The sequence below is a fragment of the Pseudomonas azotoformans genome (assembly GCF_900103345.1).
GTDB classification, from domain to species: domain Bacteria; phylum Pseudomonadota; class Gammaproteobacteria; order Pseudomonadales; family Pseudomonadaceae; genus Aquipseudomonas; species Aquipseudomonas azotoformans.
The window spans coordinates 3,533,223-3,588,989 of sequence record NZ_LT629702.1 but is presented as its reverse complement, the minus strand read 5'-3'; the positions used below and the strand labels follow the sequence as shown (position 1 = coordinate 3,588,989).

General features: G+C 60.0%; 59 protein-coding genes and 1 tRNA gene (2 of these 60 running past the window's edge). 39 read left to right on the top strand and 21 right to left on the bottom strand.

Annotated elements, in window-relative coordinates:
- From BLR69_RS16155 to BLR69_RS16145, 3 genes are all read right to left on the bottom strand, one after another.
- A protein-coding gene (locus BLR69_RS16155) for an ATP-binding protein (RefSeq protein ID WP_071496413.1) crosses the window boundary here: on the bottom strand, positions 1-482 show its 5' portion. The gene continues 1,762 nt to the left of window position 1, outside the view; 482 of the gene's 2,244 nt are visible here — the first part of the coding sequence; it begins with the start codon at positions 480-482; the stop codon falls past the left edge of the window.
- A complete protein-coding gene (locus BLR69_RS16150) occupies positions 479-1,093 on the bottom strand; it encodes a biliverdin-producing heme oxygenase (RefSeq protein ID WP_071496414.1) in 615 nt (204 codons plus the stop codon). The genes BLR69_RS16155 and BLR69_RS16150 overlap by 4 nt, the downstream gene beginning before the upstream one ends.
- 195 nt (positions 1,094-1,288) lie before the next feature.
- Entirely contained in the window at positions 1,289-1,669 is a 381-nt protein-coding gene (locus tag BLR69_RS16145) for a response regulator (RefSeq protein ID WP_071496415.1), read from the bottom strand.
- Between the two features lie 166 nt (positions 1,670-1,835).
- On the opposite strand from BLR69_RS16145, the gene BLR69_RS16140 reads away from it, so the two are divergent.
- Positions 1,836-2,357, top strand: coding sequence for a demethoxyubiquinone hydroxylase family protein (locus tag BLR69_RS16140; protein WP_232000922.1), 522 nt, complete (start codon positions 1,836-1,838; stop codon positions 2,355-2,357).
- A gap of 43 nt (positions 2,358-2,400) precedes the next feature.
- Positions 2,401-2,775 carry a c-type cytochrome gene (locus BLR69_RS16135; protein ID WP_071496416.1) on the top strand — a complete coding sequence of 125 codons (375 nt, stop codon included), beginning with the start codon at positions 2,401-2,403 and terminating at the stop codon, positions 2,773-2,775.
- On the opposite strand, the gene BLR69_RS16130 is transcribed toward BLR69_RS16135, so the two are convergent.
- The 5 genes from BLR69_RS16130 to BLR69_RS16110 form a co-directional block, all read right to left on the bottom strand.
- Positions 2,776-4,797 carry an LTA synthase family protein gene (locus BLR69_RS16130; RefSeq protein ID WP_071496417.1) on the bottom strand — a complete coding sequence of 674 codons (2,022 nt, stop codon included), beginning with the start codon at positions 4,795-4,797 and terminating at the stop codon, positions 2,776-2,778.
- Positions 4,798-4,865: 68 nt separating this feature from the next.
- Positions 4,866-5,477, bottom strand: coding sequence for a hypothetical protein (locus tag BLR69_RS16125; RefSeq protein WP_071496418.1), 612 nt, complete (start codon positions 5,475-5,477; stop codon positions 4,866-4,868).
- On the bottom strand, positions 5,477-6,745 hold the full coding sequence (locus BLR69_RS16120; protein WP_071496598.1) for a sialidase family protein: 1,269 nt from the start codon (positions 6,743-6,745) through the stop codon (positions 5,477-5,479). The genes BLR69_RS16125 and BLR69_RS16120 overlap by 1 nt, the downstream gene beginning before the upstream one ends.
- 22 nt (positions 6,746-6,767) lie before the next feature.
- A complete protein-coding gene (locus BLR69_RS16115) occupies positions 6,768-7,313 on the bottom strand; it encodes a cytochrome b/b6 domain-containing protein (RefSeq protein ID WP_071496419.1) in 546 nt (181 codons plus the stop codon).
- Positions 7,313-7,579, bottom strand: coding sequence for a PepSY domain-containing protein (locus tag BLR69_RS16110; protein ID WP_015885790.1), 267 nt, complete (start codon positions 7,577-7,579; stop codon positions 7,313-7,315). The genes BLR69_RS16115 and BLR69_RS16110 overlap by 1 nt, the downstream gene beginning before the upstream one ends.
- 146 nt (positions 7,580-7,725) lie before the next feature.
- Here BLR69_RS16110 and BLR69_RS16105 point away from each other — a divergent pair, with 146 nt between their 5' ends.
- The 3 genes from BLR69_RS16105 (at position 7,726) to BLR69_RS16095 (ending at position 10,394) form a co-directional block, all read left to right on the top strand.
- Positions 7,726-8,388: a response regulator gene (locus tag BLR69_RS16105; protein WP_071496420.1), complete on the top strand. Its 663-nt coding sequence runs from the start codon at positions 7,726-7,728 to the stop codon at positions 8,386-8,388.
- Positions 8,385-9,737: a sensor histidine kinase gene (locus tag BLR69_RS16100; protein WP_071496421.1), complete on the top strand. Its 1,353-nt coding sequence runs from the start codon at positions 8,385-8,387 to the stop codon at positions 9,735-9,737. The genes BLR69_RS16105 and BLR69_RS16100 overlap by 4 nt, the downstream gene beginning before the upstream one ends.
- A gap of 90 nt (positions 9,738-9,827) precedes the next feature.
- Positions 9,828-10,394 (top strand): hypothetical protein, encoded by a 567-nt coding sequence (locus BLR69_RS16095; protein ID WP_071496422.1) that lies wholly within the window; start codon positions 9,828-9,830, stop codon positions 10,392-10,394.
- A gap of 3 nt (positions 10,395-10,397) precedes the next feature.
- Here the strand turns inward: BLR69_RS16095 and BLR69_RS31370 are convergent, their stop codons facing one another.
- The 4 genes from BLR69_RS31370 to BLR69_RS16075 form a co-directional block, all read right to left on the bottom strand.
- A complete protein-coding gene (locus BLR69_RS31370) occupies positions 10,398-10,655 on the bottom strand; it encodes a hypothetical protein (RefSeq protein WP_307635442.1) in 258 nt (85 codons plus the stop codon).
- A gap of 225 nt (positions 10,656-10,880) precedes the next feature.
- Positions 10,881-11,168: a colicin E3-like toxin immunity protein gene (locus BLR69_RS16085; RefSeq protein WP_071496423.1), complete on the bottom strand. Its 288-nt coding sequence runs from the start codon at positions 11,166-11,168 to the stop codon at positions 10,881-10,883.
- 15 nt (positions 11,169-11,183) lie between these two features.
- Complete coding sequence (locus tag BLR69_RS16080; protein WP_071496424.1) at positions 11,184-12,347, bottom strand: S-type pyocin domain-containing protein; 1,164 nt, start codon at positions 12,345-12,347, stop codon at positions 11,184-11,186.
- Positions 12,348-12,589: 242 nt separating this feature from the next.
- Positions 12,590-12,961, bottom strand: coding sequence for a PH domain-containing protein (locus BLR69_RS16075; protein WP_071496425.1), 372 nt, complete (start codon positions 12,959-12,961; stop codon positions 12,590-12,592).
- 141 nt (positions 12,962-13,102) lie between these two features.
- Here BLR69_RS16075 and BLR69_RS16070 point away from each other — a divergent pair, with 141 nt between their 5' ends.
- Positions 13,103-13,738: a LysE family translocator gene (locus BLR69_RS16070; protein ID WP_071496426.1), complete on the top strand. Its 636-nt coding sequence runs from the start codon at positions 13,103-13,105 to the stop codon at positions 13,736-13,738.
- Positions 13,739-13,746: 8 nt separating this feature from the next.
- On the opposite strand, the gene BLR69_RS16065 is transcribed toward BLR69_RS16070, so the two are convergent.
- Entirely contained in the window at positions 13,747-14,076 is a 330-nt protein-coding gene (locus BLR69_RS16065; RefSeq protein ID WP_071496427.1) for a hypothetical protein, read from the bottom strand.
- 83 nt (positions 14,077-14,159) lie between these two features.
- Positions 14,160-14,244 (bottom strand) — tRNA-Leu (locus tag BLR69_RS16060).
- 108 nt (positions 14,245-14,352) lie between these two features.
- Here BLR69_RS16060 and queA point away from each other — a divergent pair.
- The 6 genes from queA (at position 14,353) to BLR69_RS16030 (ending at position 20,429) form a co-directional block, all read left to right on the top strand.
- On the top strand, positions 14,353-15,402 hold the full coding sequence (queA, locus tag BLR69_RS16055; protein ID WP_071496428.1) for a tRNA preQ1(34) S-adenosylmethionine ribosyltransferase-isomerase QueA: 1,050 nt from the start codon (positions 14,353-14,355) through the stop codon (positions 15,400-15,402).
- Positions 15,403-15,407: 5 nt separating this feature from the next.
- Positions 15,408-16,523, top strand: coding sequence for a tRNA guanosine(34) transglycosylase Tgt (tgt, locus tag BLR69_RS16050; protein ID WP_003175976.1), 1,116 nt, complete (start codon positions 15,408-15,410; stop codon positions 16,521-16,523).
- 43 nt (positions 16,524-16,566) lie between these two features.
- Positions 16,567-16,905 carry a preprotein translocase subunit YajC gene (yajC, locus tag BLR69_RS16045; RefSeq protein ID WP_003175975.1) on the top strand — a complete coding sequence of 113 codons (339 nt, stop codon included), beginning with the start codon at positions 16,567-16,569 and terminating at the stop codon, positions 16,903-16,905.
- Between the two features lie 62 nt (positions 16,906-16,967).
- Positions 16,968-18,839 (top strand): protein translocase subunit SecD, encoded by a 1,872-nt coding sequence (gene secD, locus BLR69_RS16040; RefSeq protein WP_058423382.1) that lies wholly within the window; start codon positions 16,968-16,970, stop codon positions 18,837-18,839.
- Between the two features lie 9 nt (positions 18,840-18,848).
- A complete protein-coding gene (gene secF, locus BLR69_RS16035) occupies positions 18,849-19,763 on the top strand; it encodes a protein translocase subunit SecF (protein WP_071496429.1) in 915 nt (304 codons plus the stop codon).
- 123 nt (positions 19,764-19,886) lie between these two features.
- Complete coding sequence (locus BLR69_RS16030) at positions 19,887-20,429, top strand: glycine zipper 2TM domain-containing protein (protein WP_015885750.1); 543 nt, start codon at positions 19,887-19,889, stop codon at positions 20,427-20,429.
- Between the two features lie 224 nt (positions 20,430-20,653).
- On the opposite strand, the gene suhB is transcribed toward BLR69_RS16030, so the two are convergent.
- Positions 20,654-21,469 (bottom strand): type III secretion system regulator SuhB, encoded by an 816-nt coding sequence (gene suhB, locus BLR69_RS16025; protein ID WP_003175971.1) that lies wholly within the window; start codon positions 21,467-21,469, stop codon positions 20,654-20,656.
- Positions 21,470-21,614: 145 nt separating this feature from the next.
- On the opposite strand from suhB, the gene trmJ reads away from it, so the two are divergent.
- From trmJ to BLR69_RS15920, 21 genes are all read left to right on the top strand, one after another.
- Positions 21,615-22,385 (top strand): tRNA (cytosine(32)/uridine(32)-2'-O)-methyltransferase TrmJ, encoded by a 771-nt coding sequence (trmJ, locus tag BLR69_RS16020; protein WP_071496430.1) that lies wholly within the window; start codon positions 21,615-21,617, stop codon positions 22,383-22,385.
- Positions 22,386-22,387: 2 nt separating this feature from the next.
- Positions 22,388-23,170, top strand: coding sequence for a serine O-acetyltransferase (cysE, locus tag BLR69_RS16015; RefSeq protein WP_058423379.1), 783 nt, complete (start codon positions 22,388-22,390; stop codon positions 23,168-23,170).
- A gap of 286 nt (positions 23,171-23,456) precedes the next feature.
- Positions 23,457-23,948, top strand: coding sequence for a Fe-S cluster assembly transcriptional regulator IscR (gene iscR / locus BLR69_RS16010; RefSeq protein ID WP_003194020.1), 492 nt, complete (start codon positions 23,457-23,459; stop codon positions 23,946-23,948).
- A 50-nt stretch (positions 23,949-23,998) separates the two neighbouring features.
- Positions 23,999-25,213, top strand: coding sequence for an IscS subfamily cysteine desulfurase (locus tag BLR69_RS16005; protein ID WP_071496431.1), 1,215 nt, complete (start codon positions 23,999-24,001; stop codon positions 25,211-25,213).
- A gap of 99 nt (positions 25,214-25,312) precedes the next feature.
- A complete protein-coding gene (gene iscU, locus BLR69_RS16000) occupies positions 25,313-25,699 on the top strand; it encodes a Fe-S cluster assembly scaffold IscU (RefSeq protein WP_028617851.1) in 387 nt (128 codons plus the stop codon).
- 28 nt (positions 25,700-25,727) lie between these two features.
- On the top strand, positions 25,728-26,051 hold the full coding sequence (gene iscA, locus BLR69_RS15995; protein WP_003175963.1) for an iron-sulfur cluster assembly protein IscA: 324 nt from the start codon (positions 25,728-25,730) through the stop codon (positions 26,049-26,051).
- 8 nt (positions 26,052-26,059) lie between these two features.
- Positions 26,060-26,581, top strand: coding sequence for a co-chaperone HscB (gene hscB / locus BLR69_RS15990; protein ID WP_071496432.1), 522 nt, complete (start codon positions 26,060-26,062; stop codon positions 26,579-26,581).
- A gap of 53 nt (positions 26,582-26,634) precedes the next feature.
- Positions 26,635-28,497 (top strand): Fe-S protein assembly chaperone HscA, encoded by a 1,863-nt coding sequence (gene hscA / locus BLR69_RS15985; protein ID WP_071496433.1) that lies wholly within the window; start codon positions 26,635-26,637, stop codon positions 28,495-28,497.
- A gap of 3 nt (positions 28,498-28,500) precedes the next feature.
- Positions 28,501-28,842: an ISC system 2Fe-2S type ferredoxin gene (fdx, locus tag BLR69_RS15980; RefSeq protein ID WP_032890689.1), complete on the top strand. Its 342-nt coding sequence runs from the start codon at positions 28,501-28,503 to the stop codon at positions 28,840-28,842.
- Between the two features lie 14 nt (positions 28,843-28,856).
- The gene (gene iscX, locus BLR69_RS15975; protein WP_016977667.1) at positions 28,857-29,057 is read left to right on the top strand and encodes a Fe-S cluster assembly protein IscX; all 201 of its coding nucleotides are present in this window, start codon (positions 28,857-28,859) and stop codon (positions 29,055-29,057) included.
- 91 nt (positions 29,058-29,148) lie between these two features.
- Positions 29,149-29,574, top strand: coding sequence for a nucleoside-diphosphate kinase (ndk, locus tag BLR69_RS15970; protein ID WP_003175956.1), 426 nt, complete (start codon positions 29,149-29,151; stop codon positions 29,572-29,574).
- Positions 29,575-29,603: 29 nt separating this feature from the next.
- Positions 29,604-30,752 carry a 23S rRNA (adenine(2503)-C(2))-methyltransferase RlmN gene (gene rlmN / locus BLR69_RS15965; protein ID WP_071496434.1) on the top strand — a complete coding sequence of 383 codons (1,149 nt, stop codon included), beginning with the start codon at positions 29,604-29,606 and terminating at the stop codon, positions 30,750-30,752.
- Positions 30,753-30,764: 12 nt separating this feature from the next.
- Complete coding sequence (gene pilW, locus BLR69_RS15960; RefSeq protein WP_071496435.1) at positions 30,765-31,523, top strand: type IV pilus biogenesis/stability protein PilW; 759 nt, start codon at positions 30,765-30,767, stop codon at positions 31,521-31,523.
- Positions 31,523-32,494 (top strand): RodZ domain-containing protein, encoded by a 972-nt coding sequence (locus BLR69_RS15955; protein WP_071496436.1) that lies wholly within the window; start codon positions 31,523-31,525, stop codon positions 32,492-32,494. Before pilW ends, BLR69_RS15955 begins: the two co-directional genes overlap by 1 nt.
- Positions 32,495-32,496: 2 nt before the next feature.
- A complete protein-coding gene (ispG, locus tag BLR69_RS15950) occupies positions 32,497-33,606 on the top strand; it encodes a flavodoxin-dependent (E)-4-hydroxy-3-methylbut-2-enyl-diphosphate synthase (protein ID WP_058423371.1) in 1,110 nt (369 codons plus the stop codon).
- A gap of 21 nt (positions 33,607-33,627) precedes the next feature.
- A complete protein-coding gene (gene hisS / locus BLR69_RS15945) occupies positions 33,628-34,917 on the top strand; it encodes a histidine--tRNA ligase (RefSeq protein ID WP_071496437.1) in 1,290 nt (429 codons plus the stop codon).
- A gap of 41 nt (positions 34,918-34,958) precedes the next feature.
- Complete coding sequence (locus tag BLR69_RS15940; RefSeq protein WP_032890712.1) at positions 34,959-35,600, top strand: YfgM family protein; 642 nt, start codon at positions 34,959-34,961, stop codon at positions 35,598-35,600.
- Positions 35,593-36,744, top strand: a complete 1,152-nt coding sequence (bamB, locus tag BLR69_RS15935; protein WP_071496438.1) for an outer membrane protein assembly factor BamB — start codon at positions 35,593-35,595, stop codon at positions 36,742-36,744. Before BLR69_RS15940 ends, bamB begins: the two co-directional genes overlap by 8 nt.
- Positions 36,745-37,004: 260 nt before the next feature.
- The gene (gene der, locus BLR69_RS15930; protein ID WP_071496439.1) at positions 37,005-38,474 is read left to right on the top strand and encodes a ribosome biogenesis GTPase Der; all 1,470 of its coding nucleotides are present in this window, start codon (positions 37,005-37,007) and stop codon (positions 38,472-38,474) included.
- Between the two features lie 135 nt (positions 38,475-38,609).
- Complete coding sequence (locus tag BLR69_RS15925) at positions 38,610-39,758, top strand: pyridoxal phosphate-dependent aminotransferase (RefSeq protein WP_071496440.1); 1,149 nt, start codon at positions 38,610-38,612, stop codon at positions 39,756-39,758.
- Positions 39,746-40,537: an amidohydrolase gene (locus tag BLR69_RS15920; protein ID WP_071496441.1), complete on the top strand. Its 792-nt coding sequence runs from the start codon at positions 39,746-39,748 to the stop codon at positions 40,535-40,537. The genes BLR69_RS15925 and BLR69_RS15920 overlap by 13 nt, the downstream gene beginning before the upstream one ends.
- A gap of 162 nt (positions 40,538-40,699) precedes the next feature.
- Here the strand turns inward: BLR69_RS15920 and leuA are convergent, their stop codons facing one another.
- The 4 genes from leuA to BLR69_RS15895 form a co-directional block, all read right to left on the bottom strand.
- Positions 40,700-42,379, bottom strand: coding sequence for a 2-isopropylmalate synthase (leuA, locus tag BLR69_RS15915; RefSeq protein ID WP_058423365.1), 1,680 nt, complete (start codon positions 42,377-42,379; stop codon positions 40,700-40,702).
- 324 nt (positions 42,380-42,703) lie between these two features.
- Positions 42,704-43,525 carry a M23 family metallopeptidase gene (locus BLR69_RS15905; RefSeq protein WP_071496442.1) on the bottom strand — a complete coding sequence of 274 codons (822 nt, stop codon included), beginning with the start codon at positions 43,523-43,525 and terminating at the stop codon, positions 42,704-42,706.
- 3 nt (positions 43,526-43,528) lie between these two features.
- Positions 43,529-44,908, bottom strand: coding sequence for an exodeoxyribonuclease VII large subunit (gene xseA, locus BLR69_RS15900; protein ID WP_071496443.1), 1,380 nt, complete (start codon positions 44,906-44,908; stop codon positions 43,529-43,531).
- 10 nt (positions 44,909-44,918) lie between these two features.
- Positions 44,919-45,809 (bottom strand): LysR family transcriptional regulator, encoded by an 891-nt coding sequence (locus tag BLR69_RS15895; protein WP_071496444.1) that lies wholly within the window; start codon positions 45,807-45,809, stop codon positions 44,919-44,921.
- Between the two features lie 99 nt (positions 45,810-45,908).
- Between BLR69_RS15895 and BLR69_RS15890 the strand changes: the two genes are divergently transcribed.
- From BLR69_RS15890 to guaA, 4 genes are all read left to right on the top strand, one after another.
- Complete coding sequence (locus BLR69_RS15890) at positions 45,909-46,676, top strand: sulfite exporter TauE/SafE family protein (RefSeq protein ID WP_071496445.1); 768 nt, start codon at positions 45,909-45,911, stop codon at positions 46,674-46,676.
- A gap of 161 nt (positions 46,677-46,837) precedes the next feature.
- Positions 46,838-47,386, top strand: coding sequence for a hypothetical protein (locus BLR69_RS15885; RefSeq protein WP_021492272.1), 549 nt, complete (start codon positions 46,838-46,840; stop codon positions 47,384-47,386).
- A 251-nt stretch (positions 47,387-47,637) separates the two neighbouring features.
- Positions 47,638-49,107 carry an IMP dehydrogenase gene (guaB, locus tag BLR69_RS15875; protein WP_010207937.1) on the top strand — a complete coding sequence of 490 codons (1,470 nt, stop codon included), beginning with the start codon at positions 47,638-47,640 and terminating at the stop codon, positions 49,105-49,107.
- Between the two features lie 80 nt (positions 49,108-49,187).
- Positions 49,188-50,765, top strand: coding sequence for a glutamine-hydrolyzing GMP synthase (gene guaA / locus BLR69_RS15870; RefSeq protein ID WP_058423360.1), 1,578 nt, complete (start codon positions 49,188-49,190; stop codon positions 50,763-50,765).
- Between the two features lie 64 nt (positions 50,766-50,829).
- Here guaA and BLR69_RS15865 read toward each other — a convergent pair whose 3' ends face one another.
- Together BLR69_RS15865 and BLR69_RS15860 are read right to left on the bottom strand one after the other, a co-directional pair.
- Positions 50,830-53,118 carry an autotransporter family protein gene (locus tag BLR69_RS15865; RefSeq protein WP_071496446.1) on the bottom strand — a complete coding sequence of 763 codons (2,289 nt, stop codon included), beginning with the start codon at positions 53,116-53,118 and terminating at the stop codon, positions 50,830-50,832.
- Between the two features lie 302 nt (positions 53,119-53,420).
- Entirely contained in the window at positions 53,421-54,287 is an 867-nt protein-coding gene (locus BLR69_RS15860) for a lipase family protein (RefSeq protein ID WP_134434978.1), read from the bottom strand.
- 213 nt (positions 54,288-54,500) lie between these two features.
- Between BLR69_RS15860 and BLR69_RS15855 the strand changes: the two genes are divergently transcribed.
- Positions 54,501-54,746 (top strand): helix-turn-helix domain-containing protein, encoded by a 246-nt coding sequence (locus BLR69_RS15855; protein WP_071496448.1) that lies wholly within the window; start codon positions 54,501-54,503, stop codon positions 54,744-54,746.
- On the top strand, positions 54,739-55,767 hold the 5' portion of the coding sequence (locus BLR69_RS15850; protein ID WP_071496449.1) for a type II toxin-antitoxin system HipA family toxin. The gene runs 207 nt beyond the window's last position; only the first 1,029 of its 1,236 coding nucleotides appear in the window; it begins with the start codon at positions 54,739-54,741; its stop codon lies beyond the right edge, outside the window. Before BLR69_RS15855 ends, BLR69_RS15850 begins: the two co-directional genes overlap by 8 nt.

The window sequence follows — 55,767 nt, the reverse complement described above, 5'->3', positions numbered from 1 at the left end:
GTCATGGCCTGGATTTCAGTCACGCTGATTTCGTACAGCGCTTGCAGGGTTTTCGCCGACTGCAAACGTTGCAGCATCTTGCCCAGGTCACTGGTGCGCCCGTTCAGTGCCCGTGGACGGAAGTCTTTGAGACGCGGCTCGAATTCCAGCACCAGCACATTCTGATGGCGGTGCAGCAGGCCTTCGAACTCTGCGCCGTTAAAGGAAACGTGCAGCGGCGGCGCGTCAAAAAACGTGTTGTTTTCGGCCATGGCGGCAACGGCCTGGGCGTGCTCGGCGCCCACCAGCGTGTGCAGCGGCTGGCCCAGCAGCGCCTCGGGCGCATGGCCGAACAAGCTGCCCACGTTGGCGCTGACCTGGATGATATTCAGCTCGGGCTCGGACAATGTCAGCAGCACGCCATGGGGCTGGATCGCCCCCGGGAAGCGAATCGGCTCGTCGGCACAGTTGGCAAGCAGCTCTTCAAAATCTTCGGGTTTCATAGCAGTACCTCCTGGCTGTCGAGCCATTGCTCAAAGCAGCGGAATGTCGAACGGGCTGCCTCTACCGCGCGCTGTTTGGCGGGGGCATCCAGCGGCAGGCGGCCCAAGAAATCGAGAAAGTCTTTCCAGCGTCGACCGGTCTCGGCGCCGTATACATTGAGAAACGCCCCACCGTTGTCGGCATTGACGTCCAGGCGCTGGGCCATTTCCCGGCGCAGCAATTGGCCGCCGAGGGTCGCGCCTTCCAGCACGTACAGAGCTCCGAGGCAGGCGGCGGGGGTGTCGAGGTTCGGCAGTTCGGCGCAGCGGGGCAGGGCGCCGATGGCCTGTTCATTCAGGCCCAGTGCATCGAGATCGTGAACTAGCGTCGGCGTTTTCGTACGTAACCCTTGGTCGAAGCCCTCAGGTATCAAATCGCATTCGTACAACGCCGCTTCCATCGGCCCATAAAACCCGTAGTACGCCTCAAGCAAGCGCTGATACCAATCGGCATCCAGGCGCTCAGAGAAAAACGGCAGGCGCTTTTCCAACGCCACATGCAGCAGGGCCGTGCCTGTGCGCAACGTTTCCAACAAAGAGGGCGCACCAACGTCAGGGGCCTGTGAATGCATTCAATGAGCTCGAACTGTGGGCCTCTCGGCCATGAATGACGCGTTTTAATGGGCGACAATTCTACACAACTCAAGGCAGGCAGCTGTACGCACAAGGCGAAAAGGCTGACCAGCGGATCAGAAAAGTCGCTCCTTGCTTCATCAATGACCACAGCGCCCGCCATGAAGTTCGGTTCGAGTGATATTGAAGCGCTATCAATGCATGGATAAACCTTGCTGGGTGAGCGCCGTTTGCACACATTGGATCAAATGTTCGGAGCTCCAGGGCTTGGGCAGGAACCGCACCGAGCCGCCCAATTGTGCCGCCAGCTTCGTATTACCCGAGGTCAACACCACTGGTACCGTCGGCCAACGATGCGCCACCACCTTGCTCAGGTCATAGCCATTGAGCAAACCCGGCATCTGGATATCGCTGACAATCAGGTCCACCGGATCGTCGCCCCGCTCCAGGTAAATCATTCCTTCATCCGCCGAAGGAAACGACGTCACCACCGCGCCGAATTCCTCAAGCACATCCACCATCAACGCCCGAATGATTTCGTCGTCTTCCAATACCAAAATCGATGGCTGAGCCATGATCCTTACTCCACCATCAGGGTTCATAGAGGTGGAGTAGAACACAGCTGCTTAGGTTCGATTGGATGTGTATGAAGCGATGGATGGTCATTCAGAGGGTCTAGGTTGCGTATTTGCGTGAGGCTGCGGCAGGATAGCGGCGCTCTGTACCCCCAAGGACTGAACTGTGATCGACCCCGCTATCGGCAACCGCATGATCAAAGTCGACCACGCCGGCGAACATGGCGCGATCTGCATCTACAGCGGCCAACTGTTTATGGCCCGCCTGTTCGCCCCTGGCATGGTGGCCGAACTCCAGGAATTCCTCTCCCACGAACGCCGCCATCGCGCCATGTTCCAGGCCGAATTGCAACGTCGCCACTACCGACGCTGCCGCAGCTATTGGCTCTGCGGCCTCGGCGGGCTGGTGCTGGGGTTGCTCACCGGGCTGTGCGGTCGCAAGGCTATCGTCGCCACCACGGTGGCGGTTGAAAGCGTGGTGCTCAAGCACCTGGCCCATCAACTGCATACGCTGCGGGATATTGACCCGCTGGCGGTGGCGACGATTGCCTCGATCGTCGAGGAAGAACAACACCACCATGACCACTCGGCGGCGCAGATCGATGTGCGCGACCCCTGGTTCCGTGCGCTTACCCCGGTGGTCACCGCGTGGACCGAAACGGTGATCTGGATGGGCATGCGTTCCTGACAAACAGGCATAATCGCCTGCTACACCCGCTGTGGAGTCTGCCATGAAGTACGCCCTGTTCACCCTCGCCCTGGCCCTTAACGCAAGCCCCGTGTTGGCGGCCGGCGACGCCGTGGCGGGCGGTAAACTCTTCACCAAGACCTGCGGCGGCTGCCACAGCATCGGCGAAGGCGCGCGCGGCGGCTTCGGGCCAGAGCTCAATGGCATCATCGGCCGGCCCGCCGGGACGACCACGGACTATCAATATTCCGACGCGATGAAAAACTCCGGTGTGGTCTGGACCCGCGACAAGCTCGCCGCCTATATCGAAGCGCCGAAGAAGGTGGTGAGTGGCACGCGGATGATTTTTTGGGGCATCAGCGACCAGGACAAGATTGCCGACATCCTGGCCTACCTCGAAACTTTCCAGCCCCAATAATCACTCTCGTACGTTTCTGAACAGCATCAACCGTGCGCTCTCATGCAGCCCTCGGGTCAAGGCCTGCAAACGTTGAAACTCTTCGGAGTGCTGCGTGGCCACGTCCTCTCGCGGGGTGGGTGAGGCCAAGTCGTGCAGGGTCGGCGAGCTGCCGTCGTGTTGCATCTGCAGCAGGAAGTGCCGGGTGACGCCGCCGATGATCGGGAAGGTGCCCTCGCGCAACACCAGGGGTACCACGCGTTCGCCTTCGGGCGCCGGCTGCTGGATATCACGACCCATCGCGCCATTGCGAAACGGTATGCCCGCCATGCCGGCGACGGTGGGCAAAAGGTCCGCCAGGCCCACAGCCTCCTCGATCACCCGGGGGGCCAGGCCAGGGGCGTGGATCAGCAACGGTACGTTATTGCTCTCCAAACCCAGTTGCTCAAAGGCCGGCGCCATGTGCGGGATCTGGCTGATGCGCGTGTTGTGGTCGCCGAAGAACACGAAAATGCTGTTGTCGTACCAGCCGCCGGCCTTGGCGATTTCCATCAGGCGGCCGATGTTGTAGTCCAGCAATTGCACCGCGTTGTACTGCTCGACGCTGCGCGAGCCGGCGGCCTGGACGTGCTCCAGGGAGACGTCCTTCACCTGGAAACCGTCGTTTTGCTTGGGGATGGTAAACGGGCGATGGTTGCCGGAGGTTTGCAGGTAGGCGAAGAACGGTTGGTCTTTCGGGACCGCGCGCAGCAACGCGTCACCTTCCTTGAACAGGTCCAGGTCGGAAATGCCCCACACATCCACCCGTGGTGAACGCCAGTGGCGTTCTTCATACAACTGCACACCGTCGATGCTCTGACGAATCAACGCGTTGATATTCGCCCAGCCGGCATTGCCGCCGATCATGTAGAACTTCTGGTAACCCTCGAAGGCGTTGATCAGCGTGTGCTGGCGCGTGATCAGCGGGTTGCGCGTGGCAGTCTCCTGGCGGGTCACGTCCGGCACGCCGCTGATGCTCGCCCACACGGTCTTGGCAGTGCCGGTGACAGGCACATAGAAGTGTTTGAAGAACCAGCTCTGGGTGGCCAGTTTGTCCAGGTTCGGCGTGGGGTTGAGCGGGTTGCCGTAGGCGCCTACGGCGCTGGTGCCAAGGGATTCGAGCATCACGAAGACCACATTGGGCGGGCGCTCGCCCGCCAGGCGATACGGCTGCACGCTCTGGCTGCGAATAAAGTTGAGTTGCTGCGCATCAGGTTGGTCGACTCCCAGGTAGTCGGCGATCTGCGGGTAATGCTTGCGCACCTGGGCTTCATCGAACTGCGACTGGCCGACTTTGAGGGTGTCGTACAAAAACAGCACCGGGTTCAGCCCCACCGCGGCGACTTGACTGTTGCCGGAAAAGAACGCATCACTCCAGCGCAGGGGGACCGGGTTTTCCAGATTGAGATGGGCGACGCGGCCGAGCAGCGCCAGCAGCACGCTGACCACTGCAATGGCGGAAACGGCGACCAAGGACAGCTTGCCGCTGGCGCTGGGCGCACGGTCGAGTGTCAATCGTTCGAGACAGACGAGCGCCCAGACCCACAGCGCCACCGCCGCTAGCCAGCAGGCAGTTATCCACAGCACTGGGTAGGTTTCCCACACCATCTGTTGTGAAATCTGTGCGTCTTGCAGGTAGCGCAGCACCGTCGCATTGATGCGTACGCCGAGGTAGGCGTAATGGCCGAAGTCGATGATGTACACCAGGCCGACCAATGCCAGCGCCACCGTCAGATACCCGCGTGCCAGCCAGCGCAGGGCCGGCAGGGTGATGAGGTTCCAGCGCGGCAGCCATGCCAGCACGGCCAGCGGCAGCAGGACCAGCACCGCCAGGCGCAGGTCGAACCGCAGGCCGATGCCCAGGGTTTCCAGCAGGGCCGGGGTACTGAAATCAAGGCCGGAAAAACCCAGCACAAACACCAGCCGCAACGCCGCCAGCAGCACAAACACCAACCCGATCGCGCCCACGCCGTAGCGCAGGCGGCGTGATTGCAACGCACTCATCCTATTTCCCATTCTCTAAAACAACACAAATCCAATGTGGGAGGGGGCTTGCTCCCGATGGCGGTGGTTCAGCGCCGGATGTGCTGGCTGCCACGCCGCCATCCAGAGCAAGCCACCTCCCACAGTTTGAACTTCATCAGTCCAGCGACCACGCAGTAAGCCGCCAACAGCGGATCGACCAGATAGTCCCAATAGTTTTCCGACGCCTTGAGCCGCAGCGCGAACGCCAGCGTGCCCACCGCCAACATCCACACCGCCAGCGAGTTGCGCAGCCACAGCATCACCAGTGCCGCCACGGCCACCAGCACAATCATCGGGCGAGGGTTGAAGCCCCAGCGATAAGGATCGACATAGGTCAGGCCCAAGGTGGCGGGGTACAGCAACAGGCTCAGCAGCCCAAACAGCAGCAGCATCTGTACCTGCTGGGGTCGATCCAGCGCCCGCACCACACCCAGCCGGCACAACCCCACCCACGCCAGCAACACCAAGGTGCTGATCGCCAAGTCATCGGTAAAACTGCGCACATAAGCCGCCAACGGCAGCGCATTGACCGGGATAAAACTCACCGCCACCAGCACCGGTAGCAACCATGGCCGCCACGCTGCGGTGAAGCGCAGCGCGCTCAGCGCCACGAAACCCAGCAACACAAAACTCAAATGGGCCTGCCACACAGCAACCATTACAGACGCTCCGCCAGCCAGGCTTCGTTGAAGCTGACATGCTTGATAAAGGTGTTATTCCACGAGTACACCAGGTGGTACATGCCGTCCGGGCTGCGGCTGAAATACGGGTATTCGTATTCGAAATCGCAGCCCTGGGGTTTGCACACGCGGTAGTCGAGGTTACTGAGGAAGCGCTGCTCCAGCGGCAGGCGCCGGGCACCGCTGGAGGCGCGGAAGCCTTCGCCGATGATTGCTTTATAGGCCTCGGGCGAAAACGGTTCGCCAAGTGGGTCGGGTGACTGGTCCAGTTCCACCACGGTGCGCCACTGTGTGAGCTGTGCGTCGGTGCCATACAGGCTGAGCTTGAAGCGACCGTCCTCCAAGTCATTGAGAGCCACCAGCAAACCATCATCCTGCGTGCCCACCGCCGCCAGCGATGAATTGGGGTTGGCTGGCGCCAGCGGGTACGGCTCGCTCCAGGTCTGCCCGGCGTCTTCGGTGCGGCTGGCCAGCACGCGGTGGTGGGTGTCGCCGGCGTAACGCAACATCGCCACGGCGCGCAGGCCATCCTGCGGCACGATGGTCGGTTGCAGGGAGTGCTTGCCGCGGCTGATGCGGAATTTGTCGATCACCGCCCCGTCGGCGCTCAAGTACAGGTACTCGGCAAACTTGCCCATGAACTCGTGATACACCGGCAGCCCTATGGAACCATCGGCATGGAACACCGGCGCGGCGCGCACCAGCGTGCTGATGTTGAAGAACGGCGACGTCACCAGTTGCCGTGGTGCCGACCAACTGGCGCCCAAGTCATCGGACACCATCACGTTGATTGCACTGGCAGCCCAGCCCCCCACCGACACCGACACATAAAACATCCACAGGCGCTGGTCCGGCGCCAGGGCAATCACCGGGTTACCGAGCTTGCGGATATAGCGCTGCGTGCCGTCGCGGGTGCTTTCCCGTGTGGCCAGTACCTGCTCGGTGCCCCATTCTCCGGTGTGGGCGTCAAAGCGCGCGGTACGCACTTGCACATCGGCGGCGCCTTCGCGGGAACCGGCGAACCACACCGCCATCAAGTCGCCACCGGGCAGGGCGGTGACGGACGAGGAATGCACAAAGTCGGTGAGCTGTGTCGATACAAACCGGCTGGTGTACTGCGGAGCCGATGCCACTTTGGCGGTGTTCGGGCTCACCTGGGCAAACGGTGCCAGTACATGGGGCGGATGGCTTTGCCAGGCGGCGAAAAACACCGCTAGCAGGCCGACGATCAGAAGGACGGAGCGCATAGGGAACCTGTAGGTCAAAAAATCACGGCGCACGTTCATCCGGCAGGCGCTTCCTGCGACCGGTGAGCATGGATAACGGCAGGTTGTCCCGCACCTGGAGGCTTTCAACGATCGCTGCCAGCACATGCACGCAGACCAGGCCCAGAAGCACATTGGCGGCAGTCTCGTGGATTTGCAGCGGCCAATCGGCACCCCACAAAGCGTCGACCTCCTGCATCAGAAAACCGCTGATACCCAGGGTCAGCAGCGCCAGCAACATCAATAGCATCACCAGCGCGCCTATAGGGGAATGGCCGAGGCGATGCTGTGGCCGACCGCTGAGCAGCGAGCGTAGGTGGGCATTCAGGCGTCGTGGCGTCGGCCAGAAGTCCGCCCATTGGGCGCTACGCGGTCCGACAAATCCCCACACCCCACGTACCAGCAACCAGGCCATGGCGTAGTAGCCCAGCCAGACATGCCAGTCGTCGCCTGCTTCGTTAAAGAAGTAATTGGCGACAAAGACCCCGGCGATAGAGCCATGAAACAGCCTCACCAACGGGTCCCACAGGCGCAGGGATTCGCCTGGCATCAGCCTTTGATCTCGGTCTTCACGGCTTTGCCGGTGACCGGGTCGTGGTAGATCTCGACCTTGCGCTTGTCTTTGTCAAAGCCATAGATCTCGTAGCAGTTGCCGTCGGTGACCTTGAACTTGCTGATGGTGTAGCCTTCGGCCTTGAGCTTGTCCTGGAAGGCTTTTTCGTCTTGCCATTGTGAGCGTTCGGCGGTGGTGCACTGTGGGCCGGCGACGGCCAGGGGGCTGGCGAGAATCAGGGACAGCAGGAGAATTTTGCGCATGGAAAAGCTCTCAGCAAACGTAGGAGTTTGCACAGTGCAAAACCAACCTTAGTGCAAGCTTACTTGGCAACGAGCCGTAACATCTTTGCCGAGGGTGCGCCGGTGAAACCCGGCATGATTTCGCCGTTTCCTACAGAGAATCCGTAATGCGCCTACTCCTTGTCGAAGATGACCGTGCCCTCGGCCAGGGTATTCGCGTGGCCCTGGGCGCCGAAGGCTACACCCTTGACTGGCTGCAAGATGGCGTTGCCGCCCTGCATGCCCTGCGCACGGAATCGTTCGACCTGCTGCTGCTCGATCTCGGCTTGCCACGCCTCGACGGCCTCGACCTGTTGCAGCAACTGCGCGCCGAGCAGCACGACGTGCCGGTGCTGATCCTCACCGCCCGCGACGGCACCGCCGAACGCATCGCCGGCCTGGATGCGGGCGCCGACGACTACCTGGTCAAACCCTTCGATGTGGAAGAGCTCAAGGCTCGCGTACGTGCGTTGTTGCGCCGCAGCCAGGGCCGCGCGCAACCGCTGCTGGAACACGCCGGCATCAGCCTCGACCCGGCCACCCAGCAAGTGCGCTACCAGGACGCTGACATCATCGTCACCCCCATGGAATACCAACTGCTGCACCAACTGATGGTGCGCCCCGGCAAGGTCGTGACCCGCGAGCGGCTGTCCCGCGCGTTGTATGGCTGGCAGGACCGGGTCGAGAGCAACACGTTGGAAGTACTGATTCATAACCTGCGTAAAAAGTTATCCACCGAATTGATCCGCACCGTACGCGGTGTCGGCTATGTGCTGGTACTCACCGCATGACCTCGGTTCGCGCGCGCATCCTCATCCCGGTGTTGGTGTTGATCCTGTTGGGCGATGCCTTGATCAGCTGGTTGGTCCTGCGCGACAGCCACCACGAAATCGAAGAAGTCTACGACGCCCAACTCGCCCAGAGTGCGCGCCTGCTGCAAGGCGTGCTGCGCCAGCGTGACCCTGGGGACGCGGGTTGGGAGCGGTTGTACCAGGCGTTCGACCAGGCCATGAGCCGAGTCGGCGAGGATGGCGTGGCCCACCCCTATGAAACCCGCCTGACCTTCCAGGTCTGGAACAGCGCGGGGGAGTTGCTGGTGCGCTCTGCCGAAGCGCCGGTGCTGGCGGCTCCACCGACCACCCTGGGCTCCCACGACCTGATGGACAACGGCAACGACTGGTGCGCCTTCCTTCTCGCCGATCCGCAACAGGGCGTGTTGATCTGGGTGGGCGAGCGCGACGACATCCGTCAGGACGTGATCCAGCGCATCATGCGCCACACCCTGTGGCCCACGCTGATCGGCGTGCCGCTGCTGACGGTGCTGATCTGGCTGGTGATCGGCTGGGGCTTTAAACCGCTGCGCGCCATGGTGTTGTCGATTCGTGGACGCAATACTGAAACCTTGCAACCGCTGCACCTCAACCCACTGCCGACCGACCTGGAACCCATGCAAACCGCGCTGAACCGGCTGCTGGTCCAAGTGGATGACCTGCTCGACCGCGAACGCCGCTTCATCGCCGACGCCGCCCATGAACTGCGCACGCCCCTGGCGATCCTGCGCATTCACGCGCAGAACGCGCAAAGCGCCGTCACTGAAGAACAGCGCCGCGAAGCCTTGGATTTTCTAGTCAATGGCGTCGACCGCGCTACCCGTATTGGTAGCCAGTTACTGACCATGGCGCGCATCGAACCCCAGTTGCACAACCCCGTGTGCGGCCGTGTGCACCTGACGGAGCTGGTGCGCGAAGAACTCGCCGAATTGACCCCGCTGGCCATGGAAAAAGGCGTAGAGCTGGTGCTCGAAGGCAATGAAGACTGCTGGGTCGAAACCGAGCCCGTGGCGCTGGCGATTGCGCTGCAAAACCTGGTGACCAATGCGCTTAACTTTTCACCTGCGGGCAGTGAAGTGACAGTCGTGATGGGGGCTCATTGTTTGAGTGTGAAAGACCGGGGCCCGGGGATTGATGAGGCACAAATGGAGCGCCTGTTCGAACGGTTCTACAGCCGGGGCAATGCCAATGGCGCGGGCTTGGGGTTGGCGATTGTGCAGATGATCGTCGGCAAGATCGGCTGTCGGTTGGCACTGCATAACCGCAAGCAGGGTGGGTTGTGCGCGCGGTTGGTGTTTGAGCGCGCCTGAACGGCGGTACCGCTCATCCCTCCTGAAGCGGAACAATCCGTTTAAATTCGGGTCCAGTCATCACACTCTTCTCCGATAAGGACATCCCCCGTGAAGCGAATTGCGCTGCTCTCCATCGCCCTGGCCCTGGGCGCCTGCCAATCCAACCAACGCGACTCATCGCCCAGCCTGCTCAAGGACGGTATTCAGTTTCGCCAGAAAACCGTGGCTGTGGATGCGGAACACGCCAAAGTCATCATGAAGTCCAGTGGCGGCACTCCCGCCGTCGACTTCTCGATCAGCCGCGAAGGCGACCCTGACCCACGCATGGAAGCCCTCGGCACCGTGATGGACACCGGCGAAGGCAAGGTCTTCAACTGGATCGCCAAGCTCAACCAGACCGTGGCCAGTGCGGGCTTCAAGCGTTTCCCACAACTGGAAATCCAGGCCGACCCCGGCAAGAAACTTACTGTATCGGGTTACGCGAACGACACCCGCACCGGTTACTACTACACCTGCGGGCCGATGATGAATACGTTCAGCCCGGAGAAGGCAAAGGTGTATCTGGTGGAATTCCAATTCAAGGGCTCGGGGTGTGAGCAGCATGTGTATGACGTGACGGACCCGGCGAATCGGGTACCGGTGGCTGAGGCGGGGAGCGGGGTTAAGTCGGGTTGAGGGTTAGCCGTTGTGTGGTAGACCCTGCGGGAATACCACACCGTTGAAGGTTTGGGTGCAGCAGCTGCAGTCGGGTTTCATCTGCTCGGGCGTCAGCTGTGGGTTGACCTTTTGCAGCAGTCCGCCTTCGTCGATATACAAGCCGCTGTAGTAGCTGTTTTCATCCGTTCTCACGTAATCCTGCTTGTCGCTTTCATGTTGCGCGACCATCCAGAACACCGGCTCCGGACGATCCAGGCGGGCGTTGGCTTCGCTGAACACCTGGTCCCATGGGGGGCTTTGGACAGGAGAAAGCGGAATAGCGGGGTGTAATCAAAGCCATGCCGTTGATGGCTATGCATCGAACCGCGGTTTGATTGTTTGTCTTTTTCGCTTTTGGTGTGCCGCTCATACCGGTAGGCGCGACAACTGCCGTGGCGCAGGCCATGGGTTCGGGTGTTGACTGAGCGGTAGAGGAGGGGTTTTTGCGATGTGGGTTTCATTGCATCACGACGCCTTTTTGGATTGTTTTGGAGGCGGTGGCCAGGCGCCTTGGTAGCGGAAGGAGATTTGGTAGTCGAGGCGGTTGGGTTGGATCACGTGCTGGAAGTACGGCTGAATTAGCGTTATCCAATTGGGTTGGACGTTGAATACGTCGGCATATATCGCGGTCTCTTCGCTTAAGCCCAATGCTTCAAAAATACTGTCTGGGTCTGCGATATCCGCTGAGTATTCATCCGCTTTCAAGTCATTGCTGTGCTTTTCGTACCATCGCAGTCTGATTTTCATCACCATTTTCAGAATTCCTCTTTATCTATAAATTCGACGTTTCGGGTCCGCCGGTCCTCGACGCTCGGCGGTATAAGGATCAAATGCACCGAGGTGTTCCAAGTCACTTTTTCGATAGACTTCCAGCTCGGCTTTCTTGGAATCCCATTCAAATATTCTTTTTCCTTTTGCGTCTATCCAACGTTCGCGTAAGCCAACGCCCCCTCTTCTTGGCGTCACAGGCCTTTGCGGAATCAGACCAGGGAAGCCTGTTATATCTTCGGCTTTGAGGGCTGGGAAGTAGTCATGGTCTGGGTTTCTGAGCCCTTTCCTTGGCTTGTTGACCACCACATACAGCGGCCGAACCCCCGACTCCACCGGGAACACCAGAATAAAATCCCGATACTCCGGTGGATAAATCGGGTTCACCAGAATCTGCGCGGCCTTCTCCGTCGGCGGATAAATCCAGATCACCGGCGCTTGCGGCGCAGCCTCCAATGGCGGAATCCCCAGCATGTCAGTGGGATCAAAGGCTGGCGTCCAGATCAGCTCCACACCCTCACCCAAATCCGCTACAAACTGATCGCTACGGTTTTGGAACTGCACCACATCAATCATCTGCCAATCGGCATGGTTGCCCGTGTAGAACCCATACCCCTTGAGCGTGCCGTCCGCGCGTTGCTCGATATGCAACCGCATCTGCGACCGCGCCCGTTGCATTGAGCGCAACTGCTCCTCGCTGTAGAGCGCGCTATCACCCAGCTCTGACGGCCAGGCCAGCGCCACCAAACCCGTCAGCAGGCCCCCGGCGACCGATCCAACGGCAGTTGCCGCCGACTCCCAAACCGCCGACCGCAACGCCAACTGGCCCAAGCCAGCGGGCAATGTGCTGCCGCCGATCTTGCGCAAGGCAACCGCGCCCCTGCTATCCACCTCACGCCCACCCAGCAGGCTTAAGTGGCCGTACTCCCTGATCAGCTCCAACGGCACATACCCGGCCGGGTTGAGGTAATGAGTGATGCCGTCAGGCAGTTGGCATGGCTTCATGAAGACGCAGCCGGGAGGTTTGGCTCGCGTAGGGGTTGGGGCAGGGGATGGCTCGAAAAAATCAACCGATGGCGAATACGGCGCACGCGATGGCTGCGGCGTCAGGATGCGTTGTTTGCGTAACTCTTCTTCGGTGGGTGGGTAAAAGCGTTCTGGCATGACGGGCTCACTTCCTTGTGCGAGGAGGTGAGCCTACGAGGGGGGAGCAATGGGAGGTATTAGCTTTGTTCGATGGCTGGTGTGGGAAAAGGCAACAGGTTGTCAGCGCTCTAGAAGGCGAGCGTTTGAGCTCCTTGGGGTTTAAGGCTGGGGTTTGATGGTGTGGGAGAGGGCCCTATCGGGGGCAAGCCCCCTCCCACATTTTGATTGGGGTACCGCCGTCTAAATCAATTGCCTGCCGATCAGGCCAGCAGATGCTTGGAAATCAACCGCGAGATTTCCACAATCGAAGTCTTGCCGGTAAATTCGAATTTCACTTTGCCCAGCGACGAAAAGTAAATCTCCAGCTCCGAATCCAGGTCAAACGTCCCGGACGTCTCCACCGAATACGCCACGATGTTTTTATACGGCAGCGACGTGAAATCCTTCTTGCTGCCGGTAATCCCCTGCACGTTCACCGCGATGATGCGCTTGGTGGTGAACACCACGCCGTCGCGCATGGCCTTGTAGGCGTCGACCACTTCTTCGCCGTCCAGCAGCAGGGCGGCGACGCGTTCGGCGTATTCGTTGTTTTGCTTGAGCTTGAAGAAGCCTTTGTTATTGAAGTCGATCATGTCCTGCCTCTTGGGTGTATGCCGTTTTGCTCGCGGATCTGTATCTAACGCGCGCATTTTGAACGCCCTACCATGGCGGCCAAGCCGACAACCTTGGCCAAATGTTTCACGTCGACAAAATAACACCCCAGGAGCCCAACAATGCCCGAACTGTCCAGTTGGCTGGCCTATGCGCTGATTTCACTCGGCATGGTGCTCACGCCCGGCCCGAACATGATTTACCTGATCTCCCGTTCGATTTGCCAGGGGCGCACGGCCGGGTTGATTTCCCTGGGCGGTGTTGCGTTGGGTTTTCTGGTTTATATGCTGTGCGCGGCCTTGGGGATCACGGCCCTGGTCATGGCGGTGCCGTTTGCCTATGACGCGCTGCGTTTCGGCGGCGCGCTGTACCTGGCGTACATGGCCTGGCAGGCGATCCGGCCGGGTGGGCGTTCGCCGTTCCAGGTGCGGGATTTGCCCAAGGACAGCCCGCGCAAGCTGTTCACCATGGGCCTGGTGACCAACCTGCTCAACCCCAAGGTGGCAGTGATGTATTTGTCGCTGCTGCCGCAGTTCATCGACCCGAACGGCCACGGCAGTGTGTTGACGCAATCCCTGGTGTTGGGCTTTACGCAGATTTTCATCAGCGTGAGCGTCAACGCGGTGATTGCCACCATGGCGGGGTCGATCGCGGTGTTTTTCGTCACTCGGCCCAGTTGGCAGGTGGTGCAGCGCTGGTTGATGGGCTCGGTGTTGATGGGGTTGGCGGTGCGGATGGCGGTGGAAGGGCGACGGTAAACTGAGCGTTACAGGATCGCCTTCAGGTAAACCTTGAGTGTGTTGAGCGGAGCATTGAGTTCATCGAGTGTCGACGCTTGGCGTGCGTCCAGCGCCAGCCGTTGCAGCTCGCGACCCATCACGGTTATGGCACCTCCCAAGGAATCGAGCGCTGGTTCCAGGCACTCATCGAGCTTCAACTGAATCCCCACCAAATCTCCCTGCCGCACCAACAACCCAAACACCTCGCGGTCGTGCCCAACCATCACCGGGTCATCACGCAAAACCGGGCTGCCGCCCTCGGTCTCATGCACCAGTTTGAGGGCGAACAACGCAACCGCTTCAAGCAACAATTCCATGGTCCCGCTACCTCCACTGGCGCGTCGTTCACTTTCCGACAGACGAAAAAAAAGACCTTGAATTTCAAGGTCTTTTTTTAAGATGGTGCCCCGAGGGAGACTCGAACTCCCACTCCTTTCGAAAACGGATTTTGAATCCGCCGCGTCTACCAATTCCGCCATCAGGGCTCAATGGCGGCGAAGTATAGAGAGGTGATTACCGTTGGTCAATCACGTTTCATGGTCAATTTTGACTATTTCGGCTAGACTTCCCGGCCCTGCTAGACGAACCCCATCATGCGCGTTGCTGACTTTACTTTTGAGCTCCCTGATTCGCTGATCGCTCGCCACCCTTTGGCCGAGCGTCGCGCCAGTCGACTGCTGACCCTGGACGGGCTCAGCGGTGCCCTCGCACACCGTCAATTCACTGATTTGCTTGAGCATTTGCGCCCAGGCGACTTGATGGTGTTCAACAATACCCGGGTGATTCCGGCGCGGCTGTTTGGCCAGAAAGCTTCCGGCGGCAAGCTGGAAATTCTGGTGGAACGGGTGCTGGACAGCCATCGCGTGCTGGCCCATGTGCGCTCCAGCAAGTCGCCAAAACCGGGTTCGAGCATCCTCATCGATGGCGGTGGCGAAGCCGAGATGGTGGCGCGCCATGATGCGCTGTTCGAGCTCAAGTTCGCCGAAGAGGTGTTGCCGCTGCTGGAGCGCGTCGGCCATATGCCGTTGCCTCCTTATATAGACCGCCCCGACGAAGACTCGGACCGCGAGCGCTATCAGACGGTGTACTCCCAGCGCTTGGGCGCCGTCGCTGCACCGACTGCCGGGCTGCATTTCGACCAGCCGCTGCTGGACGCGATTGCCGCCAAGGGCGTCGAGACTGCCTATGTGACCCTGCACGTGGGGGCCGGTACGTTTCAGCCGGTGCGTGTGGATAAGATCGAAGACCACCATATGCACAGCGAGTGGCTGGAAGTCAGCCAGGACGTCGTGGATGCGGTTCAAGCGTGCAAGGCACGCGGCGGGCGAGTGATCGCGGTGGGCACCACCAGCGTACGCTCGTTGGAGAGTGCGGCGCGTGATGGCGTGCTCAAGCCGTTCAGTGGCGACACCGATATCTTTATTTACCCAGGCCGGCCGTTCCATGTGGTCGATTGCCTGGTCACCAACTTCCATTTGCCGGAATCCACGCTGTTGATGCTGGTGTCGGCATTTGCCGGTTATCCCGAGACCATGGCCGCTTACCAAGCCGCCATCGACAATGGATACCGTTTTTTCAGCTACGGTGATGCGATGTTTATCACCCGTAACCCGGCGCCACGCGGCCCAGAGGAACAACTATGAGTCGTATGTCGTTTGAATTGCTTGCCACCGACGGTAAAGCCCGTCGTGGTCGCCTGACCTTTCCACGCGGCACCGTCGAGACCCCGGCCTTCATGCCCGTGGGCACTTACGGCACCGTAAAAGGCATGCTGCCGCGTGACATCGTCGCCACCGGTGCCGAAATCATCCTCGGCAACACTTTCCACTTGTGGCTGCGCCCGGGCACGGAAGTGATCAAGAAGCATGGCGACCTGCATGACTTCATGAAGTGGCAAGGCCCGATCCTGACCGACTCGGGTGGTTTCCAGGTGTTCAGCCTGGGTGCCATGCGCAAGATCAAGGAGGAGGGCGTGACCTTCGCCTCGCCGGTGGACGGTTCCAAGGTGTTCATGGGCCCGGAAGAGTCGATGCAGGTGCAGCGCGACCTCGGCTCCGACATCGTGATGATTTTCGACGAGTGCACACCGTACCCGGCTGACGAAGACGTCGCGCGTATCTCCATGGAATTGTCCCTGCGTTGGGCACAGCGTTCGAAGAACGCCCATGGCGACAACACCGCAGCGCTGTTCGGCATCGTCCAGGGCGGCATGCATGAAAGCCTGCGCAAACGCTCGCTCGAAGGCCTCGATAAGATCGGCTTTGACGGCCTGGCCATCGGCGGTCTGTCGGTGGGCGAGCCCAAGCACGAGATGATCAAGGTGCTGGATTACCTGCCGGGCCTGATGCCGGCTGACAAACCTCGTTACCTTATGGGCGTTGGCAAACCGGAAGATCTCGTAGAGGGTGTGCGCCGCGGTGTGGACATGTTCGATTGCGTGATGCCAACCCGTAATGCCCGCAATGGGCATCTGTTCATCGATACAGGCGTGCTGAAGATCCGTAACGCGTTCCATCGCCATGATGATTCGCCGCTGGATCCCACCTGTGACTGCTACACCTGCCAGAACTTCTCCCGTGCTTATCTGCACCATCTGGACAAGTGCGGGGAAATGCTGGGTAGCATGTTGAATACCATCCACAATTTGCGTCACTACCAAGTCCTGATGGCTGGTTTGCGCGAGGCTATTCAACAGGGTACATTGGCCGCCTTCGTCGATGCCTTCTATGCCAAGCGCGGGCTTCCTGTGCCGCCCTTGGACTGAGTTTTCCGACCCTAAGATTCACTATTTGCAACTGGAGTGCTAAATGAGCTTTTTTATCTCTAACGCCATGGCTGATGCCGCTGCGCCTGCCGCTGCCGGTCCTATGGGCGGTGGTTTCGAGTGGATTTTCCTGGTCGGCTTCCTGGTCATCTTCTACCTGATGATCTGGCGTCCACAGGCCAAGCGCGCCAAAGAGCAGAAAAACCTGCTCGGCAGCCTGCAAAAAGGCGACGAAGTGGTGACCACTGGCGGTATCGCCGGCAAGATCACCAAGGTTTCCGATGCTTTCGTGGTCCTGGAAGTCTCCGACACCGTAGAAATGAAGTTCCAGAAGGGCGCCATCGCCGCCACGCTGCCAAAAGGCACGCTCAAAGCGATCTGAGTAACAACCTTTACCAATCGACGGGGCGCGCAAGGCGCCCCGCGTTATAAGCGGGCGGCGTGATGCTGAACAAATACCCTCTGTGGAAATACGTACTGATCCTGGCGGTGCTGGCGATCGGTTTTATTTATTCCGCTCCCAATCTTTATCCTGATGACCCGGCGATCCAGATCACTGGCGCCAGCACTTCGCTGCAGGTCAATCAGGCCGATCTGGACCGTGCGAGCAAAGCGCTCACCGACGCGGGTATCCAGGTCAAGGCGGCAACATTGGCGGCTGGTGCCAAAGGCGGCTTGTTGCGCCTGACCAAGGCAGAAGACCAATTGCCGGCCAAGGACGTCGTACGCAAGGCCATGGGTGATGACTATGTAGTCGCGCTCAACCTGGCACAGACCACCCCACAATGGCTGCGCAGCATTGGCGCGCACCCGATGAAACTGGGCCTGGACTTGTCCGGTGGTGTGCACTTCCTGCTGGAAGTCGACATGGACAAGGCCCTCGACGCTCGCCTGAAAGTCTACGAAGGCGACGTGAAGAGCCTGCTGCGCAAAGAGAAGCTGCGCTATCGCAGCCTGCCGCAGTTCAACGGTGCCATCCAGCTGGGCTTCTCTGACGAAGCGTCCCGCGAACAGGCCCGTGCGCTGGTCCGCAAGAACTTCAACGATTTCGACATCGTACCGGCCGACCTCAATGGTCAGCCTGTACTGCGCCTGGCGATGACGCCGGCCAAGATCGCGGAAATCCGTGAATACTCCATCAAACAGAACTTGACCACGGTGCGTAACCGCGTCAACGAGCTGGGTGTGGCCGAGCCGATCGTCCAGCGCCAGGGCGCCAACCGCATCGTGGTTGAGCTGCCGGGCGTGCAGGACACGGCTGAAGCCAAGCGTATCCTGGGCAAGACGGCCAACCTGGAATTCCGCCTGGCGGCTGAGCCGGGTGCTACCCGCGCCACTGCCGAGGAGTTCGAGTTCCGCGAAGGCAACCGTCCTCCTGCACTGATCGAGCGTGGCTTGATCATCACCGGTGACCAGGTCACCGATGCCAAGGCCGGTTTCGACTCGCAGCACGGTACGCCTGAAGTGAACATCCGCCTGGATGGCCACGGTGGCGACCTGATGAGTCGCGCTACGCGCAGCAACGTCGGTCGCAGCATGGCGGTGATCTTCATCGAGCAGCGCCCGGTGACCACCTACACCAAGCAGATGGTCGACGGCGTCGAGAAAGACGTGCCGGTCCAGACCTTCAAGGAAGAAAAGAAGATCATCAGCCTGGCGACCATCCAGTCGCCGCTGGGTGCTCAATTCCGTATCACTGGCCTGAACGGCCAGGGCGAATCCTCGGAGCTGGCCCTGTTGCTGCGTGCCGGTGGCCTGGCGGCGCCGATGTACTTCGCTGAAGAACGTACCATCGGCCCGAGCCTGGGTGCCGACAACATCACCAAGGGTATCGATGCGGCGTTGTGGGGCATGCTGTTCGTGTCGCTGTTCATCATCGCCATCTACCGCTTCTTCGGTATCATCGCCACCGTGGCCCTGGCGGGCAACATGGTGATGCTGCTGGCCCTGATGTCGCTGCTGGGCGCTACACTGACCCTGCCAGGTATCGCCGGTATCGTACTCACCATGGGTATGGCGGTAGACGCCAACGTACTGATCTTCTCGCGGATCCGTGAAGAGATCGCGGCGGGCATGACCGTACAGCGTGCAATCAACGAAGGCTTCGGCCGGGCATTTACCGCGATTCTCGACTCCAACCTGACCACGTTGCTGGTCGGCGGGATTCTCTTTGCCATGGGCACCGGCCCGGTCAAAGGTTTTGCGGTGACCATGTCCCTCGGTATCTTTACCTCGATGTTCACGGCCATCATGGTGACCCGCGCAATGGTCAACCTGATCTTTGGCGGGCGTGACTTCAAGAAGTTGTGGATTTAAGGGGCTGCCATGTTACGTACAATCAACTTCATGGGCGTTCGCAACATTGCGTTCGGCGTCACCGTGCTCCTTACCGTTCTGGCGTTGTTCAGCTGGTTCCATAAGGGCCTGAACTACGGTCTGGACTTCACCGGCGGTACGCTCATCGAGCTGACCTACGAGAAGCCGGCCGACGTTACCCTGGTGCGCAACGAGCTGGTCAAGGCCGGCTATCACGAAGCCATCGTGCAGAGCTTCGGTGCTACCACCGACCTGCTGGTGCGTATGCCGGGCGAAGACCCGCAACTGGGTCACCAGGTGGCCGAGGCCTTGCAGAAGGTAGGCGGCGACAACCCGGCGTCGGTCAAGCGCGTCGAGTTCGTCGGCCCGCAAGTGGGTGAAGAACTACGCGACCAGGGCGGCCTCGGCATGCTGATGGCGCTGGTCGGCATCATGATCTACCTGGCGTTCCGCTTTCAGTGGAAGTTCGGTGTTGGCGCCATTGTGTCGCTGATCCACGACGTGATCGTGACCGTGGGTATCCTGGCGTACTTCCAGATTACCTTCGACCTGACCGTGCTGGCGGCTGTGCTGGCGATCATTGGTTACTCGCTCAACGACACCATCGTGGTATTCGACCGGGTTCGCGAGAACTTCCGCGTACTGCGCAAGGCATCGCTGATCGAGAACATCAACATCTCCACCACCCAGACCCTGCTGCGCACCATGGCGACGTCGATCTCCACGCTGCTGGCGATTGCGGCGCTGATGATCTTTGGTGGCGACAACCTGTGGGGCTTCTCCCTGGCGCTGTTCATCGGCGTGCTGGCGGGTACCTACTCGTCGATCTACATCGCCAACGTGGTGCTGATCTGGCTGAACCTCAACAGTGAAGACCTGATCCCTCCTGCGGCTACCGGCAAGGAGGTCGACGACCGTCCTTGATGGGCGCTTGTTGATCCGCTGTTACAAAGAAGGCACGAGTATTGAACTCGTGCCTTTTTTTTTGCTCCAAGGCTGGGTATAGCGCGGATCTTTCGATCCGTTTGTGATGGTCAGGAGGTTCATGTGAACAAGTCGTTACTGGTTGGTGCGGTATTGGGTGCTGTCGGTGTGACTGCCGGGGGTGCTGTTGCCACCTACAGCCTGGTAAAAAGCGGCCCTGAGTATGCGCAAGTGCTGGCAGTGCAGCCGGTGAAAACCCAGATCAAAACCCCGCGCGAGGTCTGCAAGGACGTCGCCGTGACCCGGCAGAAGCCGGTGCAGGATCAGCATCAGATCGTCGGCACCGTGGTTGGTGCACTGGCCGGTGGCCTGCTCGGCAACCAGGTGGGTGGCGGTAATGGCAAGAAACTGGCTACGGTAGCCGGTGCTGTCGGCGGTGGTTACGCTGGTAACAAGGTTCAGGAAGGCATGCAGAACCGCGATACCTATACCACCACGCAAACTCGTTGTAACACCGTCAACGACATCAGCGACAAAGTGGTCGGCTATGACGTGCGTTACACCTTGGATGGCAAGGAAGGTTCGGTGCGCATGGACCGTGATCCAGGTGGTCAGATTCCGGTCGACAAGGAAGGCCGCTTGGTGCTGGGCCAGAACCAGCAGTAATTCCAAGCCTGGTACAGATGCAAAAAATTGTGTGATTTCAAAATGTGGGAGGGGGCTTGCTCCCGATAGCGGTGGATCAGTCAGCTTGTTAGGTGCTGACCCACTGCAATCGGGGGCAAGCCCCCTCCCACAATTGATTTGTGTTGTTGCTGGAGTCGCGGCAAACCTCAAATCCCAGGCATAAAAAAAGCACCCCTTGGGGTGCTTTTTTTGTGCTCGCTCGCTTAACGCTTCAGCGAAGCCGGCAGGTGCGGCTGGATCGCCGTCAGTACTGCCTTGAAGCACTTGGTGTTGCCTGCAACCACGTGGCCTTTCTCGAGGAAGTCGTGACCGCCGGTGAAGTCGCTCACCAAGCCGCCTGCTTCCTGGATCAGCAGGGCGCCTGCCGCCATGTCCCACTCGGACAGGCCCGACTCCCAGAACGCATCAAAACGACCGGCGGCCACGTAAGCCAGGTCCAGGCTTGCTGCGCCAGCGCGACGGATGCCGGCAGTCTGGCCCACCAGGGCGCGGAACATGCCCAGGTAGTTTTCCAGGTTGTCCATCTGGTCGTCACGGAACGGGAAGCCGGTACCCAGCAGGGCGCCATCCAGGCTGGTGCGGCCGCTGACACGCAGGCGGCGACCATTCAGCTGGGCGCCACGGCCACGGCTGGCGGTGAATTCTTCCTGGCGGACTGGGTCGAGTACAACAGCGTGTTCCAGGCGGCCACGGTATTTACACGCAATGCTCACGGCAAAGTGCGGGATACCGCGCAGGAAGTTGGTGGTGCCATCCAGTGGGTCGATGATCCACAGGTAGTCTTCGCCTTCGCCGCTGCCTTTGTGCAGGCCGGTTTCTTCACCGAGGATGCCGTGGGTAGGGTAGGCCTTGCGCAGGGCGTCGATAATTTTCTGTTCGGCGGCGCGATCCACCTCGGATACGTAATCCTTGGCGTCTTTTTCGTCGACCTTGATGGTATCCAGGCGCTCGATGGAGCGGAAGATCAATTCACTGGCGCTGCGGGCGGCGCGCAGCGCGATATTCAGCATGGGCTGCATGGATGTGTCACCTAAGGTTGTTAAAGAAAGCCGAGCATTCTAGCAGAAACTTTCTTCAGGTGAAGGACGACGTTAGCTTTCATGGCATAACCTTAGGCTGTTCTGTAAGATTTGCTCCCCTTTCCCGTGTCCGAGAGCGCCTCCCTTGCTGCAAAACATTCGTGTCGTCTTGGTCAATACCAGTCATCCCGGCAACATCGGCGGGGTGGCGCGAGCCATGAAAAACATGGGGCTGACGCGCCTGGTGCTGGTCGAACCGCGCGTGTTCCCGCACCACGAGGCCGATGCTCGTGCATCCGGGGCCAATGACCTGCTTGAAAAAGCCCAGGTTGTCGCCACCTTGGAAGACGCTTTGGTCGGCTGCAACCTAGTGCTCGGCACCAGCGCTCGCGACCGTCGTATCCCCTGGCCATTGCTGGATCCGCGTGAGTGCGGCACCAAGGTGGTGGAAGAGGCCGCCGGTGGTGCTGAAATCGCCTTGGTATTTGGCCGTGAAGACTCCGGCCTCACCAATGAAGAGCTGCAGCGATGTCACTACCACGTGCACATCCCATCAGACCCTGAATTCAGCTCGCTGAACCTCGGGGCAGCGGTGCAGGTGTTGACTTACGAAGTGCGCATGGCCTGGCTGGCCGCTGCTGGCCAGCCGAGCAAGGTAGAGAAGGAAGAGGTTGCCTCGACCAAAAGTGGCGAGCTGGCCACCATGGACGAGCTGGAACGGTTCTATGAACACCTGGAGCAAACCCTGGTGGTCATCGAGTTCCTCGATCCGGAAAAGCCACGGCACTTGATGGCGCGCCTGCGTCGCCTTTACGGACGCAGCTCGGTCAGTCGGGCAGAAATGAATATATTGCGTGGCATCCTCACGGAAACCCAGAAAGCGGCCCGTGGCGAGCTTCTTAAGCGGAAGGATTAAAAATGTTCGAGCGTTTGCGAGAAGATATCCAGAGTGTTTTCCACCGTGACCCGGCGGCGCGCAACGCCTTTGAAGTGCTCACCTGCTACCCGGGCATGCACGCTATCTGGATCCATCGCCTGTCCGGCGCCTTGTGGGGCATGGGCTGGAAATGGCTGGCGCGGCTGGTGTCGAACTTCGGTCGCTGGTTGACCGGGATCGAGATTCACCCGGGGGCCAAGGTGGGTCGCCGCTTCTTCATCGACCACGGCATGGGCATCGTGATTGGTGAGACCGCCGAAATTGGTGATGACGTCACCCTTTATCAGGGCGTGACCCTGGGCGGCACCAGCTGGAACAAAGGCAAGCGGCACCCCACGCTGGGTGATGGCGTGGTGGTGGGGGCGGGCGCCAAGGTGCTCGGCCCTTTCACCGTCGGTGCGGGTGCCAAGGTCGGTTCCAATGCTGTCGTGACCAAGGCTGTGCCTCCGGGTGCGACCGTTGTCGGTATTCCAGGCCGGATCATCGTCAAGCCGGAAGCCGGCGACGAGCAGGAGGCCAAGCGCAAGGCCATGGCCGAGAAAATCGGTTTTGATGCCTACGGTGTCAGCGAAGATATGCCCGACCCGGTGGCGCGCGCTATCGGCCAGTTGCTCGACCATCTGCAGGCGGTGGACGGCAAGTTGGAGGGTATGTGTGGTGCGCTGAAGGATCTGGGTAGCCCGTATTGCGCCAAGGATCTGCCTGAGTTGCGCGAAGAAGACTTCGCCGAAATCAAGGACGAGGCTGCCTCCAAGGCCGGTTAAGGCCTTTCTGTGGGAGGGGGGCTTGCCCCCGATGGCGGTGTGTCAGTCACCACTTTCATGGCTGGTACATCGCTATCGGGAGCAAGCCCCCTCCCACATTTTGACCTCCGTTGATCCAGCAATCTCCATCCGGCCCTGTTCCCGCTGTTCGTCCCCACCCCATCCTGCTATGATTCGCGCGCCCTTTTTACGGGTAATCCTGACTAAAGTACTAGGTCTTATAGTTGACTTAAATACTCGGGAATCGCATACTTGCTCCCATTCTGAAACACCTTGGTACTTGTCCATGAGACTGACTACAAAAGGCCGATACGCGGTGACCGCCATGCTCGACTTGGCTTTGCACGCGCAAACTGGGCCGGTGTCCCTGGCCGATATCTCTGAGCGCCAAGGCATTTCCCTGTCCTACCTCGAGCAACTGTTCGCCAAATTGCGTCGCAGCAACCTGGTGTCCAGTGTGCGTGGGCCGGGTGGTGGCTATCAGTTGTCCCGCGACATGCAGGGCATTCAGGTCGCCCAGGTGATCGACGCGGTCAATGAATCCGTCGACGCCACCAAATGCCAGGGGCTGGGTGATTGCCACGCCGGCGACACCTGCCTCACGCACCACTTGTGGTGTGACTTGAGCCTGCAGATCCATGAGTTTTTGAGTGGTATCAGCTTGGCTGATCTTGTGACTCGCCGTGAGGTGCAAGAAGTAGCCCAGCGTCAGGACCAGCGCCGTTGCAACACCAAGGCGCCGCGTCTGGACAAGATCGAAGCGTCCGCCGTCGAGTGACAGCCGAAGAGCTAACGGCACGCCAGCCAGCCTGATTTAGGAGAAAGTCCATGAAATTGCCGATTTACCTTGATTACTCAGCGACCACCCCGGTTGATCCGCGTGTCGCGCAAAAGATGAGCGAATGCCTGCTGGTTGACGGAAACTTCGGCAACCCGGCCTCCCGTTCCCACGTATTCGGCTGGAAAGCCGAGGAAGCGGTCGAGAACGCTCGTCGCCAGGTGGCAGACCTGGTTGGCGCAGACCCGCGTGAAATCGTCTGGACCTCCGGTGCCACCGAGTCCGACAACCTGGCTATCAAGGGCGCGGCGCATTTCTACGCGACCAAAGGCAAGCACCTGATCACCACCAAGATTGAGCACAAGGCTGTCCTCGACACCATGCGCCAACTGGAGCGTGAAGGTTTCGAGGTTACCTACCTCGAGCCAACCACCGACGGCATCGTCACCGCGGCCATGATCGAAGCCGCGCTGCGTGAAGACACCATCCTGGTTTCCGTGATCCACGTGAACAACGAAATCGGCACCATCAACGACATCGCGGCCATCGGCGAGCTGACCCGTTCCAAGGGCATCCTGCTGCATGTCGACGCTGCTCAGTCCACCGGCAAGGTCGACATCGACCTGTCGAAACTGAAAGTCGACCTGATGTCGTTCTCGGCCCACAAAACCTATGGCCCTAAAGGCATTGGCGCCCTGTACGTGAGCCGCAAGCCACGTGTGCGCATCGAAGCCACCATGCACGGCGGCGGTCACGAACGCGGCATGCGTTCCGGTACCCTGGCGACCCACCAGATCGTGGGCATGGGCGAAGCCTTCCGCGTGGCCAAGGAAGACATGGCTGCCGAAAACGTGCGCATCAAAGCGCTGAGCGACCGCTTCTACAAGCAGGTCGAAGGCCTTGAGGAGCTGTACATCAACGGCAGCATGACCGCCCGTGTACCGCACAACCTGAATTTGAGCTTCAACTATGTCGAAGGCGAGTCGCTGATCATGGCGCTCAAGGACCTGGCGGTTTCGTCCGGTTCGGCCTGCACCTCGGCGTCCCTTGAGCCTTCGTACGTACTGCGCGCCCTGGGCCGCAACGACGAACTGGCACACAGCTCGATCCGCTTTACGTTCGGCCGTTTCACCACCGAAGAGCAAGTCGACTACGCCGCGCAGAAAGTCTGTGAAGCCGTCAACAAGCTGCGCGTCCTGTCCCCGCTGTGGGACATGTACAAAGACGGTGTCGATATTTCCAAGATCGAGTGGGCGGCACACTAACTATAGAAGCCGCCACCCCAGCTCTGTAGGAACGTGGCGGAAAACGCAGGCGTTTCTACAGGGTTCCAGAGCGGCCCTGATGAGTGAGGATTCAGTACCATGGCTTACAGCGAAAAGGTCATCGACCACTACGAAAACCCGCGCAACGTCGGCAAGATGGACGCGGAAGACCCTGATGTCGGCACCGGCATGGTCGGCGCTCCGGCGTGCGGCGATGTGATGCGCCTGCAGATCAAGGTCAACGACGCTGGCGTTATCGAAGACGCCAAGTTCAAGACCTACGGCTGCGGTTCGGCCATCGCCTCCAGCTCCCTGGCGACCGAATGGATGAAAGGCAAGACCCTGGATGAGGCTGTCACTATCAGCAACACCCAGCTGGCCGAAGAACTGGCCCTGCCGCCCGTGAAAATCCACTGCTCTGTACTCGCAGAAGACGCCATCAAGGCGGCCGTTCGCGACTACAAGCAGAAGAAAGGCTTGATCTAAGCATTTGGCGACGAGTAAGGAGTCAACGATGGCTATCAGCATGACAGAAGCGGCTGCGCAGCACATTCGCCGCTCCCTGAATGGGCGCGGTAAAGGTGAGGGGATTCGTCTGGGTGTTCGCACCACGGGCTGTTCCGGCCTTGCCTACGTGCTGGAGTTTGTCGACGAGGTGGTTGCGGAAGACCAGGTGTTCGAAAGTCACGGCGAGAAAGTGATCATCGACCCCAAGAGCCTGACCTACCTGGACGGCACCGAGCTCGATTTCGTCAAGGAAGGGTTGAACGAAGGCTTCAAGTTCAACAACCCCAACGTACGCGGTGAATGTGGCTGCGGCGAAAGCTTCAACATCTGAGGCTACTCGTGGGTACTCCTTGTCATTTCGCTTTATTCGAGCTGCAGCCGAGCTTTCGGCTGGACCTTGAGCAGCTTGCCACGCGCTACCGAGAATTGGCGCGAGGCGTGCATCCAGACCGCTTCGCTGACGCTTCCGAGCGTGAGCAGCGCGTGGCGCTGGAGAAGTCGGCCAGCCTCAACGAGGCCTATCAGACGCTCAAAAGCCCCCCGAAGCGCGCGCGCTATCTGCTCGCGATGAACGGTGGTGAGTTGCCGCTGGAAGTCACGGTGCACGATCCGGACTTCCTGATGCAGCAGATGCAGTGGCGCGAAGAACTCGAAGACTTGCAGGACGAAGCCGATCTGGCTGGCGTCGCAATCTTCAAGCGTCGTCTGAAAACTGCCCAGGATGAGCTCAACGAAAGCTTCGCAGCCTGTTGGAATGATGCAGCGCAACGCGAACAGGCCGAACGCCTGATGCGGCGCATGCAGTTCCTCGACAAGCTCACCTACGAAGTGCGCGAGCTAGAAGAGCGCCTCGACGATTAACCCAGTGTGCTGCCCGTGATGCACGCCTGATAGACAGATAAGACCTGATTACCATGGCCCTACTGCAAATCGCCGAACCCGGCCAAAGCCCTCAACCGCACCAGCGTCGCCTGGCGGTCGGGATTGACCTGGGCACCACCAATTCCCTGGTTGCTGCCTTGCGCAGTGGCCTGTCCGAGCCGCTGCCCGACGCTGATGGCCAGGTGATCCTGCCGTCTGCCGTGCGCTATCACGCTGATCGCACCGAGGTCGGTGAGTCGGCCAAGCTGGCAGCCTCTACCGATCCTTTGAACACCGTGCTGTCGGTCAAGCGCTTGATGGGTCGTGGTCTGTCCGACGTCAAGCAATTGGGCGACCAGCTGCCGTACCGCTTTGTTGGCGGCGAATCCCATATGCCGTTCATCGACACTGTCCAAGGCCCGAAAAGCCCGGTGGAAGTGTCGGCCGATATCCTCAAGGTGCTGCGCCAGCGCGCGGAGAAAACCCTGGGCGGCGAACTGGTCGGTGCCGTAATCACGGTTCCGGCTTATTTCGATGACGCTCAGCGCCAGGCTACCAAGGATGCGGCGAAACTCGCCGGCCTGAACGTACTGCGCCTGCTCAACGAGCCGACCGCAGCGGCCGTGGCTTATGGCCTGGACCAGCACGCCGAAGGCCTTGTCGCTATTTACGACCTGGGCGGCGGTACCTTTGATATTTCGATTTTGCGCCTGACCGGCGGCGTCTTCGAAGTGCTCGCCACCGGCGGCGACAGCGCCCTGGGCGGCGATGACTTCGACCACGCCATTGCGGGCTGGATCATCAGCAGCGCTGGCTTGTCCGCCGATTTGGATCCGGGTGCGCAGCGCAATCTGCTGCAAACTGCCTGCGCTGCCAAAGAAGCGCTGACGGACGCTGCAACCGTTGAGGTTTCCTACGGCAACTGGTCGGCCCGACTGACCCGTGAAGCCTTCGATGCGCTGATCGAGCCTATGGTCGCCCGCAGCCTGAAAGCCTGTCGCCGTGCGGTGCGTGATTCCGGTATCGAACTGGAAGAAGTGGGCGCTGTGGTCATGGTCGGTGGTTCCACCCGCGTACCACGCGTGCGTGAAGCCGTAGCCGAAGCTTTTGGTCGTCAGCCACTGACAGAAATTGACCCGGACCAAGTGGTCGCCATTGGCGCCGCGATCCAGGCCGATACCTTGGCCGGTAACAAGCGCGATGGTGGCGAATTGCTGCTGCTCGACGTTATCCCGCTGTCCCTGGGGCTGGAAACCATGGGCGGCCTGATGGAGAAGGTGATTCCGCGTAACACCACCATCCCCGTCGCGCGTGCCCAGGACTTCACCACCTACAAAGATGGCCAGACGGCCATGATGATCCATGTGTTGCAAGGCGAGCGCGAGCTGATCAGCGACTGTCGCTCCCTGGCGCGCTTTGAATTGCGCGGTATCCCGGCCATGGTCGCGGGCGCAGCAAAGATTCGCGTGACCTTCCAGGTCGACGCTGACGGCCTGCTGAATGTGGCGGCGCGCGAGCTGGGGTCGGGCGTTGAAGCCAGCATCCAGGTCAAGCCTTCCTACGGCCTCACCGACGGTGAAATCGCCAAGATGCTCAAGGACTCCTTCCAATACGCCGGTGATGACAAGGTCGCCCGTGTACTGCGTGAGCAGCAAGTGGACGCTCAGCGTCTGCTTGAGGCGGTGCAAGGCGCCCTTGAAGTGGATGGCGAGCGCCTTTTGGACGCCGAAGAGCGCATGGTCATCGACCTGCAGATGCAGGAACTGGTCGAACTGATGAAAGGCAACGACGGCTATGCCATCGAGCAACAGACCAAGCGTCTGTCGCAAGTGACGGATGCCTTTGCCGCCCGCCGCATGGATCAGACGGTGAAAGCCGCACTGGCCGGGCGCAACCTGAATGAAATCGAGGAATAATTAATGCCGCAGGTCATTTTTCTGCCACACGCCGAGCATTGCCCGGACGGTATGGTCGTGGAGGCTGAGACCGGCAAGTCCATCCTCGAAGTTGCCCATGACAACCATATCGAGATCGAAAGTGCCTGCGGCGGTGTCTGCGCCTGCACCACCTGTCACTGCATCATCCGCGAGGGTTTCAACTCCCTGGAAGAGGCTGACGAGTTGGAAGAGGACTTTCTCGATCGCGCATGGGGCCTGGAAGCGCAATCGCGCCTAAGCTGTCAGGCAAAGGTCGGAACGGAAGACATCACCGTCGAAATTCCGAAGTATTCCCTCAACCATGCAGCCGAAGCGCCGCATTGATTCAAGGAAGTGTCATGAGTCTTAAATGGGTTGATGTACAAGAGATCGCTATCCTGTTGGCCGATGCCAACCCGGATCTGGATCCTTACTCCCTGAACTTTGTAGCTTTGCGTGACATGGTCATGGCGTTGCCAGGGTTCGAAGATGAGCGTGATCGCGGTGGTGAGAAGGTCCTGGAGGCTATCCAGACTGCCTGGAAAGAAGAACAGGACTGACGCCTCCCTTACGCAGTTAGGCAATACCCAATAACCCGCGTATAATTCGCGGGTTTAATTTTTCGTAAATTACCGTTTCTGGAGTTACACCATGGCTGTTCAACGTACTTTCTCCATCATCAAGCCTGACGCTGTTGCAAAAAACGTCATCGGCGAGATCACCACTCGTTTCGAAAAAGCCGGCCTGAAGGTTGTAGCTTCGAAACTCAAGCAACTGTCCAAGGCTGAAGCTGAAGGCTTCTACGCTGAGCACAGCGCTCGTGGCTTCTTCGGCGACCTGGTTGCCTTCATGATCTCCGGTCCTGTTGTTGTCCAGGTTCTGGAAGGCGAAAACGCTATCGCTCTGAACCGTGAGCTGATGGGCGCTACCAACCCTAAAGAAGCCGCTGCCGGCACCATCCGTGCTGACTTCGCCGAGTCCATCGACGCCAACGCTGTACACGGTTCGGACTCCGAAGCCGCTGCTGCTCGTGAAATCTCGTACTTCTTCGCCGCTACTGAAGTAACCGCTCGCTAAGCATCGGCTTAAAGAGTGAGGGTGAATCCATGACGACATCGACTGTAAAAACCAACCTGCTGGGGCTGACCCAGCCGGAAATGGAGAAATTCTTCGACTCAATCGGGGAGAAGCGTTTCCGTGCCGGTCAGGTAATGAAATGGATTCACCACTTTGGCGTCGATGATTTCGACGCCATGACGAACGTCAGCAAGGCCCTGCGCGACAAGCTCAAGGCCATTGCTGAAGTGCGTGGTCCCGAAGTGGTCAGCGAGGACATCTCCAGCGACGGCACCCGCAAGTGGGTGGTGCGCGTGGCGTCCGGCAGCTGTGTCGAGACTGTGTACATTCCCCAGGGCAAACGCGGCACCTTGTGCGTTTCGTCCCAGGCAGGCTGTGCCCTGGACTGCAGTTTCTGCTCCACCGGCAAGCAAGGCTTCAACAGCAACCTCACCGCCGCCGAAGTGATCGGCCAGGTGTGGATTGCCAACAAATCCTTTGGCAGCGTCCCGGCGACCGTCGACCGTGCCATCACCAACGTGGTGATGATGGGCATGGGTGAGCCGCTGCTGAACTTCGACAACGTGGTTTCGGCCATGCACCTGATGATGGACGACCTGGGCTACGGCATCTCCAAGCGCCGTGTAACCCTGTCGACCTCCGGCGTGGTGCCGATGATCGATGAGCTGTCCAAGCACATCGACGTCTCCCTGGCGTTGTCGCTGCACGCACCCAATGACGCATTGCGTAACCAATTGGTGCCGATCAACAAGAAGTATCCGCTTAAGATGCTGCTCGAATCTTGCCAGCGCTACATGTCGTCCCTGGGCGAAAAGCGCGTGCTGACCATCGAGTACACCTTGCTCAAGGACATCAATGACAAGGTCGAGCACGCGGTCGAGATGATCGAGTTGCTCAAGAACACCCCGTGCAAGATCAACCTGATTCCGTTTAACCCGTTTCCACATTCTGGCTACGAGCGGCCGAGCAACAACGCCATCCGCCGTTTCCAGGATCAACTGCACCAGGCTGGCTACAACGTCACCGTCCGCACCACCCGTGGTGAAGACATCGACGCCGCCTGTGGCCAATTGGTCGGGCAGGTGATGGACCGCACCCGCCGCAGCGAGCGTTATATCGCCGGACGTGAAGTGAACGCCGCCGACGATTTACCGCTGATCGCTGTGAATCGAATCTGAGAGAGGATCTCTATGCCCTTGCGCCTTGCGCTGCTTCTGCTTGTTACCGGCCTGTCGGCTGGTTGTGTTTCATCGGGCCATGACAGCCCTATGCAAACCGGTAAAGGCCGTGATGAGGCGCGAGTTGCCTATGTGCAACTGGGCTTGGGTTACTTGCAACAAGGCATGAGCGAGCAGGCCAAGGTGCCGTTGAAGAAGGCGCTTGAGCTGGACAGCGACGATGCCGACGCCAATGCCGCACTGGCTCTGGTGTTCCAGGCCCAGGCCGAGCCTGAACTGGCTGACTGGTATTTCCACAAGGCCCTGGCGGCACGCCCTGCCGACCCGCGGCTACTGAACAACTACGGCAGTTTCCTGTTTGCGCAGAAGCGTTATGAGCAGGCCGCCCTTTATTTCCAGCAGGCCAGCGCCGATACCCTCTATCCTGAGCGTTCGCGGGTGTTCGAGAACCTTGGGGTCACCTCGATCCGCCTCGGCCAGCGCGATGATGCCCGCCGGCAACTGGAAAAAGCCCTGCATTTGAATGGTCGCCAGCCTCGGGCATTGCTCGAAATGGCTGAGTTGTCCTACGAAGACAGGCATTATGTGCCGGCACGTGACTATTACGAGCGTTTTAGCCTGCTCAGCGGGCAAAATGCACGTAGTCTATTGCTCGGTGTGCGGCTGGCGACGGTTCATGAAGAACGCGACACGGCTGCACGTTTTGGCCAGCAACTCGAACGACTCTATCCCGGTACGCCGGAATATCAGCAATACCTGTCGGAGCAATGATGAAAGCGGCGCACCCGGAAGTTGTAGCAGCTAATCGCGTTAACCCAGGCGACACCTTGCGTCAGGCCCGCGAAAGCAATGGTTGGTCGCTGGCGGAAGTGGCCCTCAAGCTCAATTTGACCAGCACATCCCTGGGCAACCTGGAAGCCGGCGCGTTCGATAAGCTGCCAGGGCATACTTTCGCCCGCGGCTATATCCGTGCCTACGCCAAGCTGCTGGGGATCGACCAGGCTGTTTTAGTCCAGGAATTCGACCAGTTCACCGGCACCGACTCCCAAGGCAGCAATGTGCATGGCCTGGGTCGCATCGAAGAACCGGTGCGGGTTTCCCATACGATTTTGCGAATTGTCAGCCTGTTGTTGCTGATCGCTGTCATTGGTGGCGGCTTCGTCTGGTGGCAAGACCAGACCTCCCAGCGCGCCAAGGACCTGACCAGCAACGCCATGGAGCACGTCGAAGTCGAAAGCGCCGACGGCACCACCCAGATTCATCCGCTGGACGAGCCGGAAGACCAGGCTGTAGCCGAAGGCCAGACCGCGCCTGAAGCGCCAGTTGCCACTGAGCAACCCGCGCCGGACCCCGCACCTGCCGCGACCGCCGTCGCCCCGGCTTCCGTGACCCCGACTGCACCGGCTCACACCCCGGCCGCTCCCGTGCCGGCTCCAGTGACTCAGGCTCCAACTGCCCAGACAGCGATTTCGCCACCTACCACCCCAGCGTTGATCGCCGGTGATGGCCGCGTACAGATTACCTTCGTCGCCGACTGCTGGACGCAAGTCACCGACGGCAATGGCAAAGTGCTGTTTAGCGGTCTGAAGCGTAAGGGAGATACGCTCGACCAGGGCGGCAAGCCTCCTTTGACGCTGCGTCTGGGCTTTGCCCGTGGCGCGCAAGTGGCCTACAACGGCCAGCCTGTGGACGTAGCGCCGTTCACCACCGGCGAGACCGCTCGCCTGAAGTTGGGACAATAGTCATGCACGGCGAATCTCCAATCAAACGTCGCGTATCGCGCAAAATCTGGGTCGGCTCGGTGCCGGTGGGTGGCGACGCCCCCATCGCCGTACAGAGCATGACCAACAGCGACACCAATGACGTGGCCGCCACCGTTGCCCAGATCAACCGTCTGGAAGCCGCTGGCGTGGACATCGTGCGCGTTTCCGTGCCGGACATGGACGCTGCCGAGGCCTTCGGTCGCATCAAGCAACTGGTCAAGGTGCCGTTGGTTGCCGACATTCACTTCGACCACAAGATCGCATTGCGCGTGGCCGAATTGGGTGTGGACTGCCTGCGTATCAACCCGGGCAACATCGGCAGCGAAGCCCGTGTGCGTGCGGTGGTGGATGCTGCTCGGGATCGGGGCATTCCGATCCGCATCGGCGTCAACGCCGGTTCCCTGGAAAAAGACCTGCAAAAGAAATATGGCGAGCCGACCCCGGCGGCGCTGGTTGAATCGGCGCTGCGCCACGTTGAACACCTTGAACGCCTGAATTTCCAGGACTACAAGGTCAGCGTAAAGGCCTCCGACGTGTTCATGGCGGTAGAAGCCTACCGCCTGCTGGCCAAGGAAATCGTGCAGCCGCTGCACCTGGGTATCACTGAAGCCGGCGGTTTACGCTCAGGCACAGTGAAATCTGCGGTGGGTCTCGGTATGCTGCTCGCCGAAGGGATTGGCGATACCATCCGCATCTCCCTGGCGGCAGATCCCGTAGAGGAAGTGAAAGTCGGTTACGACATTCTCAAATCCCTGCGTTTGCGTTCCCGAGGCATCAACTTCATTGCCTGCCCGAGCTGCTCGCGGCAGAACTTCGACGTGGTGAAAACCATGAACGAACTGGAAGGACGTCTCGAAGACCTACTGGTGCCGCTGGATGTTGCGGTGATCGGTTGTGTGGTCAACGGGCCGGGAGAAGCCAAAGAGGCGCACATCGGCCTGACCGGAGGCTCACCGAACCTGATCTACATCGACGGCAAACCGTCGCAGAAGTTGACGAATGACAATCTGGTGGATGATCTCGAAAGACTGATCCGCGAGAAAGCGGCCGAAAAGGTCGCGGCTGACGCAGCGCTGATCGCGCGCGGCTAAGAACGAATTTAAGGATTTGATGTGAGCAAGTCTCTGCAAGCCATTCGTGGCATGAACGACATCCTTCCGGAGCAGACGCCGCTGTGGCGCTACTTCGAGGGCACTGTTGCGCGCCTGCTGGATAACTACGGTTACAAGCAGATCCGCATGCCGATCGTCGAGTTCACCGAGCTGTTCAAGCGCTCCATCGGTGAAGTGACCGACATCGTCGAAAAAGAGATGTACACCTTTGAAGACCGCAACGGCGACTCCCTGACCCTGCGTCCGGAAGGTACTGCCGCGTGCGTGCGCGCCGTGCTCGAACATGGCCTCACCGGCGCTGGCCAGCCGCAGAAACTGTGGTACATCGGCCCGATGTTCCGTCACGAACGCCCACAGAAAGGCCGTTATCGCCAGTTTCACCAGATCGGCCTGGAAGTGTTCAACATCGACGGCCCGGACATCGATGCCGAGTTGATCGTACTGACTTGGCGCCTGTGGGGCCTGCTGGGCATCCGCGACGCGGTCAAGCTTGAACTCAACAGCCTGGGCACCAGCGAATCCCGTGGTCGTTATAAAGTGGCCCTGGTCGAGTACCTGTCGGCCCACCTGGACAAGTTGGACGAAGACAGCCAGCGCCGCCTGAAAACCAACCCGTTGCGCGTCCTCGATACCAAGAACGCCGACACCCAGGCCGTGCTGGTCAACGCGCCGAAAATGGCCGATTACCTGGACGACGAATCCCGTATCCACTTCGAAGGCCTCAAGGCTCGCCTGGAAGCGGCCGGTATTCCGTTTGTGATCAACACCAAGCTGGTTCGCGGCCTCGACTACTACAGCAAGACCGTATTCGAGTGGGTCACCGACAAACTCGGCGCCCAGGGCACCGTGTGTGCCGGTGGCCGTTACGACGGCCTGGTCGAGCAGATGGGCGGCAAGCCGACCACCGGCGTGGGCTTCGCCATGGGCATCGAGCGGCTGATCCTGCTGCTGGAAACCCTGGAGCAGGTCCCGGAAGAGATCTCCCGTCAGGTGGACGTGTACCTGTGCGCCTTTGGCGAGGCCGCCGAATTGGCTGCCCTGGCCTTGAGCGAGAAAGTGCGCGATCAACTGCCGAACCTGCGCCTGCAGGTCAACGCCGGCGCTGGCAGCTTCAAGAGCCAGTTCAAGAAGGCCGACAAGAGCGGTGCATTGTATGCACTGATCCTCGGCGAAGACGAACTGGCCCAGCAAGTGATAGGTTTCAAACCCCTGCGTGGCCAGGGTGAGCAACAGAACATTGCCTTTGATGCGCTCGCTGCGCACTTGGCCACCTGCGTCGTGCAGGGTTGAAGCTGTCGAACAGCCGAATTTAGCGATTAAGGAGTATTGGGGTGTCGAGTACTGATGATGAGCAACTGGCCGAGTTCAAGGACTGGTGGCAGCGCAACGGCAAGCCCCTGGTTACTGGCGGTCTGCTGGCTTTAGTGGTGGTGTTCGGCTGGCAAGCCTGGACCAAGTATCAGGCCAACCAGTCCCAAGGCGCCTCGATCCTCTATCAGCAATTGCTGGAAACCACCCTGACGCCGGACGGCAAGCCTGACCCTGCACAGGTTGCAGACCTGGCCGGCAAGCTGAAGAACGAATTCGGTGGTAGCACCTACGCCCAGTACGGCAGCCTGTTCGTCGCGAAAGTCGCGGTCGACACCGGCAAGCTGGACGACGCCGCTGCTGAGCTGAAGGCCATCGCCGACAAGCCGACCAACCCGACCCTGGGTGAAATCGCACGTCAGCGCCTGGCGCAGGTACTGGCGGCACAGAACAAGGCTGACGAAGCACTCAAACTGCTCGACGGCGATGCGGACAAGGCATTTGTAGCCACTCGCGAAGAGCTCAAGGGCGACCTGTTGGTCCAATTGGGTCGTACCGACGAAGCCAATGCTGCGTACAAGAAAGCCAAGGCGGCGCTGTCTGATGAAGCGGCGGTCGGTGGCTTACAAATCAAGCTGGACGACTTGGCCAAAGGGGATGCGTGACGTGATCCGTTGGAAACATGCAGCATTGCTGGCTCTGGCCGTTCTGGCCGCGGGTTGCAGCAGCAACAGTAAAAAAGAACTGCCGCCTGCGGAGCTGACCAGCTTCAAGGAAGAAGTGGTCCTGCAAAAGCAGTGGAGCCGCTCCATCGGTGACGGTCAGGGTGAAACCTACAACATGCTGGTACCGGCCATCGACGGTGACAACATTGTCGCCGCCGACGTGACCGGCGTAGTGATTTCCATGGATCGCATGAACGGCGACGTGAAGTGGAAGAAAGACCTCGAAATACCGGTATCCGGCGCCGTAGGCGTGGGTTACGGCATGGTCTTGCTCGGTACCCTCAAGGGTGAAGTCGTGGCGCTGGATTCCAGCACCGGTGAAGAGAAATGGCGCGCTCGCGTGACCAGTGAAGTCCTCGCACCGCCTGCCACCAACGGTGATATCGTCGTGGTGCAAACCCAGGACGACCGTGTGATCGGCCTCGACGCCAGCACCGGCGCACAGCGTTGGTTGTACGACAGCACGCCTGCTGTGCTGACGCTGCGCGGTACCAGTGGTCCGATTGTGACCAACAATCTGGCCGTTGCAGGCCTGTCGACCGGTAAAGTGGTCGCCCTGGATACCCAGAACGGCGTACCGGCTTGGGAAACCCGTGTGGCCATCCCGCAAGGTCGTTCCGAACTGGACCGCGTAGTGGACATTGACGGCGGTTTGCTGTTGTCGGGTGAAACCCTTTACGTCGCCACTTACCAGGGTCGTGTTGCGGCACTGGACCTGCAGAGCGGCCGCGTCAACTGGCAGCGTGATGCTTCCAGCTACGCCGGTGTCGCCCAAGGGTTTGGCAGCGTCTATGTCAGCCTGGCGTCCGGCACTGTTGAAAGTGTCGACGAACGTTCCACCACCGCACTGTGGAGCAACGACTCCCTGGCGCGCCGCCAGCTGTCGGCACCGGAAGTGTTCTCCAGCTATGTAGCGGTCGGTGACTTCGAAGGCTACCTGCACCTGCTGAGCCAGGTAGACGGTCGTTTCGTCGGTCGCGAGCGTATCGACAGCGACGGCCTGCGTGCGCGTCCGCTGGTGGTGGGTAACATGCTTTATGTGTTTGGCAACAGCGGCAAGCTGGAAGCCCTGACCATCAAGTAAAGGTTTGACTATGCTTGGGGTAACCCCCAGGCGGCCCTGCTTCAACGCTTTCTGTAGGAGCGAGCTTGCTCGCGAAGGACGTCAACGCTAACGCGGTTTTGCTGGATAACCGCGGCGTCCTCAGTGTTTTCGCGAGCAAGCTCGCTCCTACAGGGATCGGTGCCAGGCAGGGTATGTGGCATTTTAAATGCCGCCCCGAGCACCAGCCGCTGCCCTGCAGCGGCTTTTGTATTTTCTGAAATAACGAAGTGGAGAGCCGCATGGTTCCCGTAATCGCCCTGGTGGGCCGACCTAACGTCGGTAAGTCCACCTTGTTCAACCGCCTGACCAGGACTCGCGACGCTATCGTCGGCGACTTGTCCGGTCTGACCCGTGATCGCCAATACGGTGAGGCAAAGTGGCAAGGGCGCTCCTACATTATCGTCGACACCGGTGGTATCTCCGGTGACGAGCATGGCATGGACGAAAAGATGGCCGAGCAGTCGCTGCTGGCCATTGAAGAAGCCGATGTCGTGTTGTTCCTGGTGGACGCCCGTGCGGGCTACACCGCTGCCGACCAGATGATTGGCGAGCACCTGCGCAAGCGCAACAAGCGTTCCTATCTGGTCGCCAACAAGATCGACAACATCGATCCTGAGCAGGCCCGTGCCGAGTTCAGCCCGATGGGCCTGGGCGACGCGATTCCAATCGCCGGTGCCCACGGTCGCGGCATCACCCAGATGCTGGAAGTCGCCTTGCGCGACTTCCCCAAGGATGACGTCGAGGAAGAAGAGGGTGAGGAAGAGATCGTCGCCGAAGGTGAGGAAGCCAAGCGCATTCCTGGCCCGAGCGAAAAAGACGGTATCAAGATCGCCATCATCGGCCGCCCTAACGTCGGCAAGTCGACCCTGGTCAACCGCATGCTTGGTGAAGACCGGGTCATCGTCTATGACCAACCCGGCACCACCCGTGACAGCATCTACATCCCGTTCGAACGCAACGAGGAAAAGTACACGCTGATCGACACCGCCGGTGTGCGCAAGCGCGGCAAGATCCACGAGGAAGTTGAAAAGTTCTCGGTGGTCAAAACCCTGCAAGCGATCAAAGACGCCAACGTGGTGATCTTCGTGATGGACGCCCGCGAAGGCGTGGTGGACCACGATCTCAACCTGCTGGGCTTTGCCCTGGAGGCCGGTCGGGCACTGGTGATCGCGATCAACAAGTGGGACGGCATGACGCCGAGCGAGCGCGATTTCGTCAAGATCGAGCTGCAACGCCGCCTGTTCTTCGTCGAGTTCGCCGATATCCACTTTATCTCGGCACTGCACGGCACCGGCGTGGGCAACCTGTACGCTTCCGTGCAGAACTCGTTCAAGTCCGCAGTGACCCGCTGGCCGACCAACCGCCTCACTCAGATCCTGGAAGATGCCGTTGGCGAGCACGCGCCACCGATGGTCAACAACCGCCGGATCAAATTGCGTTACGCCCACTTGGGTGGTGCCAACCCGCCGATTATCGTGATTCACGGTAACCAGATCGAGAAGGTGCCGAAGTCCTATGTGCGTTACCTGGAAAACACTTACCGCCGTGTCTTGAAGCTGGTCGGTACGCCGATCCGTATCGAGTTCAAGGGTGGCGAGAACCCATACGAAGGCAACAAGAACACGCTGACTGACCGTCAGGTGAACAAGAAGCGTCGTTTGATGACTCACCACAAGAAGGCCGACAAGAAGCGCCGCGATAAGAAGTAACGGCAGCTTCAAGTTGTTAGCTACAAGCTGCAAGAGAGGGCTCCTTTGGAGCCCTTTTTTGTGCCTGGTGGTTTGCCCCTTGACCTGCTTGCGGCTTGCAGCTTAAAACTTGTAGCTCACCCGAAGGGGGCTCCCATGATCACCAGCAAGTTGCCGAATGTCGGCACGACCATTTTTACCACCATGTCGCAACTCGCTGCCGAGACCGGCGCGCTGAATTTGTCCCAGGGCTTCCCGGACTTCAATGGCCCCCAGGGTTTGCTCGATGCAGTGGGCAAGCATATCGGCCTAGGTCATAACCAATACGCGCCAATGACCGGCTTGCCTGTGCTGCGTCAACAAGTGGCCGCCAAGATCGCGCGTAGCTATGGCGCTGTGGTCAATGCCGACAGTGAGGTGACCATCACTCCTGGCGCCACCGAGGCGATCTTCTGTGCGATCCAGGCGGTGATTCGCCAGGGCGATGAAGTCATCGTATTCGACCCCAGCTATGACAGCTACGAGCCCTCGGTGGAGCTGGCTGGAGGTCGCTGCGTGCATGTGCAACTGAGCCTTGATGGCTTTGCGCTGGACTTCGAGAAGATCAAGGCGGCGCTGTCTCCGCGCACGCGCATGATCATCCTCAATTCCCCACATAATCCGACCGGCGCGCTGATCAGCCGCGCCGAGCTGGACCAGTTGGCCGAACTGATTCGCGAGCGTGACATCTACCTGGTCAGCGATGAAGTCTACGAACACCTGGTATTTGACGGCGTGGCCCATGTCAGCGTGTTGGCTCATGAAGAACTCTACCAGCGCGCCTTCGTGGTCAGCTCTTTCGGCAAGACCTACCACGTCACCGGTTGGAAAACCGGCTACGTCGTCGCGCCGCCCGCCCTCACCACCGAACTGCGCAAGGTGCATCAATACGTCAATTTCTGCGGCGTGACTCCACTGCAATACGCGCTGGCCGACTTCATGGCCGAACACCCGGAGCATGTCGACGAGTTGCCGGCGTTCTATCAGGCCAAGCGCGATCTATTCTGCGACCTGCTGGCACCGTCGCGCTTCAGCTTTACCCGAGTGACCGGCACTTACTTCCAACTGGTGGATTACTCACAGATCCGCCCGGACCTGGATGACGTCGCGATGTCGCTGTGGATGACCCGCGAACATGGCGTGGCGACGATTCCGGTCTCGGTGTTCTACCAGACCCCACCCCAAGGCCAGCGCCTGGTGCGCCTGTGCTTTGCCAAACGCGAGGAAACGCTGCAACAAGCGGCCGAAAAACTATGCGCGATCTGAGTGCTCTGCCGAACCTGAACATCGCCCTGGTCCAGACCAGCCTGGCCTGGCACGACCGCCAAGCCAACCTTGAGCACTTCGCGTTATTGTTGGAGCAGGCGAAAGGCGCCGATCTGATCGTGTTGCCGGAGATGTTCACCACCGGTTTTTCCATGGAGTCAGCAACCCTCGCCGAACCCGAAAACGGCCCGACCCACCGTTGGCTCCAGGCCCAGGCCGCGAGGTACAACGCGGTCATCACCGGCAGCGTGATCATCCAGGCCGCCGACGGCAGCCATCGCAACCGCCTGCTGTGGGCTCGGCCGGATGGCGAGGTGTTGCATTACGACAAACGCCACCTGTTCCGCATGGCCGGTGAGCACAACCACTACACCCCCGGAGAGCGCCAGGTGCAGTTCGAAGTGAAGGGCTGGCGTATTCGCCCGTTGATTTGCTACGACCTGCGCTTCCCGGTGTGGAGCCGTGACGCCCAGGACACCGACCTGCTGCTGTACACCGCCAACTGGCCGGGGGCGCGGCGCTCGCACTGGAACCGACTGCTGCCGGCGCGGGCCATCGAGAACCTGTGCTATGTGGCGGCGGTGAATCGGGTGGGCACGGATGGGAAGGGTTTTGCCTACACCGGGGATAGCCAGGTGTTGGACTTCCAGGGCGAGACGTTGCTGAGTGCGGGGGAGGCGGATGGGGTGTTCCAGGTCAATCTGGATGCGGCAGAACTGGCAGCGTATCGCACACGGTTTCCGGCGAACCTGGATGCCGATACCTTCCAGTTTGTCTGAGAGACCACCATCGGGGGCAAGCCCCCTCCCACATTTTAAGTGTTCACAAATCAAAGTGTGGGAGGGGGCTTGCCCCCGATGAGGCCCCCACAGACCACAAAAAACCAAAAAAAAGGCCCCAGGACTCATATCCAGGGGCCTTTCACATTTTAAGCAGACTGCTTACGCTGCTTTCGCTTCCTGCTGGCTCAACGAACGGTTCAGCGCACTGAACAGCGCCTTGAAGCTCGCTGTGGTGATGTTTTCATCAATCCCCACACCATGCACCGGACGCTCGCCGTTCACACGCAGTTCGATGTAGGCCGCCGCCTTGGCGTTGGTGCCCGCACCGATTGCATGTTCGTTGTAGTCCATGATCTCCACGCCAATCGGCAAGCCGGCCACCAACGCTTCCAGGGCGCCGTTGCCTTTGCCTTTCCAGTGCAGGTTGGTTTCGCCCTGGCCCTTGCCCGCGACTTCCACCTCGACAAAACTGTTGCCGTTCTCTTCCTGCAGGCGATGGCTGACCAGGGCGTACGGGGTGTTGGCTTGCAGGTATTCACGCTGCAGCAAGGCGTAGATCTGCGGTGCAGTCATCTCCAGGCCGACGCGGTCGGTTTCGGCCTGTACCACCTGGCTGAACTCGATCTGCATGCGACGTGGCAAGCTGATGTCGTATTCCTGCTCCAGCAGGTAGGCGATGCCGCCTTTGCCCGACTGGCTGTTCACGCGAATCACCGCCTCGTAGCTGCGACCAATATCGGCCGGGTCGATCGGCAAGTACGGCACTTCCCACAGCGCATCGTCTTTCTGCTGGGCGAAACCCTTGCGGATTGCATCCTGGTGCGAACCGGAGAACGCGGTGTGCACCAGGTCACCCACGTACGGGTGACGCGGGTGAACCTGGATCTGGTTGCACTCTTCGACGACTTTGCGCACGCCATCGATGTCGGAGAAATCCAGCTGTGGGTCGAGGCCCTGGGTGTACATGTTCAGTGCCACGGTGACCAGGTCGACGTTGCCGGTGCGCTCGCCGTTGCCGAACAGGCAGCCTTCGACACGGTCCGCGCCAGCCATCAGGCCCAGCTCGGTGGCGGCCACGCCGGTGCCACGGTCGTTGTGGGTGTGCAGGCTGATGATCACGCTGTCACGGCGATTGATATGGCGACCGAACCATTCGATCTGGTCGGCATAGATGTTCGGCGTGGCGCATTCCACGGTAGCCGGCAGGTTGAGGATCATCTTGTGCTCGGGCGTCGGGTTCCACACCTCGATCACCGCGTCACACACCTCCTTGGCAAACTCCAGCTCAGTAGCGCTGAAGGTCTCCGGGGAGTATTCGAAGGTCCACTGGGTTTCCGGCTGCTGGGCGGCGTATTTGACGAACAGCTTGGCGGCGTTGACCGCGATGGCCTTGATACCTTCCTTGTCCTGGTTGAACACGATGCGGCGGAAGGACGGCGACGTGGCGTTGTACAGGTGCACGATGGCTTTCTTGGCACCGCGCAGGGATTCGAAGGTGCGTGCGATCAAGTCTTCACGGCCCTGGGTCAGCACCTGGATGGTGGTGTCCTCGGGGATGTGGCCGTCTTCGATCAGGGTGCGCACGAAGTCGAAGTCGGTTTGCGAGGCGGCCGGGAACGAAGCTTCGATTTCCTTCACGCCGACGGCGACCAGGGTCTTCCAGAAGCGCAGCTTTTTCACTGCGTCCATCGGCTCGATCAGCGACTGGTTGCCATCACGCAGGTCGGAGCTGCACCAGATCGGCGCTTCGGTGATGGTCTTCGATGGCCAGGTGCGGTCCGGGATATCGATGGTCGGGAACGCGCGGTACTTCGAAGACGGGTCTTTGAGCATGCTCATCGGGAAATCCTTTGTTGTAGGGGCCGAGAAAAGGCGGCCTGCCGTAGAACTGTTTTTAGGGATAAAACGTAAAGACGAGGCAGATCGATTCAGCCTGGCAGTCGTGCGCTGACGAGGCACAGGCTGCGGTGCTGGCGGAGCTGAATGAGGGTATGAGAGGTTTTCATAAGCTCAACCCTAACCGTCGGGGTGAAAGATGGCAAGCAGTCGCTAAAAATTGATAGAAGTTCTTCTAACGGCGTATGAAACGAGATCTTATGCCTGAAGATGATTTAATATCTGGATATAATTGCGCGCCCATTATCGAGCGCGCAATCCAGTGTTTCAGGGTTGGAACGCGCCGATAAAGATCGCCGGGTCGACCCGCGCATCGTTCAGGCTGACGTTCCAGTGCATGTGCGGGCCGGTCGCACGGCCAGTCGAACCGACCTTGCCCACCACCGCGCCGCGCGTGAGTTGATCGCCCACTTTCACGTCGATCTTCGACATGTGGCAGAACATGCTGATAAAGCCCTGGCCGTGGTCGACGAATACCGTGTTGCCGTTGAAGAAGTAGTTGCCCACCAGGATCACTTTGCCGTTTGCCGGCGTCTTGATCGGCGTACCGGCCGGCACGGCGAAGTCCAGGCCCGAATGGGGATTGCGCTCTTCACCGTTGAAGAAACGCCGCACGCCGAACTTGCTCGACAGTGGTCCGTTTACCGGTTTATCCAGCACCAGGTTGCTCGGTAGGTTAGGGCTGAAACTGCGGTAGGCCTTGAGCTGCACTGCCAATTCGCCTTCGATGCGCTTGAGCTGCGCCGGGTCAGGGTTTACCTGGCTTTTGTTTTTTAGGGTGATGCGCTGTTCCGGGTACTTTTTGTAGCCGACGATAAACGGCAGGTTGCGCCCGCCGCTGCTGATGCGCTCATTGCCAGGCTTGACCGTCAACGGAATACCGACAATCGCCAGCCAGGTGTCCGCTTCTTTCACCACCAGTACCGGCTTGCCCAGGTACGTGGCTTTGGGGGCGGCAGCGGAAGGGCCGAGTTCGACCACGGCAACCCCGCCAGGCACGGGCTTTTTGAGGGTTCGGGTAATGTAGCTGTCGGCCTGCGCGTTAAAGGCAAGGCACAGCAGCATCAACACACTGAAGAGACGTGGCATCGATCAATCCAATAACGAAAGGGTGACGGGTGTCAGGTGGTTGTCTTCCACCCGCACCTGCAATTGGCCCTCACCGAGGCGCGCGCTCAGGCGCTGGCCGGTGTGGGTCTGCGCGGCATTGCGAATGGCCTGGCCGCGCTCATCCAAGAGGATGCTGTATCCACGGCCCAGGGTCGCCAGCGGGCTGACCACGTGCAGCGTCTGCATCTGACTTTGCAATTGCAGGCGCCGTGCCTTGAGGCCTTCGCGCATGGCGCGGGGCAGGCGTTCGGCGAGGCTGTCCAGGCGTTGGCGCAACAGGGCCAACTGGCGGCCCGGGTGCTGACCGGCAAGGCGCGTTTCCAGGCGGATCAGGCGTTCACGGCGGGTATTGAGGCTGCGCTCGAAGGCGCGGCGCAGGCGCATGTCCAGGTCGTCCAGGCGCTGGGCTTGCTGACGCAGGCGTTCACCGGGGTGACGCAGGCGTCGGGCCATGCCTTCCAGGCGCAGGCGGTCGTGGCTCAGGCGGTTGCGCATCAGCATCACCAGGCGCCGGTGCAGGTTTTCGACCTGGCGCACCAGGTGGCTGGCGTCCGGAGCGAGCAATTCGGCAGCGGCGGAAGGGGTGGGGGCGCGCACGTCGGCCACGAAGTCGCTGATCGATACATCAGTTTCATGGCCAACGGCGCTGACGATCGGTGTGACGCAGGCGTCCACCGCACGGGCCACGGCTTCCTCGTTGAAGCACCAGAGGTCTTCCAGCGAGCCGCCGCCACGGGCCAGGATCAGCGCATCGAAGCCACGGGCATCCGCGAGTTTCAACGCGCGTACGATCTGCGGTATCGCTTCGCGGCCTTGCACGGCGGTGGGGATCAGGGTCAGTTCAATGTTGGGCGCACGGCGACGGAACACACTGATGATGTCGCGAATCACCGCGCCGGTCGGCGAGCTGATAATACCGATGCGCCGAGGGTGCGCCGGCAGCGGCACCTTGCGCTCGGCACTGAACAGGCCTTCGGCGCTGAGCTTTTCCTTCAGCGCATCGAACGCCAGGCGCAACGCCCCATCACCGGCCGGTTCCACCGTATCGAGGATCAGTTGGTAATCACCCCGGCCCTCGAACAGCGAGACCTTGCCGCGCACTTTCACCGCCAGGCCATCCTTCAGCGCCTGGCGCACCCGCGCAGCGTTGTTGCGGAACAACGCGCAACGCACCTGGGCGCCGCTGTCCTTGAGCGTGAAATACACATGGCCCGAGGCCGGGCGGGCGAGGTTGGAGATCTCGCCTTCGACCCAGATATTGGTGAACACGTCTTCCAGCAACACCCGCGCACGGCCGTTGAGCTGGCTGACAGTCAGGACCTCGCGGTCCAGGCCCAGGCGGGCAAAAGGATCTTTAATCATGGGCGGCAGTTTATAGGCATTCGTGCAAGGTTTGACAGAACTGCTCCACCAGCGCGCTCGGCGCCTGTGCGCAGGCCAGGGCCACGGTGCTGAGGCAGCCCGGGTCGGCCAGGGGTAAAAAGTGCACGTTGGCGGGGGCGATGTCCTGCATGGATTTTGGTAACAAGGCAATACCGAAGCCGGCCTGGATCAGTTGCAGCTGGGTGGTCTTGCGCGACATCACTCGCGCGGCTTTGGGAAAAAATCCGGCACGCATGCATAGCTCGGCTGATAGATAACTCAGGCCGCCGCGCTGGGGGTGGGGTATTGAAATAAACGCTTCGTCCTTCAATTGCCCTAGCTCGATGGGCGCATGACTACGCGCTAACGCATGGTTGGGCGGTACGGCCAGCAGCAGTTGCTCGCTATACAACGGCATCACCCGAACCCCCTCGCGCTGGCGCAGCACCGGCAAGCGCAGCACGCCGACCTCAAGGCGACCGTCGGCAATTTCTTCCAACTGCGCTTCTGAAGACAGTTTGACGATATCCATCGACACCCCAGGGCAGCGTTCCAACCAAGCGCCGATACCCTGCAGCAAAGGGCCGCTCATCGGCACAGTGCTCGAATGGCTCAGGCGCAGCGTGCCCAGTTCGCCATTGCCCACTTGTGTCGCCATTTGGCTGGCCTTGAGCAGTTCACTCAGCAGGTTGCGGGCTCGCGGATAGAAGGCTTCGCCCGCCGCCGTAAGCCGCGGTTGGCGTGCGGTGCGTTCGAACAGCGGGGTTTGCAGCTGGGTTTCCAGCTCCTTGATCTGTCGGCTCAAGGCTGACTGCGCCACAAACAGGCGTTCGGCGGCGGCACTGAAGCTGCCGCTGTCGGCGATTTCGACGAAGTAACGCAGTTGGCGGGTGGAAATCACGCGTCATGCCTTTTCGAGATAGATGGGGGGCTTTGAAGATATTAGTCGCATCCCTCACTGATGGCTAAAGTGATGGCCATCTCTTACAAGGAATACCCCATGAGCCCGGTTGAGCTGATAAGTCAGTGGTCGTTTGGTGGTGTGGATTGGCTGGTGATCGGCGTGGGTGTGGTGGTGGCCTACATCGTGTTTGGCATCGCTGGCTTCGGTACGGCGCTGGTCGCGGGGCCGATTCTGATCCTGTTTATGCCACTGTCAAAGATCATCCCTTTGCTGGTGCTGCTGGATTTTGTCGCGGCGTTTGGCAACCTGCTGCAATCGCGGCGCGATGTGAACAAGCTGGAGCTGCTGCGCTTGCTGCCGTGCATGGCGATTGGCTGCACACTCGGCGTAGTGTTTTTGCTCAACTTGCATTCGGACCTGTTGCTGTTGTTGATGGGCCTGTTTATCAGCGCCTACGCGCTCTACAGCCTGGCGGTGAAGGCGCGGCCGACGCAGTTGGCGGCGGGGTGGTCGATACCCATGGGTACGGTGGGCGGGTTGTTCGGGGCGCTGTTCGGCAGTGGTGGCTTCTTATATGCGATCTACCTCAACAGTCGCCTGTCCAAAGACGCGGCGCGCGCCACCCAGAGTGCGTTGATCAGTTGCAGCACGGTGGTGCGCCTCAGTCTGTTCCTGGTGGCCGGGGTGTATGCTGATTTACCGTTGTTGATATTGGCGCTGTGCCTGCTGCCGGCGATGGCGTTGGGGCTGTGGTGTGGGCGCAGGTTGACGATGCGCATGTCGCGCGAGGCATTTGTGCGGCTGGTGACCTGGCTGGTGCTGGCCAGCGGTATTGCATTGATCGGGCGGTACTTGAGCACTTGACCTGAGTAGGGCAGGGATTAAGCTGCCAGCCTTTAGGGCCTCTTCGCGAGCAAGCCCGCTCCCACATTCGACCGCATTCTATCTGTTGGAATGCAGTCGAATGTGGGAGCGGGCTTGCTCGCGAAGAGGCCAGACGGCACACCGCAGGACTCTCAGGCCCCATGAACTCCCAAAGCATCCTTGTCCCGAAAATCTCCACCTTGCCCGTCCACGAACCCCGTGCCCGGGCGATCGTGCGCTGGCTGGTGCGCAAGAACATCATCAAGGAAGAGCTGACCACCTGTGGCCGCACTGGCAACCGCATGGGCTACGCCCTGGCCGATGGCGCCCGCGCCGTGGTGCTTTACCCCGAGGCACTGCCGTTCAACGAACCGATCAATGGCCTGGAGATCATCTACAAGCGCTGCATCTACACGCCGGCCAAGGGCTTTCTCGAAGAAGCCGGTTGCCCGGAATGCCGCAAGGAAGTCGGCGAAGCGCTGTTCGAAAGCCTGGAAGACTGGATGCCCGGCCACACCGACAACTTCACCTGCCCGCTATGTGGGCATGAAGACGACATCAACGGCTTCCTGTTCCTGCAGGAATGCGGGTTTTCCAACCTGGGATTCATCTTCAACAACTGGGCGGAGGCGGGGTTCAAGCAGAGTTTTATCGACGAATTCGCCGATTGGCTGGACCAGAAGATGAGTTGGGTCAAAGTCGAGCTTTAATCCGATCGTCCGATCCGATCGTTCCCACGCTCTGCGTGGGAATGCATCCCGTGACGCTCCGGGTCACCCTTGCGCTGGGGCAGGACGCGGAGCGTCCAAGGCGGCGTTCCCACGCGGAGCGTGGGAACGATCGGGACAGTTAAATTACCCATCTATCAGTATTACCAAGTTTGTCAGAGTTTTACATTGAGCCCGACAGGGTGCATGTATATAATGGCGCGCTTCCATTTTCCCGCTCGGGAGCCCCCGCGATGCTGCGTATCAGCCAAGAAGCTCTGACATTCGACGACATTCTCCTAGTGCCCGGTTATTCCGAGGTGCTTCCTAACGAAGTCAGTCTCAAGACCCGCCTAACCCGTGGCATCGAGCTGAATATTCCCCTGGTTTCCGCTGCCATGGACACCGTCACCGAAGCCCGTCTGGCCATCGCCATGGCTCAGGAAGGCGGCATCGGCATCATCCACAAGAACATGACCATCGAGCAGCAAGCTGCCGAAGTGCGCAAGGTCAAGCGTTACGAAGCCGGTGTGGTGAAGGATCCAATCACCATCGAAGCCGACGCCACCGTGCGTGACCTGTTCGACCTGACCCGCCTGCACAACATCTCCGGCGTTCCGGTACTGCACGATGGCGACCTGGTCGGCATCGTCACTTCCCGTGACGTGCGTTTCGAGAACCGTCTTGAAGTCACCGTCCGTGAAGTGATGACGCCCAAAGAGCGTCTGGTCACGGTCAAGGAAGGCGCCGACAAGAACGATGTGCGCGAACTGCTGCACAAGCACCGCATCGAGCGCGTACTGATCGTCGATGACAAATTCGCCCTCAAAGGCATGATGACCGTCAACGACATCGAAAAAGCCAAGGCTTACCCGCTGGCCAGCAAGGATGACCAAGGTCGTCTGCGCGTTGGCGCTGCGGTCGGCACTGGTAAAGACACCGGCGACCGCGTTTCGGCGCTGGTCGCTGCCGGTGTGGACGTAGTAGTGGTCGACACCGCCCACGGCCACTCCAAAGGCGTGATCGACCGCGTGCGTTGGGTCAAGCAGAACTTCCCTGAAGTGCAAGTGATCGGCGGCAACATCGCCACCGGCGCTGCCGCCAAGGCCTTGGCTGAAGCGGGCGCTGATGCGGTCAAGGTCGGTATCGGCCCTGGCTCGATCTGCACCACGCGTATCGTCGCCGGTGTGGGCGTGCCGCAAATCAGCGCCATCGCCAACGTTGCTGCTGCCCTTGAAGGCACCGGCGTTCCGTTGATCGCCGACGGCGGCATCCGTTTCTCCGGTGACCTGTCCAAGGCCATCGTCGCCGGCGCTTCCTGCGTGATGATGGGCTCGATGTTCGCCGGTACTGAAGAAGCGCCAGGCGAGATCGAACTGTTCCAGGGCCGTTCCTACAAGGCTTACCGCGGCATGGGTTCGCTGGGCGCCATGTCCCAGGCGCAAGGCTCTTCCGACCGTTACTTCCAGGACTCCTCGGCAGGCGCCGAGAAGCTCGTCCCGGAAGGCATCGAAGGCCGTGTGCCGTACAAAGGCACCCTGAGCGCGATCATCCATCAACTGATGGGCGGCCTGCGTTCCTCGATGGGCTACACCGGCAGCGCCGACATCGAAGAAATGCGTACCAAGCCTGAGTTCGTACGGATCACCGGCGCCGGCATGGCTGAATCCCATGTCCACGACGTGCAGATCACCAAGGAAGCGCCAAACTACCGCGTAGGTTGAGGCTTCCAGCAAAATGTTAAGTAACCGGGGCTGTTCTTCAGCCCCGAGTTGTTTCTGATTCATTAGACGAGACTGACTTCATGGCCCTCGACATTCACGCCCACCGCATCCTGATCCTCGATTTCGGTTCCCAGTACACCCAGCTGATCGCCCGCCGCGTGCGCGAAATCGGCGTGTACTGCGAACTGCATCCGTTCGACATGGACGACGAAGCGATCCGCGAATTCGCACCGAAAGGCGTCATCCTCGCCGGTGGCCCCGAGTCCGTGCACGAAGCCAACAGCCCGCGTTGCCCGCAAGCCGTGTTCGACCTGGGCGTACCGGTCTTCGGCATCTGCTACGGCATGCAGACCATGGCCGAGCAACTGGGCGGCAAGGTCGAAGGTTCCGAGCTGCGTGAATTCGGTTATGCCCGTGTCGATGTGGTCGGCAAGAGCCGCTTGCTGGACGGCATCGAAGACCACGTCGACGCCGACGGCCTGTTCGGCCTCGACGTGTGGATGAGCCACGGTGACAAGGTCACCAAGATGCCGCAGGACTTCCACATCCTGGCCAGTACCCCGAGCTGCCCGATCGCCGGTATGTTCAGTGACGAGCGTCGTTACTACGGCGTGCAGTTCCACCCGGAAGTGACCCACACCAAGCAAGGCGGGCGCATCCTGTCGCGCTTCATCCTCGACATCTGCGAGTGTGAAGCCCTGTGGACTCCGTCCAAGATTGCTGAAGACGCCATCGCCCAGGTGCGCGCCCAGGTCGGCACCGACAACGTCTTGCTTGGCCTGTCCGGTGGCGTTGACTCCTCCGTGGTTGCCGCGCTGCTGCACAAAGCCATCGGCGACCAGCTGACCTGCGTGTTCGTCGACAACGGCCTGCTGCGCCTGCACGAAGGCGAGCAGGTGATGGCCATGTTCGCCGAGAACATGGGCGTCAAGGTGATCCGCGCCAACGCCGAAGATCAGTTCTTGAATAACCTGGCCGGCGAGTCCGACCCGGAGAAGAAGCGCAAGATCATCGGCCGCACCTTCATCGACGTGTTCGATGCCCAGTCCAACAAACTGGACAACATCAAGTTCCTCGCCCAAGGCACCATCTACCCCGACGTGATCGAGTCGGCCGGCGCCAAGAGCGGCAAGGCCCACGTGATCAAGTCCCACCACAACGTGGGTGGCCTGCCTGAGGAAATGAACCTCAAGCTGGTAGAACCGCTGCGCGAACTGTTCAAGGACGAAGTCCGTCGTCTGGGCCTGGAACTGGGCCTGCCGTACGACATGGTCTACCGCCACCCATTCCCAGGCCCGGGCCTGGGCGTGCGCATCCTCGGTGAAGTGAAGAAGGAATACGCCGACCTGCTGCGTCGCGCCGACCACATCTTCATCGAAGAACTGCGCAAGGCCGACTGGTACCACAAAGTCAGCCAGGCGTTCGTGGTGTTCCAGCCGGTCAAGTCCGTAGGCGTTGTAGGCGATGGCCGTCGCTACGCGTGGGTCGTGGCCCTGCGTGCGGTAGAAACCATCGACTTCATGACCGCTCGCTGGGCGCACCTGCCGTACGAACTGCTGGAGACTGTCAGCGGCCGTATCATCAATGAGATCGAAGGCATTTCGCGCGTGACGTATGACGTGTCGAGCAAGCCGCCGGCGACGATTGAGTGGGAATGATCCCGCAACGCTGTATGAAAAAACCGGCCTAGGCCGGTTTTTTCATTTCAGGCGAAGGCGTTGATCAGAAGTCGTAACGTACGTTCGCAGTGAAGGTGTCGGCGTCGAAACCGCTGCTGGTCAGGTAGTTGTACGTCCCGCCCACGCTCCACGCGCCCACGCGGTAGTTGGCGCCCAGTCCCAGCTCGTAGCTGTCGCGCGCCGGTGTTGCGCCTGTGGTGGTGAACGGGGTGCCGCCGAGCACGAAGGTGGAGGTGGTGCCGGCCTTGTCGCCGATGAAATCGTGCCAGGCCATCAGCTTGGCTTCCGGTTCAAAGCTGCCCACGCCTACGTCAAAAGCGGCCGCCAGGCGAGCACCCAGGCCCATTTCGCCGATTTCGTAGCGCTGGCTGCCGACGTTGAGGGCGGCTGAGCTGCCTTTTTCACGGTACGAGTCAATCGATACATTGGCATAGCGCGCACCGACTTGTGGTTCCAGCAGCCACTGTTTGTCGAGCTGGAACGTGTAGCCTGCCAGCGCGTTGACGCCGAAGATCTCACTGTCGTAGTCGGCCTTGGCGCGGGTGCCGGCGATGTAGCGTTTGGATTCGTTGTCGTTCCAGCCGTACATCAGCGAGGTGTCGACAAAGAAGTTGTCACGGGCCCAGTTGCCGTACAGGGTCAGTGCATGGCCGCTGACGTCGGTCTTGTTGCCCTGGTCGGTTTTCACGTCGCTGGTCAGGTAGCTGTAAGCCAGGCCCACGGTGGTATCGGCGTTGAGCTTGCCGTCGGCGCCCACGGCGATGCCGTGGGTGTTCGCGTCGTAGCCGTCGACACCGTGGCGGCTGTCCTGGTTGGCATCGCTGGACAGTGCCTGCAGCCATACGCCTTGTCCGGCCAGCACGTCACCGGAGGACAGGCCGCTACGCGCTTTGCTGGAGCGGCGGTTGATGGTACTGGCGACCAGGTTCTGGCTGCTGGTGGCTGCGTTGATCGCGCCACGGCTGACGTCGGGGGTCAGGCTTTCGGCCAGTTTGGCCAGTTCTTCGCTGGAGGCGGCGTTGGCGAATTGCTGGAATACCGGGTCGCTTTCGTCCAGCTGGCCCATGAGCGTGTTCTTGAGTGGCTTGATGGCATTCACCGCATTGCGCGAACCACTAGCGCTCATCAGGTCTTGCGTGATCACCTCATCACTGCGGGTGGCAACCAGTGCTTTCACGTCCTGGCCTTCGATGCCGAAGTTCCTCACCTCAAGCAGCGCCGAGGAGGAAACCACGGACAGGTTCTGCGGGTCTTCCCAGGTGCCAGAGTTGATCAGGGTGTAGCGCGTGCCCTGGGCCGACGTGCGGAAGTCATCGGAGCGCGCCTGCAGTTCGATCTGGCTGCCTGCAGAGAAGAAGGTATTGCCGGTGACTTTCAGGATCGGCGTGTTGGGCAGTGTGTTGTTGTCCAGCAGCAGGCGCAGGCGCGCAGTGGCGCTGTCCAGGTCGAGGTCGCCCACAATCGTGGTCTGCGGGCGAAGCAGCGTCAGGCGGCCACCGTCGATATCGACGTAACTGGCGCGGATGGTCGAGCCATCGAACAGCGCGTCCCCTCGCACCAGCACACCACTCAGGCCCAGCAGGTCACCCTTGACCTGGCCACCCTCCCAGTAGAAATACGAACGTGGGGCATTGTCGTCCGCCAGAATGGCAGCGGTGCCACCTTCGATCAGGCCACCTGTCTGCCTGATGGAGAGGGTGTCGGAACCGCCGGAGGTGTCGAGACTGCGAAAGCGGATACCGACCCCGTCAGCGGAGATAGTCCCGCTGTTGTAGATACCACTCGTCATCTGACCCGTGAAGCGTGCGTTCTCGATGTCGATACCCACAGAGTCGATGCCACGTGCGGTGATAGTGCCCGAGTTATTGATGCGCGCCTGGGACGAGGTGATCAGCATGCCTTCGGCATTGGCGCCTGTCACAGTGATGTTGCCGTTGTTGTTCACTCCGCCAGCGATCTTTGCCAGATACAGGTCCAGCCCGACGACGGCGTTACCGCTCACCGTAATGTCGCCATTATTTACCAAGTCGCCACCGACGTTGGAATTGAGGGTCATGGCGATACCGGACGGGAAGTCGGTGGGGGTCGCAGCCGTCAGGTTGATTTTGCCCTGGTTGACCAGGTTGCCCGCCAGGGTCACGTTGGTCAGTTCCACACCTGCGTTTTGCGATATCCCGGTGAAGGTGGCGTTATTGAATACACCACCGGAGCTGCTGTATGCCCCTGTGCTCAGGTCGTGGTTCAAGTCGGGAGCGGGTACGGCATGTGCTGTCGCAGTAGCAGCCGCGACGGACAGCGGCAACAACGAGCGGCGCAGGTGGGAAATGTTCAAGGTAGTATCCTTACAGGGCAGAAACTGACAGGGAACAGCCCACGCGTCAGCGTCTGTTTTAGGCATCCCTGCCAGCTTGTCAGTGAATTGCTGATTCAAGCGCCTGCGAATTTACACGATGCGTGTAGGACAATTCATCATAAAAAGAATGAGTGACGAAAAAAATCTAAAAAATGCGAAGTTGCCATTATTTTTTGCGGCTGTGTGGGGTAATTGAGCAATAAACGAAACTTTTAGGTCATTGTTGTTGTCGCGGTCGGTCAGGTACTGGGGGGAATGGTATTTCGGTGTTTTAAGCGGTCCTACCGTCCCCTAATTTCAGGATTCTCATGCATCAATGGCGTTTTATCCCATCGGCTCCATGTTGCTTCCCACCCCCTGTCATGACTTGCTCCCGGTACATGAACGAATTCGGAGAGGGGCGAGTCAAGTGCCTGTTGATATCTGTCCGCCAAACGACTTGGAACGATCAGGTCTGCTTCGCCGATGAGATGACGCTGGGGCAACAAGGCGAGTCGACTACGATAGTCCAGCGGATCCAGTGAACCGTCGAGTGGCGACAGGCCTTTCATCGTCGCCCACAGGCGTGGACTGAGATTGCCAGCAAGGGTTTGCACCTGGGTAACGTCATTGCGCTGTGCCGCTAACAGTAATGCGAGCGCGCCACCACCGGAGTACCCGACCAGTTCGAACTCACTGTTGCCATAGCGCTGTTTTAATTGATCCAGCGCCTGGCTGAGGCTTGTGACCACTTCCTGAGAGAATCGTCGATGGGTCCAGAGTGCCGATTGACAGGTAGCGACCATGACGAACTGGCAGGGGCGTGCCAGGTACGCATTTGGTGTCGGATCATTGATCGCCAGCCGTGGTACCAACAGATTGTGCGGGCTCGGATCCAGGCTGGGTTGAGTGGCCGTCGCCCAGGAATGACCATCGCCTTCCAGGTAGACACGCAGGCGAGTCATCTTTTCTGCAGTGTGCGGAGCAAGTATGAAGAGAGGAAAGTGCTGTCCCGGCAGGACCTCCCATTGTCGATGGTGCTTCTCAGCCAGTTGTTGCAGAGCCTCGCGCGGCGATTGGCAGGCGATGAGAAGCGCGCTGGCCATCACCATCCAGGCTTTGTAGAAGAAGGCCAATGTCCGACGGCGGGGAAAGTATCTACTCATCATGTTTCATAACACGTCATTGGCATTGAAGTCGTCGGCATTGGCGGCGCGGTTCCAGGCTGAATCAAGGCAGCTATGGCCGCTGGTTTGTATTTCTGGTGCGCGAGCGCTCAACCAGCCGCGCGTGGATGAAGCACTATTCAAAACTCCGCGCATCGTATAGGGTGCATTAATGCAATATTGTGCAAATTTGCATTGCATTGGATGCATTTTGATATGAATGATTTAGGAATACTGATCAAGAGCCTGCGCAAAGCTGCTGGCCTTTCACAAAGCCAGCTCGCACAACGGCATGGCATGAGTCGCGCCACCATCTCGGGGATTGAGAACAATACCATCCCGGAAGTGGGGATTCGCAAGGTCGCAGCCATTCTTGAGGGCTTGGGATATGAGTTGACGGCCATCCCCAAACGTCGGCGCAAGACCCTTGATGAGCTGAAATCGGAGAATATCCATGACTAGTCAACGTGAGCGGCTCTATATCGGCGTAGGCGGCGTGCCTGCGGGAACGCTCGGGCGGGGAGAGGAGAACCGCCGCGATACAGTTTTCTCATATAACGACACTGTCAGCGAAGAGAATGCCGTCTCCCTGACCATGCCGGTGCGCCTGGAAAGCTACAACTGGGAGTATGGCGTTCACCCTTTGTTCGAGATGCACATCCCCGAGGGGCATCTCAAGGACGAACTTGTGCGACGCTTCAGCAAGTCGGTGCGCGGCTTTGATGACTTCGCGTTGTTGGGCATTGTAGGCCCGCATCAGTTGGGGCGTATCACCGTTGCTCATGACGCGGCTGGCGAGTCACTGCCCGAGGTCAAGCTTTCCGAGCTGTTGGTCTATGACGGAGCCAAAGACTTGTTTGTTGACCTTCTGAAAACCTACGCCGCCTACTCGGGGGTGTCGGGTGTTCAACCCAAGGTGTTGGTACGCGACGCTGACGACATGAACTCCGGTGTTGAGCGTCTCACCCATCGAGGTGCGACTCACCTGGTGAAGGCGTTCAGCGAATCTGATTTTCCGCAATTGGCGGCCAATGAATTTTTCTGCATGCGGGCCGCATTCCATTGTGGTCTTGAAGTGCCTGAGATCCAGCTCAGCCAACACGGGAAATTCCTGGTGGTGAAACGGTTCGACATCAGCGAAAGCGCCTACCTCGGATTTGAGGATATGTGCGTTTTATCGGGATGGGGAACCGCGAAGAAGTATGACGGAAGCTACCAGGGATGCGCGAAGCTGATCAGGTCATTTGTCACGCCCAGCCGTGTCACCAGAACGCTGGAAGACTTCTTCTTGATGGTGGCACTTTCTGCTGGCATCCAGAACGGTGACGCTCACCTGAAAAACTTCGGCTTGCTGTATGAGAATTGCGCAGAGGATGCGGACGTTTGGCTGGCACCGGCTTACGACCTGGTGACCACCACCGTGTACAGCGGCAACGACATCATGGGCTTGTTGCTCGGAGGTTCGAAGGCCTGGCCCAAGCGC

Bases quoted from the DNA above. Each gene is read 5' to 3' on its own strand.
- BLR69_RS16150 (WP_071496414.1), bottom strand. From the start codon at position 1,093: ATGCATTCACAGGCCCCTGACGTTGGTGCGCCCTCTTTGTTGGAAACG.
- BLR69_RS16145 (WP_071496415.1), bottom strand. From the start codon at position 1,669: ATGGCTCAGCCATCGATTTTGGTATTGGAAGACGACGAAATCATTCGG.
- BLR69_RS16135 (WP_071496416.1), top strand. From the start codon at position 2,401: ATGAAGTACGCCCTGTTCACCCTCGCCCTGGCCCTTAACGCAAGCCCC.
- BLR69_RS16130 (WP_071496417.1), bottom strand. From the start codon at position 4,797: ATGAGTGCGTTGCAATCACGCCGCCTGCGCTACGGCGTGGGCGCGATC.
- BLR69_RS16125 (WP_071496418.1), bottom strand. From the start codon at position 5,477: ATGGTTGCTGTGTGGCAGGCCCATTTGAGTTTTGTGTTGCTGGGTTTC.
- BLR69_RS16120 (WP_071496598.1), bottom strand. From the start codon at position 6,745: ATGCGCTCCGTCCTTCTGATCGTCGGCCTGCTAGCGGTGTTTTTCGCC.
- BLR69_RS16115 (WP_071496419.1), bottom strand. From the start codon at position 7,313: ATGCCAGGCGAATCCCTGCGCCTGTGGGACCCGTTGGTGAGGCTGTTT.
- BLR69_RS16110 (WP_015885790.1), bottom strand. From the start codon at position 7,579: ATGCGCAAAATTCTCCTGCTGTCCCTGATTCTCGCCAGCCCCCTGGCC.
- BLR69_RS16105 (WP_071496420.1), top strand. From the start codon at position 7,726: ATGCGCCTACTCCTTGTCGAAGATGACCGTGCCCTCGGCCAGGGTATT.
- BLR69_RS16100 (WP_071496421.1), top strand. From the start codon at position 8,385: ATGACCTCGGTTCGCGCGCGCATCCTCATCCCGGTGTTGGTGTTGATC.
- BLR69_RS16085 (WP_071496423.1), bottom strand. From the start codon at position 11,168: ATGGTGATGAAAATCAGACTGCGATGGTACGAAAAGCACAGCAATGAC.
- BLR69_RS16080 (WP_071496424.1), bottom strand. From the start codon at position 12,347: ATGCCAGAACGCTTTTACCCACCCACCGAAGAAGAGTTACGCAAACAA.
- BLR69_RS16075 (WP_071496425.1), bottom strand. From the start codon at position 12,961: ATGATCGACTTCAATAACAAAGGCTTCTTCAAGCTCAAGCAAAACAAC.
- BLR69_RS16070 (WP_071496426.1), top strand. From the start codon at position 13,103: ATGCCCGAACTGTCCAGTTGGCTGGCCTATGCGCTGATTTCACTCGGC.
- BLR69_RS16065 (WP_071496427.1), bottom strand. From the start codon at position 14,076: ATGGAATTGTTGCTTGAAGCGGTTGCGTTGTTCGCCCTCAAACTGGTG.
- queA (WP_071496428.1), top strand. From the start codon at position 14,353: ATGCGCGTTGCTGACTTTACTTTTGAGCTCCCTGATTCGCTGATCGCT.
- tgt (WP_003175976.1), top strand. From the start codon at position 15,408: ATGTCGTTTGAATTGCTTGCCACCGACGGTAAAGCCCGTCGTGGTCGC.
- yajC (WP_003175975.1), top strand. From the start codon at position 16,567: ATGAGCTTTTTTATCTCTAACGCCATGGCTGATGCCGCTGCGCCTGCC.
- secD (WP_058423382.1), top strand. From the start codon at position 16,968: ATGCTGAACAAATACCCTCTGTGGAAATACGTACTGATCCTGGCGGTG.
- secF (WP_071496429.1), top strand. From the start codon at position 18,849: ATGTTACGTACAATCAACTTCATGGGCGTTCGCAACATTGCGTTCGGC.
- suhB (WP_003175971.1), bottom strand. From the start codon at position 21,469: ATGCAGCCCATGCTGAATATCGCGCTGCGCGCCGCCCGCAGCGCCAGT.
- cysE (WP_058423379.1), top strand. From the start codon at position 22,388: ATGTTCGAGCGTTTGCGAGAAGATATCCAGAGTGTTTTCCACCGTGAC.
- iscR (WP_003194020.1), top strand. From the start codon at position 23,457: ATGAGACTGACTACAAAAGGCCGATACGCGGTGACCGCCATGCTCGAC.
- BLR69_RS16005 (WP_071496431.1), top strand. From the start codon at position 23,999: ATGAAATTGCCGATTTACCTTGATTACTCAGCGACCACCCCGGTTGAT.
- iscU (WP_028617851.1), top strand. From the start codon at position 25,313: ATGGCTTACAGCGAAAAGGTCATCGACCACTACGAAAACCCGCGCAAC.
- iscA (WP_003175963.1), top strand. From the start codon at position 25,728: ATGGCTATCAGCATGACAGAAGCGGCTGCGCAGCACATTCGCCGCTCC.
- hscA (WP_071496433.1), top strand. From the start codon at position 26,635: ATGGCCCTACTGCAAATCGCCGAACCCGGCCAAAGCCCTCAACCGCAC.
- fdx (WP_032890689.1), top strand. From the start codon at position 28,501: ATGCCGCAGGTCATTTTTCTGCCACACGCCGAGCATTGCCCGGACGGT.
- iscX (WP_016977667.1), top strand. From the start codon at position 28,857: ATGAGTCTTAAATGGGTTGATGTACAAGAGATCGCTATCCTGTTGGCC.
- ndk (WP_003175956.1), top strand. From the start codon at position 29,149: ATGGCTGTTCAACGTACTTTCTCCATCATCAAGCCTGACGCTGTTGCA.
- rlmN (WP_071496434.1), top strand. From the start codon at position 29,604: ATGACGACATCGACTGTAAAAACCAACCTGCTGGGGCTGACCCAGCCG.
- pilW (WP_071496435.1), top strand. From the start codon at position 30,765: ATGCCCTTGCGCCTTGCGCTGCTTCTGCTTGTTACCGGCCTGTCGGCT.
- BLR69_RS15955 (WP_071496436.1), top strand. From the start codon at position 31,523: ATGAAAGCGGCGCACCCGGAAGTTGTAGCAGCTAATCGCGTTAACCCA.
- ispG (WP_058423371.1), top strand. From the start codon at position 32,497: ATGCACGGCGAATCTCCAATCAAACGTCGCGTATCGCGCAAAATCTGG.
- bamB (WP_071496438.1), top strand. From the start codon at position 35,593: ATGCGTGACGTGATCCGTTGGAAACATGCAGCATTGCTGGCTCTGGCC.
- der (WP_071496439.1), top strand. From the start codon at position 37,005: ATGGTTCCCGTAATCGCCCTGGTGGGCCGACCTAACGTCGGTAAGTCC.
- BLR69_RS15925 (WP_071496440.1), top strand. From the start codon at position 38,610: ATGATCACCAGCAAGTTGCCGAATGTCGGCACGACCATTTTTACCACC.
- BLR69_RS15920 (WP_071496441.1), top strand. From the start codon at position 39,746: ATGCGCGATCTGAGTGCTCTGCCGAACCTGAACATCGCCCTGGTCCAG.
- leuA (WP_058423365.1), bottom strand. From the start codon at position 42,379: ATGAGCATGCTCAAAGACCCGTCTTCGAAGTACCGCGCGTTCCCGACC.
- BLR69_RS15905 (WP_071496442.1), bottom strand. From the start codon at position 43,525: ATGCCACGTCTCTTCAGTGTGTTGATGCTGCTGTGCCTTGCCTTTAAC.
- xseA (WP_071496443.1), bottom strand. From the start codon at position 44,908: ATGATTAAAGATCCTTTTGCCCGCCTGGGCCTGGACCGCGAGGTCCTG.
- BLR69_RS15890 (WP_071496445.1), top strand. From the start codon at position 45,909: ATGAGCCCGGTTGAGCTGATAAGTCAGTGGTCGTTTGGTGGTGTGGAT.
- BLR69_RS15885 (WP_021492272.1), top strand. From the start codon at position 46,838: ATGAACTCCCAAAGCATCCTTGTCCCGAAAATCTCCACCTTGCCCGTC.
- guaB (WP_010207937.1), top strand. From the start codon at position 47,638: ATGCTGCGTATCAGCCAAGAAGCTCTGACATTCGACGACATTCTCCTA.
- guaA (WP_058423360.1), top strand. From the start codon at position 49,188: ATGGCCCTCGACATTCACGCCCACCGCATCCTGATCCTCGATTTCGGT.
- BLR69_RS15860 (WP_134434978.1), bottom strand. From the start codon at position 54,287: ATGATGAGTAGATACTTTCCCCGCCGTCGGACATTGGCCTTCTTCTAC.
- BLR69_RS15855 (WP_071496448.1), top strand. From the start codon at position 54,501: ATGAATGATTTAGGAATACTGATCAAGAGCCTGCGCAAAGCTGCTGGC.